Raw genomic sequence first — 57,671 nt, forward strand, 5'->3', positions numbered from 1 at the left:
GCAGGGAACGGCACAGCTCCAGTGGGGCCTGGTCCTTCGCGACCTCGGTGGCGCGTTCAAAGGCGGCCCTGGCCGCCTCATACCGGCTTGCCAGCTGGTGGATCTTGCCCAGGCCGTTCAGCGAGCGCGCCAGCAAGGTGACGTCCCCCAGCATGTCGGCCAGGCGCACCGCTTCCTCGGAGACGCTCAGGGCAAGATCGGCTTCCCCCAGGCTGCGATGGGCGGTCGCGCGGATCTCCAGCAACTCCAGGCAGGTGGCCGGTGGCATGTCGTCGGCCACCTCGAAGGCGGCCTGCGAGAAATGTCGGGCCTCTGCGAACGCGCCCATGGCGAGGTTCTGGCGAGCCGCCTCCAGCATCCAATGGCGGGCCGTCAGGGGGGTTGGCCCGAGCAGCCCGTGCTGGGCCAGCGCATTGACGGTGCGCAGGGAACGAGGCTCCTCGCTCAGGGCAGCCAGGGCCTCGAAGAGGCGACCGTGGAGGCCCTGAGCCTCCTCCGGAGATAGCTGCGATGCCAGCCAGGCCGCGAATTGGGGGTCGCTCAGTCGGAAACCGAGGTCATCTTGCTTCACGAACTGCCGGGTTTGCAGCGTGGCCAGCGCCTCGTCGATCGTGGCCTGTGAGACCTCCAGCGCACAGGCCGCCATCTCTGCGGACAGGGACGCCGCGTGCAGCGACAACAGGCGCACCAGGCGGAGGGCCTCATCCGACAAGTCCGCGATGCGGGCCGCATAGAGCGATTGAAGCCCGTTCGGCAAGGCGTGCCCACCGCCACTGACCAGTTGCCAGCCGGCCTGTCGGCGCACCAGTTGTCTGGTGGCGAGCAGGTAGCGCAGCAACTCCTCGATGAAGCGCGGAGAGCCCTGAGTGGCCGCGACGATCTGGCTGGCCACCGCCTCATCCAGTTGCTCGCAGCCCAGATTGGAGGCCACCATGCGGGCCACCTCGTCCGCTGGCAAGGGGGGCAAGGGGGTCTCCGCGAGGGCGTCTCCAACCGGTTGGTTGGTGGCCACCACCCAGGCGATCGGCGCCTTGCTGGTGAGTTCGAGCAGCGCGTTCAACAGCTTGTGGCTGGGACCGTCCGCGGCGTGCCAATCGTCGAGCAACACCAGCAGGCCGCGATGCGTGGCCACCGCTTCGAGCAGGCGCAGCAGGGCGACCTTGAGCGCACCGCCGAGGTCGCCGCCCTCGTCCTTGGCGCCTCCGGTGAACGGTCTTAGCGCCTGTTGTAGCTGCTGCGCCGGTTCCGGGGCAATGCTGCGGCCCAGCGCGAGCAGTTCCCGGGCCAGGTCCACCCAAGGCCCGTAGGGAATCGGATCGGCCGCGCAGAGGCCCGTGACCGTCGGCAGATCGATCAGGCGCGCCTGGCTGGCGGCCTCCTCCAGCAGGCGACTCTTGCCGAGGCCCGCCGCGCCCAGCAAGGCAATCGGGCGCGGTCGGTGTCCGTTGGCGGCCTCACCGGCGGCTGCCACCAGCTGGCTGAGTAGGGTCTGGCGACCGACAAAGGGGCCTTGCAAGGGCAGGGCCAGGCTGTCCTCTTCCTCGGCAGGCAAGCCGAGCGCCCGCAGCACCTCGTTGGCCGACTGGGGGCGATCGAGGGGCCGTTTGGCGAGCAATCGTCCGATCAGGGCCTCGAGGTCGGCTGAGAGCTCCGGACGCAGGCTGCGCAGGCTGGCAGGCGCCGCAGTCAGATGCAGCTTGAGCGTTTCCGCCGCGCTCCCTCCCACGTGCGGCAAGCGCCCGGCCGCCAGTTCGTACAGCAAGACGCCCGCGGCATACAGGTCGGAGCGCTGGTCGGCCCTGCCCCGCTGGATCAGTTCGGGGGCCAGATGGCTGACCGTTCCTTCCAGCCCTTGGGCCCGGGTCCCGGCGGGGCCGGCCAGGCCGAAATCCATCAGCTTCAGGGCGCCCTGGGTGGTCCGCATCAGATTTTCGGCCTTGAGATCGCCGTGTACCAGCCCCTGGCGATGCAGGTGGGCCAGGATCGGCATGAGTTCGGCCACCAGGTTTCGGATGGCGCCTTCCGGCCAGGTCTCGCCCGCAGGCAGTGCCTCCCCCTCGACCAGTTCCATCGCAAAGTACGGCAGGCCTTCCGCTGTCAGCCCCAGCGCTTGCACCTGCGGGATACCGGGGTGGTGCAACGCTTGCATCACCCGGTGTTCGCTCTTGAAGCGGCGTTGGGCGGCCACATCAGGCGCCAGTTCAGCCGCCATGACCTTCAGGGCCCAGACCCTTTGCGTGTCTTGGTCCAGCACGCGGTAGACGACCGCCATCCCCCCGGCGCCGAGTCGTTCCAGCACCTGATAGCGGTTCCCGACCAGTGTTCCGATGAGTCCTTCAGCGTCTGGCAAGGTGTCTTCCTGGGCCACCACCGCCTGGCTGTCACTCCGGTCGAACGCCGGCTGTGTGGTTCCTCCCCTTTGTACCCGGCCGACCTGGCCCGTAACCCCACACGATCACGCTGTCGTGCCGTTGTGGCGCCCCTGACGGGCGTCAGGTGATCGTCTGTTCCTCGGGGAACAGGCCCTCGTCGCTGGTGGGGAACAGATCCCTCAACAGGGGGTGCTGGCGGGCGTTGATGGCCAGCCGGGAGAGCAAGGGAATCAGGGCCTGCAGCGGCGCGGTGTCTCCCCCCGCGCGTACCTCGGCCAGCTGGTCGTCCAGTTGTTGGAAATGCTGTCGTCCCGCCGCCAGGGTGGCGATCAGTTCCGCATTGGTGCCGATGCCGAGCGCCAGCAGACGGGCCGTGCGGGTGCTGCCGGTCAGCAGGGCGCGCATGTCCATGGGCGTGTCCTTTTCGATGATGTCCAGCGTCAGCAACAAGGTCTCCATCCGGGGCGCCAGGCTGGCCCGCAGGGTCTCGGCGCGGGCCAGCAGCTCTTCCCGATGTTTCTTGGCCTTGAGCCGCTCCACCGCGCTCATCTCGGCCGTCTTGGCCTTGGCCTGGAGCGTTTCGGGCGCTGGGAACAGCTGTGCCAGTACCCGGTCCTCCTTGAACACCTCGTGGAATCGGCAGAGGTAAAAAATTTGCAGCTTGAGCTCTTCGAGGGTTTGCTGCTGGGGGTGATTGCGGTCAAGTTCGGCCTGGGCCCGGATGATCAGGCGAACCGCCTCGTAAAAGCGAAAGACCGCGACCTGAATCTCGCGCACCAGTGCCGACTTGCCCAGCAGGCTGGTGGCCAGGTAGGCCACGATCTGTTCGCCCTTGGGGGACAGCGCGTGTTTGGGCTGAACGGCCTCCAGTCCGGGGATCTCCAGTTTGGCGCGCTCACAGGAACGCAACAGCAGCTCCACCCGCGGCTCCAGCGATTCGATGGTCTGAAGCGACTTTTTCACCATGTCGGCGGTTTGGCCGGCCAGCGCGCCGGTGTTGGTGAGCGGCCGCGTCTGAGGACGCAGGGGCTGGGTGCCCCCGAAACGTCCCAGGGGGGCGGTGCCGCGCTGAAAGCTATCTCGCTCGCTCATCGTGGCGCTCGACTCCCTTGCGGGCTGGGGAAGCGCTGCCAGAAGGCGGCGAGCATCTCCCCCAGGCGGACGAGGGTCGCCAGAGCGGCGACGTTCTCTTCCAGAATGTTGGGATGGTCCAGATACAGCACGCCCAGCGTGGCATCGCCGAGACGGACGGGCACGGCGTAGATCGAACGAAGCCCTAGGGCCTGGATGCTGGCGCGGCTCTGGAAGGCGGCATCGGCCTGGGCGTCCACCAGATGCAGCGGTTGTCCTTCGTCATGCACCCACCCGGCCACGCTGCTGGACACGTCTCCGGCCTCCTCGGGCAGCCGCTGTCCGGCTGCGTCGACCGCCAGCAAGGCACGGGTGCTGCGGCCTTCCAGCAGCAAGGCGCGGCTGGCCCGACAGAGCGCCAGCGCTTCGGTCGCCACCAGGGTGAAACCGGCCTCCAGGCTGTCGCTGGCCAGCAACCGCAGTGACAGGCGATGCAGCAAGCTCTGCTCCTCATAGGCCTGGCAAAGGTCGGCCCATTCGCGCGCCCGTCGGATGGCGATCGCCACCTGCCTCCCGAGCGCGAGCGCGAGGTCGAGCTCGGCGGGACCGAAATCGGGGTTCACTCGGCGCGAGTCCGCCAGCATGACCCCGAGCGTCTCCTCGCCATCATGGAGCGGCACCCCGAGAACGGTGCGCAGGTTCAGGGTCTGCACGCTGAGGCGGTTTGACAGGAGCGCATCCCCCGTCGCATCCTGCACGAAAACGGGTTCGCCGCTCCACAGCACCTGGTCGGCCAGCCCCGTGCTGAAGGTGTCGCTCTCCCACGCTTCCAAACCGTAAAACACCTGTTTGGTGACCTGGAAGCCGCTGTACAGCAGCAGGAACCCGCGTTCCGCCGCGGCGAGTTCGACCAGGGCGATCAGCGCGCGCTGCATGACCTCGTCCAGGTCCGTCTGCAAGGTGACCGCGCCAATCACCTCCGTCAACTGGCGCAGGCGGTCAAGCGAGCCTGCACCGGTCGGGGCTGCCACGTGCTGGAGCAGCGCGTGGCGCTCAGGCCAGACCAGATAGTCTGCGCGGGCCGCCTCGTCCAGATCGATCAGCAGCCGATTCAGTTGAGCCGGTGCCTCGAGCCGCTCCCGACTCGCCGCGAACTGGGTCCGGCCGAGCCCCCCTCGGCAGACTGCTTCGAGCACTGGACAGGCAGCGCCTTGCGCCAGGCTCAGTCCCTCGCTGAAGCGGCCGGCGGCGGCCTCGCGATCGAGCGGTTCCAGCACCCGGCCCCAGAGGGCCAGGATTTCCGCCCCCAGCAGCTGGAAGCTGTGCGACTCTGCCAGCTGCGCGGCCTCTTCGAGCAAGTTCAGCGCTGCGTCGGTCGCTTGCATCCGGAAGTGGCTTTCGGCCTCCCAGCGCAGGGCCTGGGCCAGGGCCAGCGGGTTTTGCGCGCGGCGGGCCACCGCCACCATCTCGCGCAGGGCGTCCGCCGCCTGGGCATCCCCTGTGGCCAGCTTCAAGACCGACGCGAAGGCGGCCAGGGTCCCGGTCATCTGGATGTCTTCGCTGGCCACCGCCAGTTCCTCGGCCCGCGTCAGCTCCTCCGCCGCTCGGGTCAGGTGTCCCAGATGCAGCAGAGCCGTCAAGCGCCGGGCGTAGACGTTCAGCTCCAGGTACCGGTTGCCCAGATCCTGCGCCAGTTTCAGAGCGGTGTCGAGCTGTGCCAAGCCTGGCACGAGTTCCCCCTGCAGGATGCGGGCCAGGCCCAGGATGGCCAGGGCGTAGGCCTCCGGGAACTTGCGACCTTGCTTGCGGCTGAGCTCCGCGGCTTGCAGGGCGTGTGCCGTGGCTTCTTCCAGACGCCCCAGTTCCAGGTCGGTGGTGCCGAGGTTGAGGAGCGCAAAGCCCCGCTCGTTCGCCATGCTCATTTTCTGGGCAATCGACTGGCAACGCTCGAACAGGGCTCGGGCCTCTTCCACGCATCCCCGATTCAGATACACGTTCCCCAGATTGTTGCAGGCCTCGTGTAGATCGTAGGGGTTGTCGTGGGCCATGTTGTAGGCGATCGCCTCCTCGAGCAAGGCCAGGCCTTCGTCACGCTGGTCCGGATCGCTGGTGGCCAGCACGTAGCCGTACAGGCTCATGGCCGAGCCCACCATGGTGTCGACCGCGGCTTCGCGTCCTTGCTTCACCGCGTCGGCCAGCAAGCCGCGGGCCTTCACGGTGTCGCCCGAAAAATAGCTGGTCCGTCCGGCGTGCAGGCGGGCGCGCACGCCGGCCACCACATCGTCGGCCTGATCCGCCAGCGCCACGGCTTGGAGCAGCGCCTCGACGCCTTTGGCCAGGTTGCCCGTCACCTGGTACGCGATCCCGAGCGAGGTCAGACACTGGGCGCGTGCCCCCGCATCACAGGCGGAAGAAGCCGGCAGCACTTCGTTTTCGAGTAACTTCAAGGCTTCGCTGCTGTCACCCTGCCAGCGCAGCGCCGCCGCCCAGGTGTCATACAGTTCGGCGCGCGCGCGGTCATCCAGCGGGGCAACGCCGGCGACGGCTTGCAACAGCGGCAGCAGGGCGGGCAGGGCACTGATGGCGCGGGCCAGTCGCGCCGCCGACAGCGTCCAGGCGATGGCGGCTTCCGGTTGTTCGCCGGCCAGGCAATGCCGGGCGATCGCCATACGCTCAGCCAGGCCAAGCTGGGTGGTGTTCGGCTGTTGCTCGCCTCGGCCACTGAGTTCCCAAGCAAGGCGGGCGTGCCAGGTGCATTGCTCCGCTTCGGAGAAGCTGCTGGCCAGGGCCAAGGCCTGCGCGGGCCGCACGAAACGGAAGCTGCCTGCCTGGTAGGTCAGCGTTTCGCTGCTCTCCAGTTCCGCCAGGGCGGCGAAGACCTTTCCTTGGGGCAGGTCGGCCAGGGCCGTCAGGGCAGCCAGCGAGCCGCTCGGCCCGAACAGGGCGGCCAGTCGCCCCAACTGCTGGGCCTCCGCTCCGAGTTCGTTGAAGGCGGATTCCAGCACGACCCGGAGGCCACCGGGCAGCGCCAGCGTCCGGCCGTCCGGAATCTCCCAGCGCCGGCCGGCTCGCACCAGCAACCCTTTGTGGTACCAGTGCTCCAGCAGCGTGACCACCGTGCCGGGATTTCCCCCAGACAGGGTGGGCAAGGCCTCTTCGAGCAGTGCCGGCAGTTCCACCTCTCCCAGCATGGCTTGGGCCATGCGCCGGACCTCCCCGCTGTCCAACGGGACCAGCACGAGCGCGCGTTCCCCCTCGCTCGGCGCGTCTGCGCGCGTCAGGACCCAGTGCCAGTGGCAGCTTTCGCCCCGAGCTCGCAAAAAGGTCAGCAGGCTCTGCGAGGCCGGGTCAAGCTGGTCGGCGTCGTCGAGCAGCCAGGTGGCTCGGGGAGCGGCCGCCTCCGCCAGTTCGGCGATGGCGGCGTGCAGGCGCAGTTGCTCCCGGGGGCCATCCAGGGCGGCCGCCGGCGGCACCTCCAGGTCAGGCAGCAGGCGAACCAGAATCGGTGCAAGCCGCCCCAAGTTGGCGGGTTGGCGGCTCACCAGGGCCTTGAGCCAGGGGGTCAGGGCGGCATAGGGTGCCGCCTGTGCCCCCAGGCCCTGGGCCGACAGGGTGATCCAGCCGCGCAGCTGGGCCTCCGCCCGCCATGCCGCGAGCAGCAGGCTTTTGCCCGACCCTGCGCCGCCGACCAGGTGGAACAGCGAATGGCGCTCCCCCTCCACGGCGCGGGTCAGTTCCGCGAGCGGTTCCTCGCGCGCGATCATCGGGGCGCGCAACAGGCCAAGCGCCCGCTCGCCCTCGACGTCCAGCCCGAGCGCATCGAGCAGTTCCCAGCCGTCGCGGAATCGGTCGGCCGGCTGCTTGGCCAGCAGGCGGTGGACGGCGATCGCCATGTCCTCCGACACATCCGGGGCCAGGCTTTGCAGCGGGGGGGGCTCGAGCGTCAGGTGGGCGCGCAGCAACTCGACCGGCGCCCAGGTGAAATCGGGGTCGAAAGCTGGCCGGCCGGCCAGCAGGTGGTACAGGACGCCCCCCAGGGCGTACAGGTCGGCGCGTGGGTCACTGGCTGCCCCGCGGATGCACTCCGGGGCCACATAATGCAACGACCCACGGATGGGCTGGCCGGCGCGACCCGGCCGGCTGAGCAGGCCGAGATCCATCAATTTGGGCAGCCCGTCGTCCCGGAGTCGGATGTTTTCAGGTTTCAAATCGCCGTGCAGATAGCCCCGTGCGTGCAGGTAGGAGAGGGCGGCGACCAGGCCTGGGAGCCATTGGCGCAGCGAGGCTTCGGGGCAGCGTTCGCTGGCGGACAGGTCCACCCCGGGCACCGCTTCCATGGTGAAGAAGGGGCGGCCATCCGCCAGCTCTCCATAGTCGTGACCGGCCACCAGGTTGGGGTGGCTCAGGGAGGTCATCGCACCAAATTCCTGTTTGAACAGGAAGCGCGATTCTTCGCGTTGCGCGCTCGTCGCATCGGGGGCGCCGTGGAGGATCTTCAGCGCGACCGCGCCGTCGCGCTCGCGATCGTGGACCAGATGAACCTCGCCCATGCCACCGCGGCCCAGCGGTCGAAGGTGCGCGTAGCGGCTAGGGAGCGACAGCATGGGAGCAAGACCTCGTCGGCGCCTGGACGGCACCTCATTATACCCGTGCCGCCTCCGCGTCCTCGCTTGCGCCCGGCAGTGAGGGCGTCACCCCAGTCACATCTGGAGGCCTGCCGTTATGTTATACTTCGCTCCAAGCTCGGCCTTCCCGACCAAGCTTCGCCCGCTCCTGCACCTGATTTCAGGTTTTGCTTCAAGATAAAGGACATCGACCCGGCATGACCTTGCTGAACCTCCTCCGCGCCGGCGGTTGGACGATGGTACCGATCCTGCTCGCCTCGCTGGCCACCGTGGCCCTGCTGATCGAGCACGCGTGGTCGCTTGCGCGCGCCAAACGCCATCTTTACTGGCTATGGCAGTACCCCGATAAGAAGGATCAGTTGCTGCTCAAGAAGCCCAACGATCTGGTGACCCAGTTCCTCGCTGAAGTCGAAGAGGGCCAGATTCGGGACCTGGGTGAGAGGCTCAACCTGGCCAACCAGATGGTCCTTTCCCAGGAACGGCGCATTTCCTGGCTCGGGACGATCGCCTCGATCGCGCCCCTGTTGGGTCTGATTGGGACGGTCTCAGGCATGATCCTGATCTTCTACCAGATTTCTGCGGCGCCCCCGGCCAATCCCTTGGCCGAGCTGTCTCGCGGCATTTCCGAGGCCCTGGTCGCCACCGCCGGTGGTCTGGTCGTGGCGATCGTGGCCGCCTTGGGCCACCACACGCTGCAGAACAGCAACGACGACCTGGCCATGGACCTCGATGCCTGGCTGAAGGACACCGCGGCGCCCGCGACCCCCGGAGGCTTGCCCCTTGCTCAGCCGATCAAGTAGGCGCACGCGTTCGCCACGCTTCGAACTGATACCCATGATCGACGTGATGATGATTCTCACGATCTTTCTGGCGGTCATGGCGTTCTTGCCCCAGGTTCGCACCTCGATCACGGCGCAATTGCCGGAGGCCTCCTCGGCGGAGAACACGCCCCCGTCGCTGACGATCGAACTGACGCGCGACGGCCTCCGGCTCGAAGAGAAGCCCCAAACGCCGGACGGCCTCGTGGAGGAGGTCAAGGCTGCGGTCGAGAAGAACCCCGAAACCGCCTTCGTCATCGCGGCCGACAAGTCGCTGCCATACGAGCAGGTGATCGCGCTGATTGACCGGGTCAAGGGCAGCGGCGCCAAGCGCATCGGACTGGCCACCAGCACGCCTTGAGGTCCAGGATGACGTCTGGCTTGACGCCGCGGACATGGTTGCGCGCGGCGCTGGCGGGATGGGGGCTGATGTGCCTGCTGGCCTTGCCGGCAGTCGCGGCCCCCACGGCCCGCAGCGGGGTGCCGGCCTCCGCCCCTGGGGCGACGCCCGTGGGGGGGGCCCGACGCATCCTCTCGCTGGGCCCCTCGCTGACGGAGATGGTCTGTGCGCTCGGCCTGGGTGACCGCCTCGTGGGGCGCACGCGCTGGTGCAACCAGCCGCCTTCGGTGTCCCGCTTGCCGGTGGTCGGCGCGGTGGGCGGCTGGAACGAGGAGCGCGTTGTGAGTCTGCGTCCGGATACGATTCTCGCGCTGGAGGGAGAGCAGGGACCGGTTCAGCGCCTGGCCCGCCTGACCGGGGCTCGCCTGATCGTCCTCCCGACCCTCCAGCTGGCCGACGTGGGACGTAACATGCGGGCGATCGCCGAGGCCGCCGGGGTGCCGGAGCGCGGGGCTCGCTGGGCCAACGACCTGTCCCAAGGGCTGGCCCTGCGGCGCCGGCGCTTGCCGGCCGCGGCCGGTCCCACCACGGTCTATCTGGTCTGGGACGAGCCTCTGATGCTCGCGGGACCTCACAGCTACATCGGCGAACTGATCCGGCTGGCGGGCGGCACCAACCCTGTCTCGTCCCGCTTGCCCGGCCCCTACCCGCAATTCAGCTGGGAGGGCCTGCTGCTCGCCGATCCGGAGGTGTTGCTGGCCCCGGAGGACCGGCGCAGGGCGCTGCGCCGGGTGGCGACCGGCTATCCTCGCTTGCGGGCCGTGCAGCGCGGGCGCCTGCATACCTTGCCGGATGACCTGATCTCACGTCCGGGGCCGCGCGTCCTGGCGGCGCTGGATGCCCTGACCCGTCTCCTGCAGCCCGTTCAATGACCATCTCGCGGTACAATCGCCTGGACCGATGACGCTGAGACTGACCGAGCTTTCCAAGCACTACCCGACCAAGACCGTGCTCGACGGCGTGGATTGGCACGTCGCGCCGGGCCAGCGCTGGGGCCTGGTCGGCCCCAACGGGGCAGGCAAATCCACCCTCTTTCGCATCATCCTCGGCGACCTGGACGCCGACGCCGGGCGCGTCGTGCTGCGTCCTCGGCTGACGATCGGGCACCTGGCGCAGGAACTGCTGGGTGACCTCGGGCGCATCCTGCAGGACGAGATGTGGCAGGCGTTTCCTCGTCTGATTGCGCTGCGTGTTGAATTGTCGGACCTGGAGGCGGCGATGGAGGTCGCGGATGCCGCCGCGTTGGAGGGGTTGGTGAACCAGCACGCCGAGTTGCAGGCGGAGTGGGAACGGCTGGATGGCTGGCTGGTCGATGCCAAGATTGGCCGGGTGTTGAGTGGCCTGGGCTTCTCGGAGGCCGACCGTGCGCGTCCGGTGGCCGAGTTCAGCGGGGGGTGGCAGATGCGCGCGGCGCTCGCCAAGTTGTTGCTGATCCAGCCCGAGTTGCTGATGCTCGACGAGCCGACCAACCACCTCGACCTGGAGGCGATCGCCTGGCTGGAAAGCTATCTGGCCGCTTATCCGGGCGCGCTGGTGCTGATCTCCCACGACCGTCATTTCCTGGATGCCGTGGTGACCTACGTGGCCGAACTGGATGGGGGGCGTCTCAGCACCTACCGGGGCAATTACAGCCAGTACCGCGTTCAGCGTGAGGCACGTCGAGAAGCCCAGCAGGCGGCCTTCGAACGTCAGCAGCGCGAGGTCGAGAAGATGCAGAGCTGGATCGACCGCTTCCGCGCCAAGGCCACCAAGGCGTCAGCCGTGAAGAGTCGGGAAAAAGCGCTGGACCGTCTGGTGCGGGTGGAGGCGCCCCCGGATGAGCAGGGCTCGATTCGCTTTCGCTTCACGGCCGCCCCCCCCTCAGGTCGCTTGGTGCTCACGCTGACCTCGCTGTCCAAGGATTATGGGCGGGGCAAGCTGTTCGACCTTGAGCGGCTGGAACTCGAACGCGGCATGCGCCTGGCACTGGTCGGCCCGAACGGGGCGGGCAAGTCAACGCTGATGAAGCTGCTGGCCGGGGTGGAGACCCCTACCACGGGGGAAATTGCTGTGGGAATGCGGGTTCTGCCCGGCTATTTCTCGCAGAATCAGGCGGACAGTCTCGACCCCGACCAGACCGTGCTGGAGGAAGCCTGGTCGGTCGATGACACCGTGCCGGTGGCGCGTCTGCGCACCTTGCTCGGCTGCTTCCTGTTCCGGGGCGAGGATGTCTTCAAGCCGATCCGACAGCTCAGCGGCGGGGAGCGGAGTCGCCTGGCGCTGGCCAAATTGCTGCTTGAGCCACGCAACCTGCTGTTGCTCGATGAACCCACCAACCATCTCGACCTGGGAGCGAAGGAAGAACTGGCCGAGGCCTTGACCGAATTCGACGGAACCGCCGTGATCATCAGCCACGACCGCTGGTTCCTGGAGACGGTCGCCACTCACGTCCTGCACCTGGAGGGTGGGCGGGCGGACCTGTATCTCGGAGGGTATGCGCGCTATCTCGAGCAGCACGACGCCGTGCGCCAGGAAGCGCGACTGACCACACAGGAGCGGGAGACGCCAGCTGAAACGCCCGCCGCGCCGAGTCGCGAGTCTGCCAAACCCGTCCGTTTGAGCTACAAGCAAGCCCGGGCGATCGAAGAGGTCGAAGCCCGGGTCATGGCGCTGGAAGGACGCATCCAGCAACTCGAAGCCGACATGGTGGCGCCTGAGGTCTACCAGGACGGCCTGCGAGCCGCGGCGGTGCAGCAGGAATACGAACAGGCCAAGCAGGCCCTCGCTGAGGCCAATGACGAGTGGCTGGGCCTGGTGGAAGGTTTGTAGCGCCCGGTTGAGCGCTGCCATTGGCCGTCAGGCAGGGGGGATATCCACCTCGTAGCTGGGCCGCCGGAGCTCGGCTCGGCGTCGTTCGTCCTCTGACAGGACGCCCGGGCGCCAGCTGCCCGGAAAATGTTGCTGAAACGCTTCCTGAATCGCATGGGCCACCTCTTGCCAGCCCAATGGGCGCGCGAGCAATTCCGTGAGGGTACGGGCCTGTGCGGTGTCCGAAAGCCAGTCGAATTCTTTCGCCCGACGCAGGTACATCGTGCCGTGTTGCAAGACGGTTCCCTGCCGGCGCACCTGGGCGCTGCCGCAGATCTTGGCGCCGCCTGCCGTCAGGTCGGCGGGCGTGGCCTGGGCAAAGCAGCCCAACTCCCTGGCCGCGCGCCCTTCCCCCGGCATCAGCCCTGCCTGGAGCCCCAGGGACGCCAGGGCGGAGACGAGGGGGGCGCTCAGCAGGCGATACGAAGCCGACACGCTGTCCGGCAATCCCTGCGTGACGACACTGTAGGTCACGTCAGCCGTGTGAAGGACGGCCCGACCGCCGGTGGGACGTCGCACCAGGGTGGCGCCGGCCTCACGCCAGACGCGGAGCTGGGCCTCCGGGACGCGCTGGGCATATCCCAGCGAGATGGTGGGACACACCCAGCGATACAGCCGCAGGGTGGCGGGCGATTCACCCAGCCGATGCGCTTCCAGAATGGCCTCATCGATGGCCATGTTCCAGGCCCCCTCGCCTGGCCCGTCCATCAGCAGACGCCAGTTCAAGCGCGTCCCTTACAGGGCGTTTTCGAGTGCCGAGCGCAGGTCACTTCCCAACTCGGTATGCGCATAGATGGTGGTGGTGTCGATGCGCCGGTGCCCGAGCAGCTTTTGAATCTTGTCGATCGACACCTTGCGGTTGATCAGGCGGGTGGCGAAGGTGTGTCGTAGCTTGTGGCAGCTGAATTTCCGGTTCCCGAGTCCTGCCCGCGCCATCACGCATTTGACGGTCTTGTAGACGCTGTCGTAGCTGAGCCGTCGGTGATGATTTTGCAGCGAGATGAACAGCGGGCCCTTGCCCACGGGATGTACCTCAAGCCAGGTCTGGATGGCCTGGGCCAGCGCCTCGCTGATTGGCAGCATGCGCTCCCGCCGTCCTTTGCCGAAGACGCGCAGTTCGCGTTCTTCCAGGAACAGGTCCTCGATGTTGAGCCCCACCAGCTCACCCGCGCGCATCCCGGTGTAATAGAGCGCTTTCACAATCGCGGCTTCGCGGCGGTCGGCCGGGGAGTCCTCGCGCAAGGCATCCAGCAATGCCTGAACCTGGGCGGCATTGAGATAGATCGGCAGTCGATCCTCCACTTTGGGGGGTTCGAAGTTCCCCGTCGGGTCAATGCTGATCACCTTCTGCCGCAGACAATGATTGAAAAAGCCCCTCAACGAAGCTTGTTTCCGGCGCACGGTGGTGCCCTTCATGCCCTTGCGGCCGAGCCCGGCGATGTAGACCTCCAGGTCTTCGTGGCTGGCCAGGGCCAGCGGCTTGCCCAGGCTGGCTTGTGCTTGTAACAGGTCCAGCCCATAGCAGCGCAGGGTGTGCTCGGAGAAATTCTTCAGGCGGAGTCGCCCCAGGTAATCCTGGATCATGTCCGGGGTGGAGGAGGACAGGGTCGCGGTGGTCACGGCGGAGACTCCCTGGTCGTGGGTGAGGTTCCAGATAACCCCTCACGAGTTAACGCCAACGTCCACAGAGCGGTCAAGAGACCCCAGTCACAAGGGCGGTGTGGTGCGGGCGAAAAAATCCAGGATGGCGCTCGTCTGAATGGTGCGCTCGCTGTGCCCCCTTCTCGGATAAAGGTGGACGTCGGCTGGAATATCGAGTTCTGACAGTCGTTCCGCCAAACGCTGGGTCTGCGCGGGGGGGACGCTGAGGTCCGCCAGTCCGTGCTCGAGGTAGACCGGGATGCCCCGCAGGCCTTCTGCCTGTTTCAGCAGCGAGTGTGAGGCGGTCCGGGACGATCGCCGAAGGCTGGGGTGAGCCCTGAGGATGCTGCCGGCCAGGGTGGGGTTTGCCTGCGCCAGGCTCCTGAGGTCGCTGAATCCCTGACTGCTGGCGACCGCGGCCGCGCGATAGGGCAAGCTCAGCGGGTTGATGGCGGCCAGCAACGCAGTGCCCCCTCCCATGGAGAAGCCGACCAGATACAGGCGCTGCGGATCGGCCGAATGCTGGGTGACCAGATGGGAAAGCAGTCTGCCCGCCGCCTCCAGCGCAGCGCTGCCGCCCCAATGCGCACGGCTTCCGAGCAGGGCACTGGCAGCCAGCCAGCCTCGTTGATTGGCGCGCCAGCCCAGGTCGGTGCGGGTGCGCAGCTGGGTCTCGTCCATGCCGTGGCCATGAAAAAAGACCACCGCCGGTCGCAGGCGCTGCGCTTGGGCGGGAATCAGGATCTCACAACGGTCTCCAAGCAAATGGGCCACCTCGAGATGCATCACCGGCACGGTCTGGACTTCCGTCATGAGCAAACCGTTCTCCCGCCGCGCACGCCGGCACGCCTTGGATGGTCGGGTGGCTCCACCAGATTGCCAGCGCGCCGGAGCCTTCACCTGGCCAGACTGGCTGAAATCGATGGTGAAAGCGTTCAGGATGCCCCCACTCCCCGTGGGTTCGGCACCAGACGGACGTGATGCGTCGCACAGATGGCCCGGGGAGGCCGTTGTTAATGTGGATCGCAGGTGCTATATTTACTCGGTTTCCATCTCCAGACCCACGTCTGGACTTGATTTCAGGAAAGGGGACTTGGACGATATCAGCCTGAACCAGCGGATCCGGCACCTCGTGGCCCAAGTTCGACACGCCGCCGAGCGGGGAGGTCGCTCTCCCGACGCGGTCCGTATCGTCGCCGTCACGAAGTATTCGCCCGTCGACATTCTTCGGGAAGCTCAGGCCTTGGGTCTGACCGATTTCGGGGAAAGCAAGGTTCAGGACGCCGTGCCCAAGCAAAGGGCCCTCGCGGCACACTCGCTGCGCTGGCACCTGGTGGGGCATCTGCAGACCAACAAGGTCAAACTGGTGGTGGGAAACTTTTCCCTGGTCCATTCGGTGGATTCCTGGCGGCTCGCAGAGGCGTTGAGTCACGAAGCGCTCGTACGAGGACTCGTTCAACCCGTCTTGTTTCAGGTCAACGTATCCGGAGAGCCGAGCAAGTATGGATTCCCACCGCAGGAGGCGCCAGCGGTCGCAGAACGTGCGTTCGAACGACTGCCTGGTCTGGAGGTTCAGGGTTTCATGACCATGGCCCCTCAGGCAGCCGACGCGGAACTCGCCAGGCCCTGGTTCCAGTCGCTGAAGGGGCTGTTCGACCGGGTCGCCTGTCACGGGCCAAGTCACTTCCAACACCTTTCTATGGGGATGTCACAGGACTATCGAGTCGCCATCGAAGAGGGCGCCACCCTGATCCGAGTGGGGAGCGCGTTGTTTCGGGGTGAGGCTGCGCAACGCGGAACGATGAACCAGTAAGAACAGCCTCTCGGTGGTAGAGGCTTGCTCGATAAATTGGGAACACGAAGGAGGAATTCGATGGGCGCCGGGTTTTTGTCGAACTTACAGAAAATGGTCGGGTTCGATCCCGAGGACGACGACGTGTATGACGAGGCGCCCTACGAGGAGGCCGCGGCACAGCAAGAAAAGGCACGCCAGAAGGCCATTCACGCGACGCCCTTGACGCCGCCCCCGGCCCCGATGCCGTCCGGACGCAGCAACATCGTGGGTCTGCCCACCACGGCCAACCACGAGGTCGTCGTGATTGAACCTCGCTCGTTCGATGAGGCCCTCGGCATTCTCGACAACCTGCGCTCCCGCAAGGCTGTGATCCTGAATCTGATGGGTCTGGCTCCCGAGCAGAGCCAGCGACTGGTCGACTTCGTCTCCGGGGCCTGCCATGCGCTGGACGGCCACCAGGACAAGATTGGCGAATCCATCTTCCTGTTCACGCCTTCCAATGTGGTCATCAACACCTTCCAGTCCGAGCGGGATTGGATGGGCAACAACCAGCAGCCGAAGGACCTCTTCTGGCGCGTCCGCTGAACGCTCCCTGTCCGATTCAGGAGATGCCGGCCCGCAAGGGCCGGCAGTTTGCATGATGATTCAGATGGCTCTGATCGGCGGGGGTGCCATGGGCGAGGCGCTCGTGCGCGGGGTGCTGGCCAAGGGCCTGTACGCGGCGGGTGAAATCCTCATCAGTGACCCGCTCGAGTCCCGTCGCGACTATCTCGCCAGTGAATTCGGCATCGCCGTGACGGCCAACAATCGGGCCTGCACCGCAGCCTCGCATGTGCTGCTCGCGGTCAAGCCGAATCAGATGGCCGACGTGCTGGACCCGCTGCGCGATGCCTGGCGTCCCGGGACTCTGGTGACCTCGATCCTGGCAGGCAAAACGCTGGCCGACCTGGGGGCACATCTTCCGGAAGGGGCCGCGATCGTCCGGGTCATGCCCAACACGCCCTCCCTGCTGGGAGAGGGCATGGCGGCCTTGACGGCCAACGGCGCCACCAGTGCGGAACAGAAGGCGCGCGCGGTTCGCCTGTTCGAGGCCGTGGGCGAGGTGGCGGAGCTTCCAGAGTCGTATTTCGACATCGTGACAGGCCTCTCGGGCAGCGGGCCCGCCTATGTGTTCTTGATGATCGAGGCCCTGATCGAGGCGGGGGTGTACAATGGCCTGCCACGTCGTGTGGCGCGGCAACTGGTGCTGCAGACGGTGATCGGGGCCAGCCGCATGGTCAAGGAAACCGGGATGCATCCAGCGGAACTCAAGGAGCAGGTGACCTCGCCAGGGGGCACCACCGCCGCGGGCCTACAGGTCCTTGAGGCGGCCGCCTTGCGCTCCATCCTGATCCAGGCCGTCAAGGCGGCGACGGACCGCTCCAGTGCCCTGTCGGGCGACCTCAAACCCGTGCGCTGAAGGGGAACGCCTCATGGATTTGTTGATTCCAGCTGCCAACGCCATTTTCATCGTCAGCGAAGTGTTGCAGATCATGATCATCGTGCGCGCCTTCCTGACTTTTTTGCCACGCATCGACCCGTATCACCCCGTCGTGCGCTTTCTGGATCAGGTTGTCAGCCCCATCTTGCGCCCATTCCAGGCCTTGATGCCGCCCATGGGAGGCTTCGACCTGTCACCCATTCTGGCCCTCTTCACGATCCAGATCGTGGCCAAATTGCTGGTCAGTCTGCTGCGTGGCCTGGCCCTCTAAGGGCAATCCCCGTCAGTAGCCCGGACGGCGGGCCGCTGCGTTCCGAGCGACGCGATCAGTGGCTCGCCTGCGAGGCCTTGGCCTGGCTTTCCTGCTTCTTCAATTCTTCCGGTGAGAGCATGCCTTCTTGCCAGCTCTGAACTTGATTGCGTCCCCCGGCCTTGCACGCATACAGGGCCGTGTCCGCCCGTTCGAGCAACTCGGCCACGCGTTCGTCGGTCGGCAACAGCGAAGCCACGCCCAGCGAGGCGGTAATTCGGCCCACCGGCTTGCCTTCCAGGTCGACCAGTTCCACCTCGCTGATGGCTTCCCGGATGCGCTCGGCCACGGTGCAGGCCCCCGGCGAGTCGGTGTCGGGGCACAGAATCACAAATTCCTCGCCGCCAAAGCGACAGGGCAGGTCGCTGGCTCGGACCGATTGGGGCAAAATTTTGCCGACGACCTTGAGCACCTCGTCGCCGATGGCATGGCCGTGGGTGTCGTTGAATTTCTTGAAGTGGTCCACATCCAGCATGATCACGGCCATGTTGCGGTGCTGGCGTTTCGACAGCTCGATCTCGCGCGACGATTGATCCTGGAAGAAGCGCCGGTTGTAGAGTCCGGTCAGCACGTCGGTGCTGGCCTCGTGCTCGGCCCGACGGTACATGTCGAGGGCCTTCTCCAGTTCGTCGGCGCGCTGGTTGAGGCGGGTGTAGAGTGTCGCGTTTTCGATCGCGCCGCTCGAGTGGCCCGCGATCGCCCGGAGCAGGTCGAGGTCCCGTTCGCTGAAGGTCGACACCACGGCCTGGCTGTCGACGTACAGCACGCCCAGGTTGCGCCCCTTGGCCTGAAGGGGCACGCACATCAGCGTGCGCAGGTTCAGGGACATGATCGACTTGGACGTCTGAAATTCCTCGTCGGCGAGGGCGTCCACCACCGTGATGGCCTGTCCGGTGGTCAGCACCTTGTCGCAGATCGAACGTGAAATACGCTCCTCCAGCAGGGCCTTGCCATCGCGGTCAAAGGCGGCCTTGCAAACGAGTTGATGCTCTCCGGCCAGCTCATCCAGCAGCATGAGGAAACCGCGTTCGGCGTGGGTGACCTCCAGCGTCAGGCGCACCACCAGGTTCAGCACCTCCTCCACGACGAGGGTTTCATTGATTTTCTCCGCCAGTTGGTTGAGCATTTCCAGCTGGCGGCTGCGCTGCGCCATCTGGGCCGCCCGCGCCGCGTTGCGCACGGCGATGCAGGCCTGGTCCGCCAGCCGCGAGACGAAACGCAGGTCCTCGTCCTGGTAAGCCAGCCCATCGGCGGTCTCGCGATCCAGGTACAGCTCACCCACGACGGCCTGTCCCAGTCGCACCGGCACCGCCATCGCCGTCTGGACACGCAGGCTGTTGGTCTTGACGGCCTCTGCGGTGCGGGGATCCGTGGGAGCGTCCTCCACCCAGGCGCCGTTGCCGCTGGTGCGGGCTTGGGTGATCAGTTGGGTCGCCAGGGCCCAATCCGCCTGATAGCCGCCGTCTGGACGAATGTGGCGCATGATCTGGCCGGTGAAGAAGTCCGCCTCGATCATCAGATAGGCGCGCTCGGCTTTGACCTCCGACATCAGGCCATCCAGCGCGCGGCTCAAAGCCTGCTCGGGATCACGCAGCTCCGTGAGCGATTCTGCATAGTCCAGGACGCGCTCGAGCCGCAGCAAGGTATCCTCGGTGGCATTGTTCTCGCTGTGCTGGGCCGCCACCTGGGAAGCCAGATCGGCCAGTTCTCGGGCCATCCGGATGAGGCGTTCGCCGGGCGCTCCGCCCGTGACCGCTTCCCCTGAAGCCGGCGCGAGCCCCAGCAGCGCCTCCGCACCTTGGATGCGCAGGCGTTCCGGCAAAGACACGAAGTGACGCCGTGCTTCATCGTCAAAGTCCTCCAGCAAGGTCCGGAAGACCTTCTGGGCCTCCACGAAGCGTTGTTTGTTCACCCGCTGGTAGGGGTTCACCGAGGCCAGGCCGTGCAGTGCAGCGGCTCGCTGCAGCGGGGTACCCAGCGCCTCCGCCCCTTGTTTGGCGTGCTCGAAGCAGAGCGCGGCCTGGTCGGCTTGCCCCAAGCGCAGCAGCACTTCGCCTTGCAACAGGGAGGCCAGCATCCCCTGATGCTGGGCACCGATGGTCAGCGCCATCGTGCGGGCCTCCTCAGCCAGGGCACAGGCCCGCTCGAGCTGGCCGGCTTGAAGTTCACACCAGGCCAGGGTGCGCAGGGCACGCACCTGATTGCCCTTCGCGCGAGCTTTGCGCGAGGCTTCCAGCGATTGGGTCACCAGGTTGACGCCGGTGTCGCTCTTTCCCAGTCGCACCAGCACCTCGCCCAACATCGCCTGCATCCGACTTTCGGGTTCGGTGTTGCCCGTTTCCTGGATCAAGGCTGTGAGGGCCTGGCCGGTCGCCCGGGCCTGCTCGAGGCGACCTAGCTGCAACTGGATTTCCAGCGTGTACTGCAGCACCAGCGCTTCCAGATACTTGTTCTTGATCTCGCGTGCCAGTTCGAGGGCCGTGCCCGCCAGTTCGAGGCCCTGGCTCATGTCGCCCAGGTAGGTTGAGGCGCAGGCCTCCAGGGTGAACGCCATGCCCAGCGGAAACTTGGAGTTCAGGCTCGTGGCGATTCCGTTCGCTTCCCGTGCCAGCTCGATGGTATCGCGGTATTGCCCTCGCTCGTAGGCCGTGATGGCCAGATTCAGGATGGCGAAGATCTCTTCGTCGCGCAGCCCGATCTCGACACAAATTTTCTTGTTTTGCTGAAAGGTTTCCCAGGCGGCGTCGAAGTTGCCCTGCATGTTCTGGGCATTGCCGAGCAGGTTGTAGGCGTTGTTCAGTCCCACCCGGTCGCCCACGGCACTGAGGATGTCGACCGCTTCTTTGAGGTTATTTTCACCTTCCTCCAGTTTGTCGGGATCCCCGCTGACGTACATCAAACCGGCAAATCCCAACGCCTCGCCAATGTAGGCAGGAACCTGGGCGGACCGCGCCAACTCCAGGGCACGATGGGTATGTTCAGCGGCTTCAGTCGGCTTGCCGGTGAAATACAGGATGCGGGAGCTGGTCAGCAACGCTCGCGCCGCGCCGGCCTCGTCCCCTCCGGCCTGGCAGGTTTCGATCGAGCGATTGGTGAGCGCGAGGGCGGTGGGATAGTCATTGCTCATCTGGGCAACCTTGGCCGCCGAGGTGAGCAAGCGGCCCAGGTGGAAGGACTCCTGGAGCGTTTCCGCCAGCGGAATGCACACGCCGTAATCCGCCGTGGCTTCCTCGGAGCGACCGGAGACGCGACAGACGTCCCCTCGCACTCGCCTGTAATGCAACATCAGGTGCTGACGCGGGGTGGGCAGACCTGTCGGGTTTTCGGCTTCCTCGGCCTGCAGCCATTCAAGCCCGGCGCTGAGGAAGCGGTGCGCTTCCTGGTTGGCGAACAGGTTGGCACTGCGGGTGCCGGCCTCCAGGGCAAATGCCAGCGTTTTTTCCTTGTCTGCGGCGTGGATGGCGTGGTGCGCGATCGCCGTCACCAGGGCCAGCGGGGCTTCCGAGAGCGGCGTTTCCCCCAGGGTGGCCTCCAGCGCTTCCGCGATCGCAGCGTGCAGCTGTCCTTTCATGCCAGGCTCCAGGTTGGCGTAGAGCACCTCGCCCAGCTGTCCCTGCACGAACCGATAACCGGCCTCCTCGGTGCGGACCAGGATCGATTGTTCCGCCAGTTCCGCCAGGGCGTCGAACAGGCGATCTTCGGGAAGACGGGTCACGCGCAGCAGCATGTCCAGGCCGAGTTCACGCCCGAGCACGGCACCGATGCGCGCAATGGTCAAGGCCGCTTCGCTGAGGGTGGCCAATTTTTCCAGCAACAGGCCTTGCAAGTCGCCGGGCATCTGTTCCGGCGTCAGCGTGATGTCGCTGTTCCAGCGTCCCTTGCGCTTGCAAAGGGTCTGGTTTCGCACCAGGTGTTCGAGCAGTTTTTCGATGAAAAACGGATTGCCTTCCGAGAATGCCGCCATCTGCTCCAGGAACGTCGCGCCGATTTCCGATGAGCCGAGCATGGAGGCGACCATGCCGTGGAGCTGTTCCCCCGCAAGATTCTCCAGCACGAGGGTCTCCACCAGAGGCAGCCAGGCCGGCTGGCCTTCGGGCGTGCCGCGATGATTCAGCAGGAACAGCAGGGGCGCTTCCCGGTAATTCCGCAGCACGTAAGTCAGCAACTCGGTGGAGAGCGGATCCGCCCAGTGACAGTCTTCCAGTACCAGGACGACGCCGCGGCGACTGGCCAAACCCGCCAGCAGTTCCGAGACGGCCGCCTGCAGGCGCATCTTTTCCTTGGAGGGCGGGTCCAGGTCGGGAGCCGCGACGATGGGGTCCAGTTGTGCCAGCGTGCTCAGGTCCGGGATCAACTTGACCAGAATCGGCGCCTGGCGGTTGAGCAAATCCGGAACATGCTCCCGAAAGGCCGGCACCAGGCCGCGCAAGATCTCAACGAACGGCCCATAGGGCGCCGTGCCCTGTTCATACGACGCTCCCACGACGAAGGGATGGTTTCGCATCTGGACCGCGAAGCGAAACTCGTTGACCAGGCGACTCTTGCCGACGCCGGCTGGTCCACTCAGCAACAGGGCACCGGCCGGCAGCCCCTGGCTCAAGCGTTCCAGGCCCTGGCTCAGGCGGTCGAGTTCGGCGGCTCGGCCCACGAACGAGGGCGAGAGCAGCACCGCGCCGGACGTTTCTCCCACGTCGATGCCGAGATCCTCCAGGACGTCGTACGCGGACTGATAGCGCGCCGGTGCATCCTTTTCCAGCAATTTATGGATGACCCTCTCCCAGACAGGGTCGACCTGAGGATTCAGCTCTCGCAGCGGGGTCGGCGCTTGCTTCAGATGGGCTTGAATCAGCGCCACTGGCTCTTGATCCGTGAAGGGCAGGCGGCCTGCCAGCATCTGGTAGCCCAGGCATCCCATGGAATACAGGTCGACGCGCTGGTCCAGGCGGCCCCCCCGTGCCATTTCCGGGGCCATGTAACCCAGCGTGCCCTTGATCGTGCCGCAGGCGCCGCCCGCGCGCTCCATCAATCCGAAGTCCATGAGGCGCACTTCCCCATCGGGTCGCACGCGCGCGTTCTCATCCTTGATGTCGCAATGAACGAAGCCTTGCTGGTGGAGGTAACCTAGCGCCAGCATCAGCTGGCTGAACACGCTGCGGAAGGTCTCGTTGTCCAGCGGCAGCATCTCATCGAGGCCTTGGCCGGGCACCACTTCCATCGTGAGGAAGGGCGAGCCATCCGGAAGTTGGCCGAAATCGTACACCGCACAGCAGTTGGGATGGCGCAGCGCCGCCATCTGGCGAAACTCTTGCTTGAATTGCAAGATCGCTTCTTCCGACGCACCCAGCTTGGAGGAGAGGACCTTGAGCGCGACTTCCTGATGTGTGGTGGTGTCCTCGACAAGGTTCACCAGGCCCATGCCGCCCTCTCCGAGCTTTTTGATCACTCGGTAGCGACTTGCAATGACTTCGCTGGTCATGGAACCTCGACGCTGGTGTGTCACGCGGCTGGCGGCGGCAGGCCGGCCCGCCATGCTGAGAATACCCCCACAGGTGAGTCGCTTAACACCCGTTTTCAAGGCCGCTCCGGGAGGGTGAGAGCTTTTCCCCTACTTCTTTTCCGCCTCCTTGACCGGCCGCCATTCCAGGCCAAGCCAGACCGTGTTCTCGTTGTTGGAGATGGGGCGGGCCCACTGCGCCATGAGACCGTACTGGCTTTCTCCCAGGGGGAAGTAGCTGGCTCCCAGCCGGATATGTGGCCTGAACGGGTCGAAGAGCTGCCCCATCAGCGTGACCCGGTCCGTCAGACCGTAGTCCAGGCCCACCCCGATTTTCGAGCGAATCAGCCCGAAATGGTATCCGGCAGGCCCCCACACTTTGGTGTCACCCAGAGACAGGTTGAAGAAGTTCCCTTCGCCGACCTGCTCGATGCCCGCTGCAATCGTGTTGTTGGCCACCCGCATCCTGACGCCCAGATTCGCCGCCAGGCCGGTGCCGTCCGGTTTGTTCAAGCCCACCGCCTGAACCTGCGGCTCGATCGCGATGCCGTCGAAGTTTTTCGATTCCGTCAGGGCCGTGGCACCGGTGACCCGCGCCGTCAGGTCGCGGATGTTGCGCACGGTGTCTTTGAGGTCGCGCTGAATCTCGGGATCGCCCGCCGTCGAATTGAGGGTCGTGGCGAGCTGGTCGAGCCGGTGAATCAGGCTGCGCAGATCCTGCACGGCGCGCTGATTGGCCGCGGTTTGCTGCGGTCCGAGCAGCACCTCGTAATTCCTGACCAGGCCACGCGAGAGGGTCCGCATGTCGCCGATAATTCCGGCGACCTCCTGCGGCGTCGTGGCGGCGGCGAGTTCGTTGGCGTGAGTGGCGAGCTGATTCACCGTTTTCAGCAACTGGGAGATGTCGCGCGGGGTCGCCTCCAAACCTTTCAGGATACCCTCGGCCTGGTTGCCGAGCCGATTGACCGTCTCGGTCGTGTTGGCCAGGTTCTCCGCGGTCTTGGCGAAGAGTCGCTCGAACTTCTTCGGGTCGACCGACTTGCGGAAGGATTCGAAGGTGTCCGTGACCTCGTCCAGCACCAGTTCCAAGCGCGAGGGGTCCTCCCCTCGCACGGCCTCCTGCGGTTTCAGCCAGACAATCGGCACCGGGCTCGGAGCGGGCTGCCCCTTCATCTGGAGGGGTGGCTTGGGGGGGAAGATCTCCAGCGCCTTTTCACCGATGATGCCCAGCGACATGATCTTGTAGCGTCCGTTCTTGGGCAGCTGGGTCTCGCTGTCATTGACGTGTACCGTGACTTCCACCAGTGCCCCCCGAGGGTCCAGGTGCTTCACGCGTCCGATTCTCAGACCCATGTAGCGCACGTTGGCGCCCGGCAAGAGCCCCGCCACGTCCCCGAAGCGCACGGTGAAGTCATAGCCGGTGGGGCGCAGCGAAAAACTGGTCAGCCAGCTGAGCCCCACCCCGATCGCGATCAGGGAGGCAAGGGTCGCGGCACCGACTTTGGCAGCGGGAGAAATCACGGTGGAGGCCTCGGAGTGGGGTCTGGGGTGAGGATCCCGGGCAGAGATGGATTGGCTGCCCTCGCCCTCCGGGAACCTGGGCGAGCGGTCAGACGGTCGAGGGGTCAGTCGCCCGTGAGGTCCTGAGTGACGACGCCGTCGAGAAAGTGCCGGATCAGGGGGACCTGGGTGGCGCGCATCTCATCGGGCGTGCCACTGCCGACGACCTGTCCCTGATACAGCATGGTGATGTGGTCCCCGCAGAAAATGGTGCTGTGCTGGTGCGTCACCACGATCGAAGTGGCCTGCGTGTCGCGGGTCAGGCCCACAATCAGCTTTTCAATCACGGTGCTGGTGATCGGGTCGAGGCCCGTGGTCGGTTCGTCATACAGGATCGTGCCCGGATCCCGCGCGATCGCCCGGGCCAGGCTGACGCGTTTCTGCATCCCGCCGCTGAGGTTGGCAGGGTAGAGATGCTCCACCCCAGGCAGGTTCACACGGGCGAGCTTCTCCGCCACGATGCGCTCCAGCTCCGGGCGGGGCACCTCGAGATGCTCGGCAATCGGGAAGGCCACGTTTTCTCCGATCGTCATCGAATCGAAGAGGGCACCGGCCTGAAAGACGAAGCCCAGCTGCTGCCGGTACGATTTCATCTCGTCGGCGGACAGGCGGGTGATGTCCCGCCCGTCGACCCAGACCTTGCCGCGGGTGGGCCTCAGCAAGCCCGCCACGAGGCGCAGGACCGTGCTCTTGCCACAACCGGACGGCCCGATCACCACGCTGGTGCGTCCGGGCAGAAAGGTCAGATTGATGCCCGTCAGAATCTGGCGCGGGCCAAAGGCCATGTGGACATCTTCGAGTCGGATGGTGGGGCCCTGGCTCATCGCAGGCCTCCCCCCGGAAAGAGCACCAGGCTCAGGAAGTAATTCAGCACGAAGATCGCGATCATGCTGTGGACCACCGAGTTGGTGGTGGCCTCGCCCACGCCCTGGGCGCCTTTCTTGGCGTTCAGGCCTTGATGACAGCCGATCACGGCAATCAGGAAGCCGAAAATGCCGGCCTTGAACATCCCCTTGAAGACGTCGGCGGGGACCAGAAATCCCTGAATCGAGTTGAGGAACAAGGCCGACGAGATGCCCATCATCTTGGTGGCCACCAGCCATCCGCCGGCGGCCCCGATCAGCAGGCCGAGGCCCGTCAGCAACGGGACCATCACCATGCAGGCAATCACCCGTGGCACGACCAGATAGCGGCCAGGGTCGACGGCAAAGGCTTCCAGCGCGTCGATCTGTTCGGTGACTTTCATCGACCCCAGTTCGGCGGCGATCGCCGAACCCACACGACCCGCGATCACCACGCTGACCAGGATGGGGGCCAACTCTCGCGCGAGGGCGATCGAGACCACCCCGCCGATGGCGGTGGTCGCCCCGTACTTGATGAACTCATGGGTGATCTGCAGGGTGAAGACCATGCCCACCGAGAGCGAGATCAGCAAGGCGATCGGCAGGGAGTCGACGCCGATGAAGGCCAGCTGGGTCACGGCGTTGCGGTGGTGAATCTGGCCCGTGAGCAGGAGACGCAAGGCGCGCAGGCCCAAGGTCGTCAGGTTCCCGAAAAATTCGAGGAACCCGAGGGTTTTCATCCCAACTGCTTCAAGGGCTTTGATCAAGGGCCAGGGCTCGTGCCAATGCGGGGCGGTCCGGAGGCATCCCGCACACCGACCGGGCCTTTTATTCCCGCGGGTCGGGGGTCTGTTGCAGGCCTGTCGAAGCTGGTTGTTCGGGAGCGGCCGGAAAACCCGCCGGACGCAACCAAGGGGCCGGGTCTGCGGGGAGGGTCCCGACCAGTTCCACCTTCAGGAGCGGGCTGATCACTTCAAGACCCTGAAAGCGCCAGCCGTCCCCCGGCAGCGGCAGCGTGGCCAGGTCCAGCCGGGCTTCCAGGGTTCGCAGCATCGCTTTCAGCACGACCCCAGGAATGCGACGGCCGGCCCACGTCGCCTCGGCCCCGGCCAGTCGGATGCGGTGTCCGTCCGGAGATTCCGGCACTGCTGTCACGACGATCGGCAGAGGCGCGCCTCGGGCCGCCACCACCTCGGCCTGCAATTGCAGGCGTCCGTCACTCAGCTGGACCTTCAAGGCTTGCAGCCGGGCGCGCTCACCGAGTTTTTTCTTCAGGGGCAGCGGGACGGCGAATCCATCCGGAATGGCGATCGCCACGGCCTGACGGAGCCAGGCCGTCAGCGTCTCCTCGCTCGCCGCGACCTGGAGCGAGATCGGGGCCGGGGCGAGCAGAGCCGGGGGCTGCAGCCCCATCAGGGCCTGGCTCGTCAGACGCAGGTCGGTCAGTTGAAGCGTCATCTCGGGCAGGGGCAGACCCGACCAGGCGGCCTGGCGCAGGCGGACCGTCATCGCCGGCACGTGGCCACGGGGCAGATCGAGCAACGGGTCGGCCTCCAGCTGCACCTCGACCTGGGCACGCTCACCGCCCCGCCCTTGGAGTTCAGTGGCCACATGATCCGCCAGCACCCCCGGGGCCATCGCGCTCAACGCCAGGGTCAGGATTGCGGCCAGGGTCGCCTGCAACATCATCGCCTCAAAAGTCCTTGCTGATCCCGAGGGTGGCGCCCAGCATGGTCTGGCTGCCACCGCTCAGGGCTGGGCTCAGCCACATGCCGAGGCCGCCCTCCAGGGCCCACTGGTCGACCAACCGATAGCGGGCCCGCCCGTCGAGATCCAGCCCCAGTCGCGTCAGACTCTGAGGACCTCTCGGCAGGTTATAGCTCTGGAAGAGGGGCAGGAGCAGCGCTCGCCCAAACACGTCGAGATCGGCCGAGGCCCGGTAGGCAAAGGCGGCCCCAGGGCCGAGGCCCATGTAAGTCTTGTCTGCCGACAGGTAATACTGGCTGACCAGTTGCCCCGTGAGGTTGAACTGAGAGCGCCACAGGGCGCCGCCGCCCACGGCCAGCTCCCAGTCGGCTTCCTGGTTGAGTCGGTACCACGCGGCCCCGGAAAGGGTCGTGTCCAGCATGTCGACCGGGGTGGCTCGTCCCTGGTGGGGGATGTCGAAACCCAGGTAAGCCGTGCGCAGCTGGGCGCTTCCCCCCCATGGGCCTTGCCAGTACTCCCCGCTGGCTCCACCGCCCCCGAGCATCGACCCCGAAAACTGTGGTGGTTCTCCCGTCGTCACGGCGCCGGTCTGGCGGGGCAGATCCTCGTTGTACAGCAGGATCAAGGAACCGTTCAGCTGGCCGCGGGTTTGCCATAGCGGGCGCTGCATCCCGCTGCGGGGCTGCGTTGTGGGGAGGGCGCTGGCGGTCTGAGCAGGCAACGTCGCCGCAGGGGTCGGCGTTGGCAGGCCGGCAGGACCGCCGTCCGGGGGACGACTAGCCAGCGGCGCAGGCGTGGGTTGAGATGCCTCCTGCAGCTCCCGTTCAACCGCCGGGTTCAGATAGGGCAAGGCCTTGATCAGCATGCCGAGCAGCTGAAACCGGGTCACGGTGTTCTGCGGAAAAAATCGACTGCCAGGCCGGCTGTCGAGCAGGGCATAGCGGTTCACGATCCGGTCCAGCGTGCCGAACAGCGGGGAGCCGGCCGGCACATCGGCAAAAAAGACCGCCTGGCGCCGGCGCGCCGGTGGCGAGACGCCGTTCTTTTCCAGCAGGGTGTCGAAGGCCTCGACCAGTTCCTCACGGGAGACCCCCGCATCTCCTCGAAACAGGCCCGGCTTGGGGCCTTTCATCAACTCGAAGCCCAGCACCCGCTGAACGTCGCGCGTGGCTTCGTGACCAGGCGGCATGTCATTGAGCACCACGAAGGTGGCCGGTGGTCCGCCCTCCCGATAGAGCGCGCTGATCGTCTGGGCCAGTTCGTAGCGTGTCAGCGGGACCTCTCCGGCGAAGTCGACCGGTGTGCGACCGCCCATGAGGCGGTGGTCGGCCAGCACGCTCGCCGGCACGCGGGCCCAGTGGCCCGGCGGAATGTCTCGGAACTCCACGGCCGCCTGGGCGGCGCCACTGGCGAGCAGGCTGAAAATGAGGGCGGCAGGCAGACAGCGCGACAGCATGGCGCCCCATTATAGCCTCATCTGCGCTCGATTGCGGGGTTCCTGGGCACTGGTCGGCCGAACGGGGCTCGCGTTCAGGGGAACGGCAGCCCCGACAGCCGGTCGCCCAGCTGGACCCCAGCCTGCTGCAGGCGCCCGGCCGGTAGTTCCAGCACGGCGTGTGCCCCTCGGACCGGCCAATCCATCTGCCATGGGCGCATCGCGTGCCGCATGGCCAGGACCTCGCCGAGATGACTGAGGTACAGCACGTCGATGGCATAGCGCATGCCGAAACAGTGCACGGCGTTGCAGGGGATGAGCAGCAACCCCTCGGCCGCCGCCAGGGGAGGGCCCGCCAGCAGACCGACCAGGCGTTGCCAGGCGGTATCGGCCACGCGCGCGCGCAAAGCCAATGGCTGTCCCGTTCGAACGAGGGTCAGGCAGAGCGCGGCCGCCGGGCTCAAGGCGCACTCCAGTTGGTGAACAATTCGAGGGCCACCGGTCCGAAGATCACGATGAAGACCACCGGGAAGATGAAAAATACCAGCGGGAAGGAGAGCTTCACGGGGGCCTGCATGGCCTGTTCCTGGGCGCGTTGAATGCGGTTGTCGCGGGCAATCTCACTCTGGACGCGCAGGCTCTTGGCCACGCTGGTGCCCATGGCCTCGGTCTGGATCATGGACATGACCACCGAGTTGATTTCCTTGAGGCCGACGCGGCGGGCCATTTCCTTGAGCGCGTCCCCTCGGGGACGTCCGAGCTGGATCTCACGCAAGACCTGGTCGATTTCCTCGCGCAGCGGGGAGGGGCGCGTCTTCTCCACCACCTTTTGGAGACTCGCCTGGAGGGAGAGGCCTGCTTCCACGCACACGGTCAGCAGGTCGAGAACGGTCGGGAGCTGTTTCAAGATGGCGTTGCGTCGGCGATCGCCCTCCTGCCTCAGCACCAGCACCGGGTACCAGTAGCCTCCGATGCCCGCAATCAGGGCCATCAGGGCTGCCATGGCCGTGTTGTAACCGAACAGCGCGATCGCGAAGACCACCGCGCCGAGGGGCATCAGCACGGCGCATTTGACCTGCCAGACGCGAACTTGCAACGGCGTCATGGCGTAGCGCCCCGCCGTCTGCAGGAGCTTGGCCAGGTCGTTGGACTCCCCTTCCGTGAAGCGCTCCTCCACGAAGGGCTTGAAGGCTGAGTCCAGCTTGGTGTTGAGGTCGGCCAGGGCGTCGGGGTTGGCCTTGCCCTCGGCCGCGGGATCCCGCGGTCGGAAGCTGGGGCGTTCTTCCGGTTGGGTGAGGCGCTTCAGGCGTTCCTCGACGTCTTCGCGCTGTTTGGGCTTGGCGATCGCCAGAAAGAACAGGAAGGTGGAGGCAAAAATCAGGAACGCCAGCAGCAGTACCACAGGGTCCATCGCTCACACCTCGATCGTCACGATGCGCTTGATGAAATAGGCGCCGGCCGCGATCATGCCGGCCCCCAGCGCGGTCATCAGCATGCCAATGGGGTGGCTCAGCAGCAGGCCCGTCCGGTCAGGGGCGATCAGAAACATCGCCACGAAGAGCCCCACGGGCAGCAGGGCCAGCACCCAGCCGCTCATGCGACCTTGCGTCGTCAGGGTGCGAATCTGTTTTTGCAGCTTGTTGCGCTGCCGGATCGTTTCGGCCACCGTGTCCAGAATCTCGGCCACGTTGCCACCCGTCTGGCGTTGCACGATCAGGGCGGTGGTGGCGATTTCCAGCTCCTCGAGCGGAATGCGCTCGGCCCAGGCGGCCAGAGCAACGTCGAGCGGAACCCCCATTCGCAGCTCCTGCAGCACCTCCGTTACTTCCCCGCGGATCGGGTCCGAAAAGTCCGTCGCAATCGATTCGAAGGTCTGCAGCACGGTCTGTCCGCTCTTGACGCCATTGGCCATCATGCTCAGGGCATCGGTGAACTGGTCCAGAAATTCCGCCAGGCGTTGATTGCGGCGCATCTCCAGGTAGGCGTGGCGGGACCGCCACGTCACCATGCCGAGCCCCCCACCGAACAGGACTCCCCCCGGGGTCAGGCCGCCCATCAGGAATCCCACCGCCGCCACGCCGAGGGAGGCCAGCAGCCAGCGCTGCCGAAAGGTCTGGGGGGTGAGGTCCAGGCCTGCCTGGCGCAGATGTTTCGCGAGGGCTTGCTCACCCCCTTGGTCGCTGGGGCGGGCGGGCGTCGCACCCGCCTGGGGCGTAGCGCCCGCCCCAGGCCGTTCGTGGTGGCTCTGCCAGGCGCGCAGGGCGAACCAGGCGGCCCCGAAGACCAGCCCGAACAGACCCACGAAGAGGAGTAGCTGCGTCGCCAGGCTCACGACCCGCGCATCCTGTTCGCCATCATCACGTCAGAGGGCCTTTCTGAAACAGGTCGGCCGGGAGCTGGAACCCCATACTCTCGATGGTATCCAGGCAGTAAGGCCGGATGCCCGTCGCACGGAAACCGCCTTCCACCTGTAGCTGGCTACGGCCTGACTGCCGAAACTCGAAGATATCCTGCATGCTGATGATCTCACCTTCCATGCCGGTCACCTCGGAGATGCGGGTGATCTTGCGGCTGCCATCCGTCAGACGACTCTGCTGAACGATCAGGTGGATCGCGGAGGCAATCTGCTCCCGGATGGCCCGGACCGGCAGGTCCATGCCGGCCATCAACACCATGGTCTCCAGCCGGGCCAGGGCGTCCCGCGGGGAGTTGGCATGGCCCGTGGCCAGCGAGCCATCGTGACCGGTGTTCATGGCTTGCAGCATGTCGAGGGCCTCGCCCCCGCGCACCTCGCCCACGATGATCCGGTCGGGCCGCATGCGCAAGCTGTTCCGGACCAGGTCGCGGATCGGAATCGCCCCCTGACCTTCGATGTTCGGAGGACGCGCCTCCAGCGAGATGACGTGGGCCTGCGCCAGTTTCAGTTCGGCCGCGTCCTCGATCGTGACGATTCGCTCGTCCGGCGGGATGAACGAGGACAGCACGTTCAGCAGGGTGGTCTTGCCCGAGCCAGTGCCGCCCGAGATGAACACGTTCAGCTTGGCCTGCACACAGGCTTCCAGGAAACTCGCCATGGGCACCGTGCAGGTGCCGAAGCGAATGAGGTCGTGGATCCCCAGGCGTCGTTTGGAGAACTTTCGGATCGTGATGGTGGAACCGTTCAGGGCCAGTGGCGGGATGATCACGTTCACCCGGGAGCCGTCTGGGAGGCGGGCATCGACCATCGGGCTCGATTCGTCCACGCGCCGTCCGATCGGCGCCACGATGCGATCGATCACCACGCGTAGCTGCTTCTCATCGGTGAAGGTGCGGTCCGAACACGTCAGGCGCCCCTGGCGTTCGATGAAAATCTGCCCTGGCCCGTTCACCATGATTTCACTGACGCTGTCGTCGGCCAGGAAGCCCTCCAGCGGGCCGTAGCCGATCGCTTCGTTGGCGATGTCCATCACGATACGGGCCCGCTCTCCGCGCGTCGCCAGCTTGAGCTGCATGTCCTCGATCAGGCGGTTGACCCGCTCGGCCACCTGCTCCCGCATCACGGACTTGAAGTCCGGGTCGGCCAGCCGTTCGAACGGGATGTCCTCCAGTTTCATCTGCTCGACCAGCTTGGCGTGGATGGCCACCTTCATCTCGCGCAGGGCGAGCTGGTCTTGGTCGCGGGGAATCAAGGCTCCGCCTGCTTCGTCGGCCAGGCCTGGCGCATGGCGGTCGGCTGGCGGCGCGGGCAAGGGGCCCGTCATGGCCGTCGGAATCGGATGGGCGGCTGCGCTGGCTTCGGGCGTCAGTTCCGTCAGGGGGCGTTGCGCCAGATCCACCTCGGGAAGCTGTTGCAAGCGTTCGACCAGGGTCTGAATGGCCTGCGACACGGGGTGGTTGGGAGAATGGCTGACAATCGGCAGTCCGCGGTTCAGGGCACTCACCACCTGCGGGTGGTAGGGAATCCGGCTGAACAGACGGCGTTTGAGCGTGGTGGCGACGTCCTCGGCGGAGATGTCGGCCGTGATGCCTTCTCGATTCAGCGCCACGGTCAGGCGATCGCTCGGAAAATGCAGGTCGCGGGCGCGGTCGAGCAACTCCTTGGTGGCCTGGAGGGTGGGAATGTCCGGCGTCACGATGGTCAGGACCACCGAGGCCAGGTCGAACAGCGGCAGCATCAGGGGACTGATGTGCGGCCAGCAGGTGTCGATGATCAGGTGGTCGTGGTGTTCGGCCAGCTGGTGCAGCAGCGCCACCACCCGGCGATGCGGGATGACGGCCTCACCGGGTGGCGGAGCGGCCAGCAGTTGCACCCCGCTGGGATGAGGGATCAGCAGGCGCGCCAGCGGCGTGTTGCGGTTGACCCAGTCGCCCCAGTGCAAGCCACCGGTGTCCAGGTCGAGGAACGAGGCAAGGCTTCCGCCGGCGAGCCAGTCCAGGTCGACCAGCACCGTTTTCGCGCGATGGCGGGTGGCCAGGGCCACCGCGATGTTGGCGGCCAGGACCGAGCGTCCCACTCCCCCTTTGCCGCCGAACAGCGTGATGATGCGCGCCCGTTTTGCCATGGTCAGGGCTTCGGAAAGACGCCGGGGGTGCCCTTGCCGTAGTCCGATTCCGGCTTCACGACGTTGCGATTGACGATGGTGGGCGTGACGATGAAGACCAGTTCACTGACGCGCTCGTCGTAGTTGGCTGAACCGAACAGGTAGCCCAACAGCGGAATGTCGCCCAGCCAGGGCAGCTTGCTCGCTGTGCGGATCTTTTCCTTGCGCAGCAGGCCCGCGATCACCAGGCTCTCGCCGGAAGGAATCTGGACCTCGGTCTTGGCCCAGCGCGTCGCCAGGCCCGGCACGCTGAGATCCTTGAGCTGGACGGCATTCTCCTGGTCGATGGTGCTCACTTCAGGACGCAGCGCCAGGGTGATGGCATCGTTGCCCTCGAGGTGGGGCGCCACTTCCAGGCGCACGCCATATTCCTTCCACTCCACCGTGTAGGCCGCTCCGCCAGCGGTCGCCTGCAGCAGGGGCACGGGAATCTGGCCGCCGGCCAGGAATTCGCCCTTCTTGCCGTTCTGGATCACCAGCGTGGGCTGCGCGAGCACGCGAATGTCGCGTTCCTGGGCCAGCGTATTCAAGGTGGCGCTGAGCACATCGGCGCGCACGGGCAGGCCGAAGCGAAAGGGGGCATTGGGCATGGCTTCCACGAAGCCCAACTTGTCGTTCCAGCGCATGCCCACCTGGCCCAGCTTGCGCTCCGTCACTTCCAGCACCTGGATGCGCACCGCGATCGACTCGTCGCGGGCCGTGGCGATCACCTCCAGCCGGTAAGCCCTGACCGGTCCGCGGCTGGGAAACACCAGAAAGTTCGTGAATCCGGCTTTCTTGGCATTGACCAGGATTTCCTTGCCGCCCGGAAGGGCCACCACGTCCGCGATGTTGGAGTCGCCGACGACCAGGCGCTCCACCCCGTCCGGCGCGGTCACGATGGTGGTCTGGCCGAGCGGGATGGAGATATCGGGACGCTGGGCCAGCGCCGGGCGGGGGCAGGTGGCATCCAGCACGAGTCCTCCCGCGCTGACGCTGACGCAGAGCGCCAGGGTCGCGAGGCGGGCTTTCAGGCGATTGAGCAAGCGAGCGCCCCTTTCAGGTCGCGGTGGTCCAGCCCGTTATACCCGCCTGGCGGGGCGATCGCTTTCACTCCCCTCCGCCGAAGCGAATGACGTGCGGGGTGGTCGGCTTTTTGGGGGCTGGCGCGGTCTGGGTTTGCGCAGCAGGCCGAACTGGGGCCGGCGGGGCGACGCGTTGGGGGCGGGGGCGAGGGGGCTCCGCGGGACGCACCACCTCGCGGATCACCACGCGGGGACGATTGGGCGCCTGGACCGCGGGCGCCGAGCGGACCACGGGGCGGCCCGGTACACGGCCGCTCACCAGCGCCATGATGGCCTCGTCACTGAATTGCGTCTTTTGAAGGCTGGTGTCGCCGTCCGCTCGCAGCACGACCTTCAGGTTGCCCAGATCCTCGAGCAAGGTCACCAGGCCGACCTTGTTGGCCAGAATGGCCAGCGTGACCGTGCTGTCGGAGGCGATGCCGCCGCTCTCATCCTTGGCCTCCTCCTCCGCATTGCGCACCTCGCCGAGCAGATGATCGCCCACAGCGATCACGCGCGCTTTCTGCAACACCGGAGTGCCGATGCGGCGCATGTCGTTGTTCGGGTCAGGAATCGTGGCGATCAGGTCGACCTCGTTGCCCGGCTTGATCAGACCCGCCAGACCGGAAGCGGAATCGACATTGATCGTCTTGGCACGTTCCCCACGTCGAAGCAGATAGGCGATGCCCAGCTTGCGATCCGGCGGGCTGACGCGGGCCTCGATCAGCGGCTCGCCAGCCACCATCGGGGCCAATGCGACCATTCCCTTGGCTTTTTCGAGGCCTTGCTGCTCTGCACCCGCTTCAATGGCGCCTTTCGGCAGAAAGGCGCGAGGGATCGCGGCTGTGGTCAGGCGGTCGTCCGAGAGGCGCGAGCCGCGCTCCACGTCTTCGGTGAGCACCACGACCTCCACCTTTTCCCCCGCCTCCGACAGCCCTGCGGCCGATTTGTTCAGGTAGGTGACTCCCACCGTGGCGGCCAGAAAGGCGGCGGCCGCCGCCAGCAGCAGGAAGCGCCGATTCACGTCCAGCTGTGGCAGCGCGGCGCGCGGGGATGGAGCGGCCTGGGCCGGTTGGCTGACCGCGGAATCGCTTTCCCATGCGGGCGGATGGGTATCTTCCGGCTCCGACCCGCTTGCGCGCAGCTTGTCTCTCAGGTTCATCCTCGTACCTCGGGTTCTGTTCAGGGCTTGGGGGGGATCCGCTGGGAAAAGATCATGGTCAACGGTTGCCTGGTGCGGGGATGAGGGCCCGCGTGGATCTGCAGGTCCAGGCGGCCCAGGCGCGGATGCTCGAACTGCAGCCAGGCCGGTGCGCCGGCATCCGCCGCTGCCACCGCTTCGGCCACGCTGTGAGGCGCACTGCGCCACCCTTCAGCGGGCAAATGGCGAGCAAAATAAGCGATCACCGCTTGAGGTGGGTCGGATGTCTGGGAGATGGCAAGACGTGGACGTTCCCAGGCGGGCAGCGGATGACTGGCGCCGGGATATTCGGGAAACGCCAGCGTGGCCTGCTGCGCTGGCGTCGTCGCCGCCATCGCCAGTGGGGCGATCGAGGCGACACTCAGCAGCCCGATCAGGCTCGCCCCTGGCAAAAGGCCGGCCAGGCCCGGGATGGCGGCGCCCTTCATTCGAATCGCCTCGCCTTGTAAGGCCGGCTGACCACCTTGGCGATCCAGGGGTTCAGGTCCAGCAGGCCCGGGGTTTGCGCGTCACGACCCCGAATCGGTAATTCGGCCGGCATCAGGGCACTGGCCGAAAGGGCAGGGGTCAGCAGATTCGACAAGCCGCCACCCGGCAGCATGCGGGCGGCCAGGCGACCCAGCGGCGTCATGTCGCGCGAGAGGTCGCGCGTGACCGTGGCGCCGTACAGGGCGACTCCGACGCCACAGCGAGCCTGACCCAGGCCGGCTCCCAGGCTGAGCGTCCCGGTTTTCGCATACACCCCGGCCATCCCGCGTCCGCTGGCCCCGAGGCGACTCCAGGCCACGCCCGTCACCCGCACGGTGCTGCGAGGCATGGCCTCCGAGACGGCCTTGCGGGCCAGTTGCTCGTCGGGCTGCAGGCCCTTGCCGCGTCCGTCCTTGAGGCCCTTCAGGGTCGCATCCAGCGCCACGGTGCGCGCGGCGTGGCGTGCCGCCATCGCGGTGCTCTGCTGCACCAGCACCAGGCCACCGCAGTACACGACACCGAGCAGCAGAAGGACCAGCATCGGCAGGACCAGGGCGAATTCCACCAGAGCCTGACCACGTTCGTCGTCGCGGAACCCGCCTGTCCTTGCCTGGCATCGGGGCACGGCCGTCATCGCTTGTCTCCAATCTGCAGCAAGCGAACGGTGTACCAGTTCACGCCGAAGCCCTTCTGAGGGTCGAGGGCGGTCAGCTTTCCGCCAAAGGCGCGCTGAGCGTCCAGCGGCCCGGCCGTGGCCATCGCGCCCAGGGCGGCCTGGCGCCCGTATCCGAGCAACCCCGAACCCAGGGCCGACACCCGAGGTTCCACGGCCACGTGGCTCTTGCCGGACGCGCCCTCGCCGATGCTCTCTTCCTGAAAGGCGGTGCCGCCGATGATGCCGCTCTGGCTGAACTCTGCCAGGGCATCTGGCCGCCGGATCAGGGCCAGGTTGCTGCGGTCGATCACGCCCAGCACGCCGAGATTGGCCTGGTAACCAAGCTCGGCCGCCTGCTTGACCGCCGCGGGGCCCACCTCGGCCTGCGCCACCCAGGCATTATAGGCTTTGATGCCTTCGTGCAGCGCCTCCACGTTTTCGCGGTGGTGGACGGCTCGCCCCAAGGCATCTTGAAAGGCTTGGCGATTTTTTTCCCGGGGATCGACCAGGCCTTGCAGGGCCAGGCCGGTGGCCCGCACCAGGTGTGCCCGGGTCAGGGCAATCTGACCACTGGCCGCTCGATAGGCCAGTGAGCGGGTGTTGTGAACGCCCGCTTTCAGTCCGGTGGCGGCCAGCGCCGAGGCGTCCGCGGCGTTCTGAGCCTGAATCTTGCCCAGAACGAGCAGGCCGATGTCCAGAGCACCGTAAAACAGCGCCATGGTGATCACCACGGCACCGGCGCCCCACAGCAAGGCCTGGCCGTCTTCGTCGTCACGCAAACGCCGGAGCGGCACGTAGGGCCCTCTCATCGGCCAAACAGGACGCGTTCGCGCGCGTCCCGCGTTTTGGCTTCGGTGTCGAGCCCCTTGGTCAATCCTTGTGTCCACGGCCTGACCTTGCGCTCGAACCCCTTCACGTAGGGGCCGTAGACGGGATGCGTCTGGGCCACCTGGACAAAGCGGGCCACGTTTTCACAGGTGCGCGCCAGGCCCGTGCCCTCGTTGGCGACGTTGGCTTCGTGGGCCTTCAGCCCCTCCGCCACGACCTTGGTGGTCCAGGGGGCCTGGCGATCGCCCCGGGCCTCGAAATGTGGGCTCAGATAGAAGAGTGACGAGTAGCTGCCGCTGTTCGCCTTGCCATGGTCCTTCGGGTTTCCAGGCACCGCCCCGCGCGTCTGATAGGCCTCCCCCTGCACGCGCAGCGCTTCGATGGCGCGAATGTCGGGCAATTGAATGGGGGGGACGCTTCCTCCGGCTTGCCCTCCGCCGGCCGGCGGTTTGGTCCCCGTCGGCAGTTTGGCGCCCGGTGTCCCTGGCGGTTTGCCTGCGCCGGGTGCCGCGGGTGCCGGCTCTACCTTCACGACCGGCAGGGCTTCCCGAACCGCCTTCTTGACGGCCTCGACGGCCTTGCCGGCATTTACCACGGCGGCGGGCGCCAGCGCCTTTTCGGTGGCCTCGACCCGATAACTGACCAGGAAGCGCGATTTGGGGCCCGTTTTGGCATTTTCGTGACGCCCGGGCTCGTATTCCAGCGGCAGACTCGCGGCGGCGGACAGGACGTCGAACCCCTGCACCTGTCCCCCCGTCATGGCACTGATGACCCCTGTAAACCGGTCCGTGCGCGCCTGCAACTGAATGCCTGCGGCCTGGCGAGAGCCCTTCATGCCCTGCACAGCCTGCGCCAGCCAGGGGGGGGAGGCAGCCACGTAGGAAGCCAGGGCCGTGCGGGTCTTGCCGAGGTCGCCGCCGACCACGCTGGCCGAGCGGGAGGCCAGGAATGCAGCGGCGTTCAAGCTGCTTTGCTGTTGCAGCCAGAGGGCTACCTCGATCGTGCCGAAGGTCAGCAGCGCCAGCATGGGCAGAACCAGCGCAAATTCAGCCAGGGCTTGGCCGTTCTCGCCGGCCTTCAAACGGCCGAGACCTTTGGCATCAACCACGCTTCAGCCCCTCATCCACGTCAGCAAGTCCTGCGGTTCGGGAAAGAACAGCGCCAGGGCTGAGCCGAGGGCAATCGAGACCCCGTAAGGGAAGGCAGGCGCCGCACTCTGGGTGAGCGCCGCCTGGGCCTTGCCGCCGGGCAAAATCAGCCCGACGAAGTACCAGTACACGTTGCTGAATAGCCGTTTCAGGGTGCCGTGGCGAATCGCCACAGCCACCGCAATCAAGCCTCCCGCGCCCGTCACGTAGAGCACGGCGGCGAGGGCGGCGGGCCAGCCGAGCCAGGCACCAACGGCCGCCATCAACTTCACGTCGCCGGCCCCCATCTGGCCGAGCATGAAGCCCACCAAAAATACCGCACTCCCGCCAAGCAACCCCAACACACTCGACTGAAGCCCCGCGGAGCCCGACATCCAGACGTGCAGCAGCAAACCCACCGCGATCGCCGGGAAGGTCAGCCAGTTGAAAATCTTGCGGGACTGCAGGTCCGTGATCATGGCGACGCTGAGGACGCCGACCAATCCAAATTGCCAGGCGGGTACCATCGGCTCTGTCCATGTTCGGGGGGGCGCCGGGGCCGTGCTGCCTTCATGTTCCCGGTCGAGAGGGGCGACAAACGCAAAAGGGCCAGCCTCTGGCTGGCCCCGCGAGTCGACGTTCAGTTGGTTTTGACGGCAGTGGCTCCCTTGCGCAAAGCGGAGCCAACCTCCATGAAGATATTGACCAGATTGGCTTTGACCGTTCCCAGTACCCCGATCAGCGCCACGGAGACGAGGCCGAGGATCAGACCGTACTCGACGAGGCTCTGCCCGTCCTCGTCCAACCACAATCGGCGCCACATCACAGGGTACCTCCGCGAAGGCTACTTGCCGCCCTTGACCGACGTGGCCGCCGTCTTCAAGGACTTCGCCACGGCATCGAAGATCTTGCCGAGTTCGGTCTTCATGGTGCCGAGCACGGTAATCAGTGCCACGGACACCAGGCCCAGAATCAGCCCGTATTCGACCAGCGATTGGCCTTCTTCTTCCTTGACCAGTTGCATCAGCATATTCATCGGAACGATCTCCTCGCTTGACTGACTTGAAACGCTGCAGTGGTGTCGAGCCCCTGCTGAAATGGTTGTCGCCGTCGGGCCGGCGCGGCTTGCGTTGCACTGGTCAAGCTCGGGTGAAGTTTGGTTTAAGGATGCGCTAAGGTGCTGTCGCCGGAGGCGCCCCGCTCACGGCGCGCGCCACTGCTTGAGGCTTTCGTGCTGGCTCTGGAAGGCGGCGGCTTGCAGGCCCTTCAGCGTGGCGGCGGCCCCGAACAGGCACAGGACGAATACCGCGGTGATCAAGCCGTACTCCACCGCAGTGGAGCCGCTCTCGCGCGTCAGCAAGCGTTGCACGGCCCCGATCACTTGCTGCCGGGGTTGCCGCTGAAGTAGATCGGCACGAAGGCCTGGAGGGTGATCGGGAAATTGGCATCGTCCAGGCCGGTGAAGGTGGTGTCGGCCGTGACCAGAGGCGCATTGCCCTCCGGTTGGCTGGTGTCGAGGCCGAATTGCTCCACGTGCCGGGTCAGCACCGGCAATTCGATCTCGGTCTTGCCTGGCTCAATGAACAGCCCGAGCTGGCTCTGGTCCATCTTGCCGCCGGCGGGGGGGGCGGGATAGGTGGAGGCTTCCACCCGAAAGGACAGGCCGAACGACACGCCCGGCAGGCGATCGGGGCTCGCCGGTTTGCCGCTGCCGAGGAGGTACTTCACCGAGACCGAGTTGAACAAGGCACCGATGCTGCCTGGTTCGCCCTGGAACCGAACGACCGGGTTTTCGGTCTTGATATCCCGGACACCCGCCGTGTTGGGAGGCTCGTAGATGACCTTGCCTGGCTTGACGGAGGCCACGTACAGGCTGGCAGGCAGGTTGGTGTACCACCCACAGCCTGCGAGGAGAGGCAGCAACAAGATCCCGACGAGATGGTGACGCACCGAGGAACCCCTCCGGCCAAGATGAACACCTCCTTTGTACCCAGGGGCCCCGGGATGCCCTCTCGTCCTGGACCCCCTGCTGCCAGCGCTGCGCATTGAACGGCCTTGTCAGGACTGGAACATGTGTTCTATACTTCGCGCAGCGGAGGAGGTATCAGCCATGACGTTTCAGGATGCCGGGGTGCCAGCAGAGGGCGAGGGCAGCCTCGCGCGTGCCAACCGCCAGGATGAGGTCCACGCCTTCATTGTCGCCCACGTGGCCCAGAACGGATACGCGCCCTCGATCCGGGAGATCTGCACGGCGCTGGGTTTGCGATCGACCTCCACGGTCCACTACCATCTCACGGCCTTGGCCAAGCGCGGCTTGATCCAGTGGGAGGGGGGCAAGAACCGCGCGATTCGCTTGACCGGACAGGGCGGGGGGGGCAGTTCCTCACGTTCGCGAGGCCTTCCCGTGGTCGGGCGCATCGCCGCCGGCCGGCCGATCGAGGCGATCGCCGATGCGCCGGAGCATCTCGACCTCGAGACCGAATTCAGCGGGCCTGACGTCTACGTGTTGCGCGTCAAGGGTGATTCGATGATCGAGGATCACATTCAGGATGGCGACTACGTGATCATTCAGCGACAGGACACCGCGCGCGACGGAGACATCGTGGTGGCCTTGCTCGACGATGGGGAAGCGACGCTCAAACGTTTTTATCGGGAACGCGGTGGACGCATTCGCTTGCAGCCAGCCAACAGCGCAATGTCCCCCCTTTTTGTGGAACGGGTGCTGGTGCAAGGCAAGATGATCGGCCTGCTGCGCAAGGCGGTCTGAGCGCGCGGGGCTATGACGCCCCCACGTGCGGGGGGACTGGGGGAGACCGCAGCCAAGTCTGCTTTCAGGCCACCCTTTGCAGGATCTGCTTGTCCAGGAATTCCTGCAGCAGCGCCAGCACGTCGGTCTCTGCCTCTTCCTGCGCCACCTCGTATTCCTCAGCCAGGCGCGCGGCCACCTCTCGCGCGCTGCCGCATTCTGAAAGCAACTCCCATACCCGGGTGCCCACCTGGTTCAGGGTGTGCAGCACGCTGTCATGCGGCGTCAGGATGAGGGTTTCGCCGTTGACCACGCGGGCGGCAATGCGAGGGTTCAGAGGGGGAAGGACCGCCTCGGCGGTCAAACTTGCTGGGTGATCGTGTCCCAAACCGATTCCTCAAGCGCAAAATGCAGTTCGCGCACCGGGACCTGCTCCACGAGGCGCTGAGCGATCTCCAAAGACCGCGCGAGACCCTTCGGAGATTGGTCGTAATATACGGTGGATTCGAGAATTTCGCGAATCGCCGCGGGCGGCGTCAGCGGGGAAACGCGATGCTGCGTGGCCTTGCGTAAACGGTACAAGGCGGCCAGTGGACGCGTGCCCGGCAGGCTGGAGCCCCACGCACCGAAAAAGGGGGTGCTGTGGAGTTCTGGTTCAGGACCATCCAGTCTCACCGCCACCAGTTCATCGCACAACACGTCATATCGGGCCGAAGACAAGCCACAGAGCGTGGTCTTGCCGCTGCCGGACGGACCAAAAAAGACGCTCCCGCAGGCGTTGGGCCCGGCAATGCCTGCGGCGTGCATCATCACGCCGCCCTGCTGCGTCAGCAACTGGCTGATTTGCAGGCGCAACAAGCCGTCGATCGCCATCGGGAAAATGGCATCGGGGCTGGCTGATTGGCTGGAGGGGTCCAAGACGCGCAGCTTGGCGGAGCCGTCGCTGGAGAGGGTTCCGTGATACTGGTCATGGCACAGGTGGGTTCCGGCGTCATCTTGAAAGATCAGCGGTTCACCGACTTCGGGGAGTTCCCCGGTCAAGGTCAACGCCACCGTCAAGCGGGCATCAGCCGGCCGATCGCAAAGAAAAGCACCGAGTCTCGGCAGGAGGGGGGGCCACCAGGCCGGGTCCGGCAGATCCAGTTCGATCGCGAACCCGGCGATGGCAAGCTTGAGGTGGCCCTGGGCTGAGTTCAACTGCGCGCTCGGGCCACGTTGAAGGCACAGGCCGGCGAGCCGGGGACCTTCAAGCACGCCAACGAGACCTCGAAGACCCGATGGGATTCGAGGCGCGGTTTCTCGTAGGGCTTCTTGGGTTCGGGCGACTCGGAGGGAGGGCGCAAGGGAGCCTCAAATAGCGGGCTGAAACGTCAGCTACCGGACATTCCAAACGAGGAGAGCCCCAGCAACGATGCGCTTGAGTTCGGCACCGGCAGTGCGGTTGCGATCGCCGGCCGCGGCTGGGGTCTCGGGGGACGAACGTCGTTGGCGAAGTCCATCACCTCACGGTTCTGTTGCGGCATGCCGTCCGGCAGGCGGTCCGCCAGGCCTTCGGCGGTCTGTTGCAGGGCGTCGGATTGTCGCGCGACCCGTTCTCGGATCTGCTCCACGCTGATGCGGTCCAAGGTCAGGGTCTGCTGTCGCACCTGCAACCGTGAAATTTCGGCCCGCACCCGTACCTCTTGGGTGCTGGCACGGGCTTCGCCGATCGATGACTCCAGTGCCTGCGCCACCCGAGCGCCTGCGTTCAGCATGGCCTCGCCATTGGGGCTGGTGACGGACTGCGCCACCTGGTTGACCTGGTCCGGATTCGATTCGGTCAGCGTTTGCAAGCGTTGCTGGTCCAGTTGGACCTGCCCGTTGTTGCGACTGAAACCCAGGTCACCCAGGGTGGTCACACTGCCGTCCGTAGAACGAGAGAAGTTGCTATTCAGCGCCGATTGGAGGTCATTGAGTATTTCTTCGGTTTCCGGCTGGCCCGTGGTGCCGCGACGAGACTCGATCGCGGTCAGCGCGCGATTGATCCCGTTGGCGTAATCTTGCAAGTCGCGGGTCAGGGCCCCGTTGACCTCCGCGGGCGGCGTCACCTCGATGCCCAATCCGCTCGACAAATTCCCCTCGCGATCTTCAATTCGCAGAGGTTGCCCGTTGGTGCTTTCTACATTGATGCGACGTTCGCGGGGGTCCAGCGATGCACGCGCACCGGTTCCGGGAGCGGAGATGCCCGAGAGCACATCATTGAGGGTCTGATCGGCCCGGAAATTCAAGGTTTGTCCGTTCACGTCGATCTGAAAGCGCCCCGCCGAGGCTTGCAGGTTCAACGCGCCGCCGAGGCTCTGCAACGTGGCGTCACCCAGCGCGTTGCCGGCCTCCGCTTGCGCCGGTTGTTCCAAGGCTTCCCGCGCGCGAGGGCTGCCCGCGTCATCGTTCGAGCGGGAACTCTCTTCCGGGGTCTCGGCGCGCTCCGTCCTCGTCACCTGGCCTGACATGTCAGGCGAGACGGACGTGGTGGTGTTGGTCGACGAATTCAGACGAGGGTTGATTGACGCCCCTTCACGCTGAGGGGCAGGATCGCTGGACGGTGCGGTGGCCCGTTCTTCCGTGCGCTGCCGCTGGATGGTGTCTGGCTGGGTGGCCCCCCCGGAAGCGGCAGTGTCCGGAGCGACTCCCGTGCCAGACGGCGATTGCTCGGCGCTGCGCGGGCTATCCGGCGTGATGGTCGCGGGCGGATTGAGTGAGGTGCCCCCAGCAGGACCGGAGGCAACCGAGGTCGGCGAAGCGGATGACGCAGCCGTCGGAGCACTCGCGGTGTTGGTTGTCGAGGGCGTCGACGAATTGCTGGCCGAGAAACTGACCGACACGGGGGACAAGCTTGGGGAGGGAGCGGTCACACCGTTGGTGGGACTGGTGGCCGCCGCATTGGACAACGAGTTGCTGACGTCCGCTCCGCTGGACATGGACGAGGACACGCTCGTCAGACCGACGCTCTGTAGCGCGGTGCTCGACACGGAAGTCTGCGAGGAGGAGCGGAATTGCGCGCCGGACGCGAGCGTGGAGTCGCTCAAGTTGGCCCGCAAATCCCGAAAGGCTGCATCCAAATCTTGGGCCAGCGGCGATTCCGGCGCACGCGAAGGGGACGAGGCGGGGGCACGCGTGGGTGACGTGGTCGCATCCGGCCGCGGTGCGGCCGTGGGCGAATCACCAGACGGTGGCGCCATTTCCGGCCGTCTGGGACTGACGCCGTTCAGACCACTCGAAATATTTGTGTTCCGAGGCTCAAGTGGCTCGAAATTGATCCGATTGGTGGAAGGCGTACTTGAAACTTGCATCGGGATCCATCCTTTCCTACAAACGGAACGACCTGGCTGGTCGCCCTGCGTGGACGGCGCACCGAGGATCCATCCTCGGGCTTTGAATCGAAGCCTTCGTCGTCCTGAGAAAGCTTCGGCGGGGTAGTCCCTACCGTCTCTGATTAAGAGGACACTTTCCACTATACCCGATCTCGGGCGTGTGAATCACTTCCTCCCTGAAAAGATCGAATGGCTGCGCCCTCGGGACCACCCCCGGGGGTGCTGTTTTCTTGGTGGCCACGATCTGCGCTGATTTCGCTTGTGCTGATCAGGGGAGACTGGCTGGTCTGTGATCGGGCGCACAGGCGTTTGGCTCCGATCCGCTTAAGAGGCTTTTTCTGTAAGCTTAACGTCAGTTTGAAATCCTCACGGCGGATAACCTCCCCAGGTGCTTCGCACAGTTTTTTAACAGGGCTTTCCGAAGGAAACCGCCATCATGACCGTGACTCGCCAGTTTCAAGCCGTTTCTGCCCTCGCGGTGGCTTTGATCGTCAGCGGCTGTGGTTACTCGCCGCTGTATCAGCCGTTGCCGATGCAGCCCTATACCAGTGACTATGTGGGTGGCAACCGACTGATCCGTCAGGAGGTGATCCCCACGCTGCCCGCCGGTGTCGAGGCGACTGCGCTGGAGTTGGAACCTGGGCAGGCCAGCGCCCGGGTGGGTCAATCGATGCAACTCACGGCCGTGATCAGGGGCTCCGACAACAAGCTGTATCGCGATCCGCGCCTGGTGACGTGGGCGGTCGGCAACAGTGAGATGGCTCAAATCGATCGTCAGGGCGTGTTGATGCCGACAGCGCCGGGCACGGTCAAGGCGGTGGCTCAGGTGGGCAAGTTGACGGCTGAAGCCACCATTCAGGTCGAGCCTGCCCGTTACGCCTGGCAGCAAGTGCTCTCTCCGACCGGGGTGAACCTGCGCGCCGTGAAGATGGTGAGCCGCTTCGAGGCGTGGGCCGGCGGAGAAAACGGCACGCTGTTGCGCTTCGTCAACGGCGCCTGGCGCGCTGAACCGTCGTTTCGTCAGCCCGATGCCTCGATCACGGGTCTGGGCTTCGCCAACAGCACGTTGGGGTGGGCGGTCGGCTCGCGTGCGGGCGGAAGCATCCCCTTCGCAGCCCGTTGGGATGGAAACGCCTGGCGCCAGGTCAATCTGCCGGTCAGTGCCGGGACCTTGCAGGCCATCAGCGTGATCAACGAGCGGGATGCCTGGGCGGTCGGCCAGGAAGCCGGCGGGAACGGTCTATTGTTGCACTGGGACGGCGCGTCCTGGCGGCAAGCGGAATCTCCCGCTCGCGGGAAGATCAATGACATTCACATGGTCTCAGCCCGGAGTGGTTGGGCCGTCGGAAAGTATTCGGGCCTGGCCACCACCCCGATGATCCTGAAGTACCAGGACGGTGCCTGGGTGAAGAAGAGCATCTGGGACAACCGTGGCGCCATCTCGGTGACGGACTCTCAGGAACTCACGGCGATCAAGATGATCAGCGAGACCCAAGGGTACGCCGTCGGTATTCGCGACAACCTGGTCATCCGCCCGCGGGGCATCTTCTTGCAATACGACCCGAAACGGGATGGCTGGGTGTCCGGACAGTTCGATAGCTCGGTCGAGGGCCTGGATCAGGTTCCCCTGCACGACATCGAAATGATCTCCGGCACGGAAGGCTGGGCGCTTGGCCAGGTGCGTCAACGTGACTTCACGCTGGAACGGAACCCGCGCTCCATCTTCGGCAACTTGCTGGCCAACCAGAATGGGGTGCTCAAGCCTGATACCAGCTACTTCTCCGGCAATGTGAGCGGCGCTTTCTACGCGATTGATTTGCTGCCTCAGGGCGAAGGCTTCGTGGTCGGGCAAAACGGGGTCATCATGCAGCGCACCTTCGATTGGCGGGGGCTGAACAATGGCACGGGCAGTTCTGCCTTCGGCGGTGGTCAAAGCTCCAGCCTGCCGCTGACCTATGGGCCCGGTGGCGTGGCCGTGCCAGGGGGCACCCCCGTCAACAATTTCTGACGGGCGCTCTCGCTCGGAAGGGCCTGAGCGGATGGCCACCTGACTTCTCTGAGGGCCGGTCCCACGGGGCTGGCCCTCGGGCGTGGCATTGGGGGAGTATCAGGCGAGCCGCCACCGTGCCGTCACTGGGCCCAAATCAGGTTCCTGTCACAGCTTGGCCTGGTTCCGGTATGATATCTTGAACCGGAAACGCACCGTGATTGGAGAGACCCGCGCCTGTGACCAGCTTCAAACATGCCGCCATTTTGACTGCCGCCATCTCGCTTCTGACGGGCTGCAATGCCGGGGCGTTGACGATGGGCTACCTGGCGCAACGCGTCCTCCGACCGTTGGCCACGTCCGGCTCGGTGGCGGGTGCCATTCCCGCCTCCGTCAAGGTGGGCTACCTGGCCTGGATCGAGATCCCGAACGAAGGTGCCGTTCGAGGCAAGCTGGACTTCAACCTGACCGTCCCCAAAACCGTGGAATTCGACCTGGTGGACACCCCGCGGGCCAACCAGTTCGCCTTGCAGATCAGTCCTGGCAATGACACGGCCGAAGGCACGTATGTGGTGCTGGCGTGGGATGACCAGAACAACAACAACAAGTTTGAAGGCGACCAGGGGGAGAAACGCGCCGCGGAAGTCTACCGCATCCGCGGTCAGGCCAGCACCAGCAATTTTTGGACCGCGGAAAAGTTCCTGTTCACGGACAAACGCCTCGAGATCCAGATGGCTGACCACAACGGGGGCCTGGTCTTCACCTTCTAGGCGGGCGCCAGCAACGAGGCCCTTGACCATTTCGGACTCTCACCGGCGAGGTGTGAGACCTTCCGGTTGTTCAGCCCATCAAGCGGGCGGCGATCGCCAGCGCCAGCGTCCCCGCCGACATCAAACCCGTCGTGGTGGTTTGATTCACCAGCTGGCCTCGCGTGGTCAGACCACGCTGATAGGCCTGATAGGTACGCCAGTTGCGGAAGCCTTGAACGGCTGTGGTGACGAGCATCAGAACGAACATGGTTCCCAGCATTCCAATCTCCTTGCTGCGCCGGTCGGGGGTCCTGTCAGCTTAGCGCATCGACCGGGCCCTTGGTGAGGCCGGGTGTTATAATGACGATTTGCAACTTCGTCTCGTCGACAATCTGGGAAGGAAACTGCCGTGAAGGTGATTCTGAACAAGGACGTCAAAGATCTGGGCAAGTCCGGTTCGCTGGTCGAGGTCTCTGAAGGTTACGCCCGCAACTTTCTTTTTCCTCGGCAGATCGCGGCGGAAGCCACGCCGGCGGTCTTGAAGCAGTGGGAGGAGAAGAAGAAGGCCGAGCAGCGCAAGGAGGAACGCCTGCGAGCCCAGGCGCAGGAACTCGCGCAGGTGTTGCAGGCCGCCAAGGTGGTGGTCTCGCACAAGGTCGGCGAGAACGGTCGCCTGTTCGGGACCATCACGCACAAGGAAATCGCCCAGGCGATCCAGCAGCAGACGGGCCACGATGTCGACAAGCGAAAGATCGAGGCAGAACCCATCAAAACGCTCGGCTTTCACGAGTTCGTGGTCAAGCTGCATCCCCAGGTAACGGCCAAAATGCGCATCGAGGTGCGCCAGGAATCGTGAGGCGAGCGGACCGCAGCCAGCGTGGCCGTCTGAGTCGATGAAAGACGTGATCGAGCGGGTTCCCCCGCACAATCTCGAAGCGGAGCAGGCGGTCCTGGCGGCCATGATGGTCGACCGGGAGGCGATCGCCCGCGTCAACCAGTTGCTGGATGCGGGCAGCTTTTATCGCGCCGCCCACGGTGTGTTGTTCGACGCGATGCGGGACCTCTATGAGCGCGGGGAGCCGGTCGACCTGATCACCGTGCGTGATGAGTTGGGGCCGCGTCTCGATGAAGTGGGCGGCTACGGTTACCTGGTCGATCTGGCAGCTTCCATTCCCACGACGGCCCATGCCGAGTACTACGGCAAGATTGTTGCGGACAAGGCCATCTTGCGGAATCTGATCCGGGTTGGAACGGAAATCGTCGCCCAGGCGTTCGCCGAAGAAGAAGACGTGGAGACGGTGCTCGACACCGCTGAAAGAACCATCCTCGAGGTGGGCCAACGCCGCCAGTCCGGTGCCATGACCCCGATCAAGGACGTGATCAACGAGACCTTCGAGGCGATCGAGGCGCGCTACGCGGAAAAGGATCGCCTGCTGGGCAACACCACCGGCTTCTACGACCTCGACAACATGCTCAACGGGTTCCAGCACAGCGACCTGCTGATCCTGGCCGCTCGGCCCGCGATGGGAAAGACCAGTCTGGCGTTGAACTTCTGTCGCAATGTGGCGGTGGAAACCCGCAAGGCGGTTCTGGTTTATTCTCTCGAAATGTCCAAGGAGCAGTTGGTCCAGCGCTTGTTGTGCGCCGAGGCCGGGATCGATTCGCATCGCCTGCGAACGGGCTACCTGGCCGAACAGGATTGGGGCAAACTGGTCCAGGCGATCGGCCTGCTCTCCGAGGCGCCCATTTATATCGACGACACGGCGGCGCTCACGGTGGCGGAACTGCGCTCGAAAGCCCGCCGCGTGATGGCGGAGACAGGTGAACTGGGCCTGATCATGGTGGACTACCTCCAGTTGATGTCCTCGGGCATCAAATCGACCAAGGATGACAACCGGGCCGCAGCGATGGGCGCCATCTCACGCGGGTTGAAACAGCTGGCCCGCGAGCTGCGGGTGCCCGTGATCGCGTTGTCCCAGCTCAGTCGTGCGGTGGAGAGTCGTCCCAACAAACGCCCGATGCTCTCCGACCTGCGTGAAAGCGGGAGCATCGAGCAGGACGCCGACATCGTGATGTTCATCTATCGGGATGAATACTACAATCCCGAAACCGACAAGAAGTCGACCGCCGAGGTGATCGTGGCCAAGCACCGAAACGGGCCCGTCGGTCACGTCGAGCTGTACTTCGAGAAGAACCTGACCAAATTTCAAAGCATCTCGGCCCGCAGTTTCCCGACCGCGACCTGAGGCCGTTTCCAGGCCGAATCGGATAAGCACGCGGCGTATAAGGTCGACTCGTGACACCGGTATCGGGAAAAACGGACACCCTTGTCCTTACTCGTTTTCGCGGCTTGGCGTCCGCGGTGTCGGTTGCTGGTGACTCCTCTTTGGCCGCGACTTTCCAACGGCACGTGACGGCGTTCGGGCCGCTCGGCCGCTCGGTGCCTCTGGGGGGGCGGCTTGAAACCGGCGAGACCGGCTTGCTTTGACGCTCATGGGCACACTATGTTATCCTTGTTCGCCTTCAATCTCCCTGAATGTAAGGAGCCCGCTGTGTCTCAGGCCAACCGCCGCCACTTGTTCACCTCTGAATCCGTGACCGAGGGGCACCCCGACAAGATTTGCGACCAGATTTCCGACGCCGTGCTGGATGCCATCCTGGCGCAGGACCCTTTGGCTCGTGTGGCGTGTGAAACGAGCGTGACCACGGGTCTGGTGCTGGTGGCGGGGGAAATCACCACCAAGTGCTATGTCGACATCCCGCGGCTGGTGCGCGAGACGGTCCGCGACATCGGCTACACGCGGGCCAAGTTTGGCTTCGACGCCGAAACTTGCGCCGTCCTGACGGCGATCGACGAGCAGAGCCCGGACATTGCGGCAGCCGTCGACCGCAGCTTCGAGCTGCGCAGCTCGGCGCTCTCCGAAGCCGAGGTGGAGAAGCGCATCGATGAGATTGGCGCGGGTGACCAGGGGCTGATGTTCGGCTTTGCCTGCGACGAGACCCCCGAGTTGATGCCGCTGCCGATCGTGCTGGCGCATCGCCTGGCGCGGCGGCTCTCCGACGCGCGTCGGCACCTTGGGTTATCCTACCTGCGCCCGGACGGCAAGACGCAGGTCACGGTGGAGTACTCCGGCGGGGTGCCGGTGCGCATCGATACGGTGGTCGTGTCTACCCAGCACGACCCCTCCGTGGGCAACGAACAGCTCAGCGCTGACATCCTCAAGACGGTGATCGAGCCGATTCTGCCGGCCGAACTGGTGCGGCCTGACACGCGCTACTTCATCAATCCCTCGGGCCGTTTTGTCGTGGGCGGTCCTCAGGGGGATGCCGGCCTGACGGGGCGCAAGATCATCGTGGACACCTACGGCGGCTACGCCCGTCACGGCGGCGGCGCTTTCAGCGGCAAGGATCCCACCAAGGTGGACCGTTCGGCGGCCTACGCGGCCCGCTACGTGGCCAAGAACATTGTGGCGGCCGGTCTCGCCAAGCAGGTGGAGATTCAGCTGTCTTATGCCATCGGCGTGGCCCGTCCGACCTCGATCTTCGTCGACACCTACGGCACCGGCGCCTTGCCCGACGAGGTCATCGAGCGTCTGGTGGGAGAACACTTCGACCTCAGGCCCGCCGGCATCATCCGCATGCTCGATCTGCGGCGTCCGATCTACAAGCAGGTGGCGGCTTTTGGCCACTTCGGTCGGACGGACGTGGACGTGCCCTGGGAGCGGACGGACAAGGCCGAGCTGCTTCGCCAGGCGGCCGCCTCGCTGGCGGCGGCGGTCTGAGCGCGTCGCCTCGTTGCTGGGGCCAGCCTGGCTGGCCCCATTTTTTTGCCCCCTCGCGCGTTCCCATGCTTCGGTGCATCCACGTGACGAGTAGAGTGTCTCAGGGTACCCCGGTGACCGGTCGACGGTGTCGCTGGAAAGCGCTTGACTGTCAGGGTATCCGCGCGGTGGCGGTGAACTGATACCGAAGCTCGAGGTGGTCGGAGCTGGCTCCAGTCACGGCAGACCGGATCGGGTTCAGGCTGACCTTCAAGCCAAAGGATGCTGCCTCGGTGCGCGCCTGATCCGTGAGCCACGGATAAGCCTGAGTCACCTGAAAGCCGCGTTCACCCAGGCTGAGCGGGGCTCCGAGGGGCGGCAGCTGGTAGGGGTCACCACCGCTGAGGCTCATGTACGGCGTCACCACCAGGGGCAGCGGACCTTGGTTGAGGATGCGCAGCCGGATCATGGCGCCTGTGACCTGGAGGCGCTGGGTTTCGGCCGGAAGCAGCAGGGACGTCACCGGAATCCGGGTTTCCTTCAGGTCCGGCGAGGCTTCCCCCCGTTGCTGCGGCCACGAAGGGAGGAAGGACGCATAGGGAATCACCAGGCTCTGCTCCGCCGTCACGTAGGGCAGGGTACAGCCAGCGCTTGCGGCGATCGCCGCGCCACCGGCGAGCCAGACTCCGGCCCTCAGCAGCGCGGCCCGCTGGATTCGCCAGCGGGGGCAGCAGGTCCGCTCAAGGCGTGGGCGGACATCGGAGCAAGCCGATGATGCTTTTGGCGTCACGAATCACCCCTTGTGCGATCCAGTCGAGGGCATCCCTGTGGTTGATGGCGTGCAGGTCGACGAACTCGTCTTCCGGTCGGGTCGTGGGCACGGGGCGTAGGCCGCGAGCCTCGAACAGGTGGGTCAGCTCCGTCGTGTAGCCGGCCGATGCATGGAAGCATCCCACGAGGTGCCAGTGGTCTGCCGTGTGCCCCGTCTCTTCCGCCAGTTCGCGCTGGGCGGCCGCCAGTGGAGACGCGTCGCGCGGTTCCAGGCCGCCACCCGGCAGTTCCCACGTGAGCTCTGAGATCGCGTGCCGGTATTGGCGGACCATCAGCACGTGGCGATCATCCGGAAGGGCCACGATCGCGACGGCGCCGGGGTGCTCGATGACCTCCCGCGTGGCCATCCGACCGTTGGGTAACATGACCGTGTCCAGGTGCAGCCGCAGGTGGCCAGCGTGAATCAATTCCCGCGTCAGCCCGCGCTCCCGCAGGTCAGCACTCGCGCCTTGCCCCTCATTCATTCGGGTGAGGAGAGCGCCGCGACCCATTCGTCCCGGCTGGAGGGAGGAGGCGACTGAGGGGGGGCAGGTGATCACGACTCGAACGGCCCAGCCGAGGGGGGCCGGGGACCACCTTGCGCAGGGCCCGCAACTGGTCTTCTTGGGCCGTGCTGAACCGTCCAGCCTGAAGCCAGCGATCCAGCCTTTGTCGGTCCAGTTTCAACAGCGCCTCTTTCATCTCCCAGTCGGCCAGCAGAGGCAAAAGCTCGGATTCGTCATATTCCCAGGCTTGCCGAGGAAGCTGTACCAAAACGTCATCGGCGTCCAGGGGGATGCGCGCATCCGGCTGGACGGCAAAGTAACTGTGCAGCGTTCGCCGGAGGTCCGCCTGCTCTGCTTGCAACGCTTCGATCAGGCGCCCGACGTGCTCGTGACGCTTGGCCACCTGCTCGATCACCTGATGTTGCCCCTCACGCCAGCACAGGCGCTGCTGCCATTCATGCCAGAGGGAAGGGAGCACAGCGGCCAGGTGGCCCGCGTCAAGAGCGGCCCGGTGGAGACCTTCTGGGGCACGGCCGAGCAGGCGACAAACGGTTTCCAGCTTGTGAGAACGCAGGTCTGGAAAGGCTTCCCGCGCCATTTCCAGCGTGTCGAAGACCTCGCCTGGCAGCGTTGGCAATCCTTCGCGGGCCAGGGATGCCCGCAGAAAACCCGCATCGAAGGGGGCGTGGTGGGCTGCCCACGGGCTTTCTCCCAGGAATTCGATCAAGGTTTCCAGGGCCTGCCGGAGCGGCGGCGCGTCCGCCACCATTGCCATGTCGATGCCATGGACCGCAAAGCTGCTGCGGCTGATGGTCACGTCCGCGCCGGGTTTGACCAGGGTTTCCCAGGTTTTTGTGACCCGTCCTCGTTCCAGACGAACGGCCCCGATCTCGAGAATGCGATCGCGAGAGGCGTCGAGGCCGGTCGTTTCGAGATCGATGACGGTGATGAGGTCGGGAAGTGGCTTCGGTTGAAGGCTCACAAGCTGTCCATTGGCTTGATTCGCGGGCTCTTGGGGGACGGCTTGGCAGAGGACGTCGGTGACGCCGAAGGGCTTCCCAGCGGGGCACTCGGTGACGGGCGGGGACTCTTCAGCAGCGGCTTGGGAGCTCGGCCGCTGTCTTTCAGGGTTCGGCTGCCGCTTTGAGGACGATTTCGCACCACTTCGAAGGTGGCGGGCTTGGTCAGCCCGGAGAATTCCCAAGGGCGATCAGCCAGGTTGGTGAGTTCGAATTTTTTGTCATCCACCAGTTTCACGGCGGACAGAATGTAACGGTAGGATTCACCCTCTCGCAGGAAATAAAGGTCCTTGACGTTGGGCAAGCTTGCCCCCGTTCCACTGGTCCAGGTTTCCCAGATGGTGTCTCCATCCGGCCCGGTCTTTTCGACGGCCAGACGGTAGGCCGTTACCTGGGTGCTGTGGGCCTCCCAGGTGAAGCGTGGATGCTTGCTGCGGTCCGCCGGGGTCACGCTGTCGGGTGCCTCCGGGAGCTTCAGCGAAACCTTGGGATCCGCCGCCTCCAGGTCGTGAACGTGGACGTGCGAGGTTTGGCCCGTTTCACTTTGCCCGGAAGCGGTCAAATGGTAGGTGGCTCCTTCCGGAAGCGGCGGGAGACGCAAGCGGAAATAGCCATCTTTCGCCACGGGGACACTCGCCAGCGGAATCTCACCATCCCCCACGACGATGGCGGCTTGCACCCGCGTGGGGCGCACGCCGGGAATCCCTTTCTTGGCGGCGATCGCCGCTTTCACCTCAGTCTCCTTGGCCGAACCCTCCACCGTGCCGGCAAACAGCAGGGGAGCCGTCACGGCCCGCAGAATCAAGGTCGGCGAGACGGTTCTGCGCTCCCGTCCCTGCGACACGGGGACTTCCTTGACCATAGCGAAGGAGACGATTTCCCCTTCCAGGTTGGTCGTCCAGGCGGCGGCGCTGTAGCTGCCGGAGGGCAAGCCTTTCATGCTGAAAGACCCGTTTTCGTCGGTCAGTTCACGACCGCCCGCCAGTTTGCCGGCGACCGAGGACACCTCCACGTCGACCTTGGCGGCAGGTTGGTTGTTGGCGAGACGGACCACGCCTTTCATCTCATGCAATTTTTTGAGGTCGGGCTCCAACGGCCGCAGGGGGATGTCCACCTCGGAGGGCATCGTGCCGATCAGGCTCAGGGCCTGGTAGCCAGGTGCCCAGACGGTCAGGTTGTAGGTGCCTTCGGGCAAGTCCTTGAACTCGAATTTACCCCGGGAGTCGACGCGGGCCGTGGTGGCCGGCTGAGCCGGCCCACTGGCAGTGGGCGGGGTGCCCGATGCGGCGGCGGCAGGCTCCACGGACGCCGTTGCCGAGCTCTGCGCGGCGGCACTGGCCGAAGGCCTGGCGTTGAGGGAGGTGGTGGCGGAGGCGTTGGCTGAGGCACTGGCCACGGGAGCGGGCAGAACGGGCGCCGTGGTCGTCTCGGCATCGGGAATGCGAGGATTGTCGGCTTGGGCGAGCATCCATTCGGCGGGGCCCCCGCCGCCACCCAAAGGGGGACTGGGCTCGTCCAGTTCTTCCTTGCCGGGTGAAGGAGCGGGAGGAATCGGCGTCGACAAACTCGTTGTCTGGACGCCTTCCACCACCACCAAGGCCTTCTCCACGGGTTCGCCCGTCAGACTGTCCAGCACCGTGCCGCGAATGGTGCGACGGGGCACGAGGGCATCGCCGGCCTTCTTGTCCTTGTCCTTGTCCGCCACGCCTGGGTTGGTCTGAGGCGGCAAGTTTGCGGCCCCTTGCCCCGGTACGCTGGTGGGGGAGCCGCCGCAACCGATCAAGATGGCAACGCCCACGCTCAAGGCGATCGCAAGGCGCCTCTTGCTGGCAATGGGTGCGTGAACAACGGGCATGTCTGACTCCATGTCAAGGTCGTTCGACTGACCCGTGATGGTACCACAGATCCAGTGTCATCACCGTTTCTCGGGAAGGCCTCGGCGTGCTAGCTCGCCCCATTCGAGGCGCTGGCGGACTTCATGTCGCTGCGCGCGTGGTGAAGGGCCGTATGGGCCAGGCGCGTCGGCTCCGGCAACCTGTAACCCTGGCAACAGGAGGCCACGAATTCCTGAGCGGACTTGCGATTGACCAGGTGCCCCACCGAGATGAACAGGGGCGCGACCCGATTCTTCGATCGGAAGACCACGCCGATAATCTCGCCTTGCCACACCAGCGAGGAATGCGAACCCGCCGTGATTTCTGGTTCCACATAACTGCCGACCAGGGCGCTGCGTGAACAGCCGATGGTTGGCTTGTCCAGCAGAACGCCCAGGTGCGAGGCCACGCCGAGGCGGTGCGGGTGTGCAATGCCGGGCCCGTCTACCAGGAGCAGGTCAGGCAAGGCTTCAAGACGTTCCAGGGCCGCCAAAATGGCCGGAACTTCCCGAAACGAGAGCAGGCCTGGGATGAAAGGAAAGGTCACGCGATGCTCGATCGTGATTTCTTCCAGCAGCGCCAGGTCCGGATATCTCAGAACGCTGACAGCCACCACCAGCACATCGCTGAAGCGGGAGTGGGCGATCTCGATCCCCCCGACGGTCTGGACCTTGCCGTCCCACTCCGTTTCTCGGACACGAGCCTGCAAATCCTTTTGAATCTGCTGTGCTTCGAAAGGGGATACATCCCAGCGGTGTTCGTGAAACAGGGGAATCGTCAAGGAGCTACTCCAGGCAGGCACGGTTTCCCCCTTATACCCGCCCCCTGCACGCGCCTGGTTGGTTCATAAAACTTGATATACGGAACGTCCCCGTCCCTTCAATGCAAGAAGAAGGCCACTGCCAGAATTCCGTAGGTGGCGAGCAGCATGAAACCCTCCAGCCAGTTGGACTCCCCATCGAGGGTGATGAAGTTGGCGATCACAACCGACATCACGACCGCCATCACCTCGAATGTGTCGAACGAGAGGGTCAGCGGACGCCCCATGAACCAACCGGCAATCACCAGCATGGGGGCGATCAAGAGAGCAATCTGGGTCGTGGAACCGATGGCGATTCCCAGCGACAGGTCCATTTTGTTCTTCATGGCCACCGTGACTGCCGTCATATGTTCCGCGGCATTGCCGACCAGCGGGACGAGAATCACGCCGATGAAGAAGGCCGACAGTCCCCAAGCGTGGGTGACGTGTTCGATCGAGCCCACCATGATTTCTGACATCCAGGCGACCAGCAGCGTCGAGCCGAGCAGCATGCCGACGGCTGTGCGCAGTGCCAGGGTCGGGGCTTCGTGGGGGTCGTGCTGCCCCTCGCCTCCCGCGTAGAGATCGGCGTGCGTTTTCAAGGCAAAGATCAGATTGGCGACGTACACCCCGATCAGCACCAACGCCACCAGAACGGAGAATTCCCAGACCTTGGGATGGGCCACCTTGACGGCGCGCGTGTGCCAGTCGAACGCGGCAGGAACCAGCAAGCCCACCACCGCCAGGGTCAGAAGGGAGGTGTTGAGACCAGCCACGGTGCGGTTGAACACCAGGGTGGGGGTCTTCAATCCGCCCACAAAAATGGCCATGCCGAGCACGAATAGAATGTTGCCGATGATCGAGCCCGTGATCGAGGCCTGGACCACCTGATAGAGACCCGCGTGGAGGGCGAACACGGCAATGATGAATTCGGTCGCGTTGCCGAAGGTCGCGTTCAGCAAGCCCCCGATGCCAGGCCCGGTTCTGAGGGCAATTTCCTCCGTGGCCGTGCCCATCATCTTGGCCAATGGGACGATCGCCAACAGCGAGAGGACAAAGGTGATCGTGGGGTCGGCGTGGACCCACTTCGCGGCAATGGCAGCGGGAATGAAAAGAAGAAGGGCGTAGAGGAATTTCATGAGGGTCTCTTCGGGCTGATTGGTGCGCGTGGTCAGTACCTGGCAGGCAAATCGAACTGGTAGTACTTGTCGTTGAGGTAGCGGGTCAGGTCAAAGATATCCTGAGTGGTGTAATTGCCCTCTCCTCCAACCACCTGCTCGTAGTATGCACGCACCGTGTTGGTTAATTCCTTGATGTCACTGGTGCGTGGGTCGGCGAAGACATCGGCTGGGTGACAGGTTTTGGCGCAATTGGCCTTGTACAGGCGTGCGCCTCGGTCAGGGTCGGCGACCAGGGTCCGTTCGTAGTCCAGCGGCTCGCGGCAACCCCAACTGACCAGCCCCCACACGGCGAGCGTCAGGGCGGCGGTGCGACTCATCGGGTGAAACATGGGTCAGGCCTTCGTGCGCGGAGCAACTGGGTGGAAAAATCGGTCAACGGGAACGCGGAAAGACCGCACGAACCGGATAGTCGACCACGCCCAAGGGCGTTTCGAAATGGGCCAGGCCCTCCAGTTTCCAGCTGATGGTCTTGCGCAGCAGCAACCACTGACGCAAGGGCGCGGCCATGTCCGCATAGGCCAGACCCACGCGAACGAAGACGGGCCGATCCTGCCCCGGTGGCACCTCGATCGTCTGTGATGTGCTTCCCT

Annotated in this window: 54 protein-coding genes and 2 pseudogenes (1 of these 56 running past the window's edge); 15 read left to right on the forward strand and 41 right to left on the reverse strand. The window is 65.4% G+C overall.

The window, feature by feature from the left end; all coding sequences use genetic code 11:
• The 3 genes from VKP62_08445 to VKP62_08455 all read right to left on the reverse strand — a co-directional run.
• A partial coding sequence (locus tag VKP62_08445; GenBank protein ID MEB3197219.1) for a protein kinase occupies window positions 1-2,350 on the reverse strand: 2,350 nt, incomplete at its 3' end.
• A 142-nt stretch (window positions 2,351-2,492) separates the two neighbouring features.
• On the reverse strand, window positions 2,493-3,464 hold the full coding sequence (locus tag VKP62_08450) for a hypothetical protein (GenBank protein ID MEB3197220.1): 972 nt from the start codon (window positions 3,462-3,464) through the stop codon (window positions 2,493-2,495).
• Window positions 3,461-8,047 carry a GAF domain-containing protein gene (locus VKP62_08455; protein MEB3197221.1) on the reverse strand — a complete coding sequence of 1,529 codons (4,587 nt, stop codon included), beginning with the start codon at window positions 8,045-8,047 and terminating at the stop codon, window positions 3,461-3,463. Before VKP62_08455 ends, VKP62_08450 begins: the two co-directional genes overlap by 4 nt.
• 218 nt (window positions 8,048-8,265) lie before the next feature.
• Here VKP62_08455 and VKP62_08460 point away from each other — a divergent pair, with 218 nt between their 5' ends.
• From VKP62_08460 to VKP62_08475, 4 genes are read left to right on the forward strand one after another with little or no spacing between them, the layout of a single operon-like run.
• The gene (locus tag VKP62_08460; GenBank protein MEB3197222.1) at window positions 8,266-8,868 is read left to right on the forward strand and encodes a MotA/TolQ/ExbB proton channel family protein; all 603 of its coding nucleotides are present in this window, start codon (window positions 8,266-8,268) and stop codon (window positions 8,866-8,868) included.
• Window positions 8,849-9,247, forward strand: coding sequence for a biopolymer transporter ExbD (locus VKP62_08465; GenBank protein ID MEB3197223.1), 399 nt, complete (start codon window positions 8,849-8,851; stop codon window positions 9,245-9,247). The genes VKP62_08460 and VKP62_08465 overlap by 20 nt, the downstream gene beginning before the upstream one ends.
• Window positions 9,248-9,255: 8 nt before the next feature.
• Window positions 9,256-10,158, forward strand: a complete 903-nt coding sequence (locus VKP62_08470; GenBank protein ID MEB3197224.1) for a helical backbone metal receptor — start codon at window positions 9,256-9,258, stop codon at window positions 10,156-10,158.
• Between the two features lie 28 nt (window positions 10,159-10,186).
• Entirely contained in the window at window positions 10,187-12,094 is a 1,908-nt protein-coding gene (locus VKP62_08475) for an ABC-F family ATP-binding cassette domain-containing protein (GenBank protein ID MEB3197225.1), read from the forward strand.
• A gap of 27 nt (window positions 12,095-12,121) precedes the next feature.
• On the opposite strand, the gene VKP62_08480 is transcribed toward VKP62_08475, so the two are convergent.
• The 3 genes from VKP62_08480 to VKP62_08490 all read right to left on the reverse strand — a co-directional run bounded on the left by VKP62_08480 (window position 12,122) and on the right by VKP62_08490 (window position 14,587).
• The gene (locus VKP62_08480; GenBank protein MEB3197226.1) at window positions 12,122-12,859 is read right to left on the reverse strand and encodes a lipoate--protein ligase family protein; all 738 of its coding nucleotides are present in this window, start codon (window positions 12,857-12,859) and stop codon (window positions 12,122-12,124) included.
• A gap of 9 nt (window positions 12,860-12,868) precedes the next feature.
• Window positions 12,869-13,753 (reverse strand): tyrosine-type recombinase/integrase, encoded by an 885-nt coding sequence (locus VKP62_08485; GenBank protein ID MEB3197227.1) that lies wholly within the window; start codon window positions 13,751-13,753, stop codon window positions 12,869-12,871.
• Window positions 13,754-13,840: 87 nt separating this feature from the next.
• Window positions 13,841-14,587 carry a prolyl oligopeptidase family serine peptidase gene (locus VKP62_08490; GenBank protein ID MEB3197228.1) on the reverse strand — a complete coding sequence of 249 codons (747 nt, stop codon included), beginning with the start codon at window positions 14,585-14,587 and terminating at the stop codon, window positions 13,841-13,843.
• 280 nt (window positions 14,588-14,867) lie between these two features.
• Between VKP62_08490 and VKP62_08495 the strand changes: the two genes are divergently transcribed.
• The 4 genes from VKP62_08495 to VKP62_08510 all read left to right on the forward strand — a co-directional run bounded on the left by VKP62_08495 (window position 14,868) and on the right by VKP62_08510 (window position 17,320).
• Entirely contained in the window at window positions 14,868-15,587 is a 720-nt protein-coding gene (locus VKP62_08495) for a YggS family pyridoxal phosphate-dependent enzyme (protein ID MEB3197229.1), read from the forward strand.
• Between the two features lie 60 nt (window positions 15,588-15,647).
• Window positions 15,648-16,154 (forward strand): cell division protein SepF, encoded by a 507-nt coding sequence (locus tag VKP62_08500; protein MEB3197230.1) that lies wholly within the window; start codon window positions 15,648-15,650, stop codon window positions 16,152-16,154.
• Between the two features lie 64 nt (window positions 16,155-16,218).
• On the forward strand, window positions 16,219-17,028 hold the full coding sequence (gene proC, locus VKP62_08505; protein MEB3197231.1) for a pyrroline-5-carboxylate reductase: 810 nt from the start codon (window positions 16,219-16,221) through the stop codon (window positions 17,026-17,028).
• 13 nt (window positions 17,029-17,041) lie between these two features.
• Complete coding sequence (locus VKP62_08510) at window positions 17,042-17,320, forward strand: YggT family protein (GenBank protein MEB3197232.1); 279 nt, start codon at window positions 17,042-17,044, stop codon at window positions 17,318-17,320.
• Window positions 17,321-17,375: 55 nt separating this feature from the next.
• On the opposite strand, the gene VKP62_08515 is transcribed toward VKP62_08510, so the two are convergent.
• The 22 genes and pseudogenes from VKP62_08515 to VKP62_08620 form a co-directional block, all read right to left on the reverse strand.
• Window positions 17,376-22,835, reverse strand: a complete 5,460-nt coding sequence (locus VKP62_08515; protein ID MEB3197233.1) for a diguanylate cyclase — start codon at window positions 22,833-22,835, stop codon at window positions 17,376-17,378.
• Between the two features lie 129 nt (window positions 22,836-22,964).
• Window positions 22,965-24,374: an MlaD family protein gene (locus VKP62_08520; GenBank protein ID MEB3197234.1), complete on the reverse strand. Its 1,410-nt coding sequence runs from the start codon at window positions 24,372-24,374 to the stop codon at window positions 22,965-22,967.
• Between the two features lie 104 nt (window positions 24,375-24,478).
• Window positions 24,479-25,237 carry an ABC transporter ATP-binding protein gene (locus VKP62_08525; GenBank protein ID MEB3197235.1) on the reverse strand — a complete coding sequence of 253 codons (759 nt, stop codon included), beginning with the start codon at window positions 25,235-25,237 and terminating at the stop codon, window positions 24,479-24,481.
• On the reverse strand, window positions 25,234-25,995 hold the full coding sequence (locus VKP62_08530; protein ID MEB3197236.1) for an ABC transporter permease: 762 nt from the start codon (window positions 25,993-25,995) through the stop codon (window positions 25,234-25,236). The genes VKP62_08525 and VKP62_08530 overlap by 4 nt, the downstream gene beginning before the upstream one ends.
• An 88-nt stretch (window positions 25,996-26,083) precedes the next feature.
• Window positions 26,084-26,944 carry a DUF2993 domain-containing protein gene (locus tag VKP62_08535; GenBank protein MEB3197237.1) on the reverse strand — a complete coding sequence of 287 codons (861 nt, stop codon included), beginning with the start codon at window positions 26,942-26,944 and terminating at the stop codon, window positions 26,084-26,086.
• Window positions 26,945-26,948: 4 nt separating this feature from the next.
• A complete protein-coding gene (locus VKP62_08540) occupies window positions 26,949-28,418 on the reverse strand; it encodes an S-layer homology domain-containing protein (protein ID MEB3197238.1) in 1,470 nt (489 codons plus the stop codon).
• 74 nt (window positions 28,419-28,492) lie between these two features.
• On the reverse strand, window positions 28,493-28,861 hold the full coding sequence (locus tag VKP62_08545) for a DUF192 domain-containing protein (protein ID MEB3197239.1): 369 nt from the start codon (window positions 28,859-28,861) through the stop codon (window positions 28,493-28,495).
• Window positions 28,858-29,808, reverse strand: a complete 951-nt coding sequence (locus VKP62_08550; protein ID MEB3197240.1) for a type II secretion system F family protein — start codon at window positions 29,806-29,808, stop codon at window positions 28,858-28,860. Before VKP62_08550 ends, VKP62_08545 begins: the two co-directional genes overlap by 4 nt.
• Window positions 29,809-29,811: 3 nt before the next feature.
• A complete protein-coding gene (locus VKP62_08555) occupies window positions 29,812-30,729 on the reverse strand; it encodes a type II secretion system F family protein (GenBank protein ID MEB3197241.1) in 918 nt (305 codons plus the stop codon).
• 25 nt (window positions 30,730-30,754) lie between these two features.
• Window positions 30,755-32,032 (reverse strand): annotated as a pseudogene (locus VKP62_08560) (CpaF family protein).
• Window positions 32,033-32,299: 267 nt separating this feature from the next.
• A pseudogene (locus VKP62_08565) lies at window positions 32,300-32,938 on the reverse strand (P-loop NTPase).
• Between the two features lie 2 nt (window positions 32,939-32,940).
• Window positions 32,941-34,002: a pilus assembly protein N-terminal domain-containing protein gene (locus VKP62_08570; GenBank protein ID MEB3197242.1), complete on the reverse strand. Its 1,062-nt coding sequence runs from the start codon at window positions 34,000-34,002 to the stop codon at window positions 32,941-32,943.
• Between the two features lie 64 nt (window positions 34,003-34,066).
• Window positions 34,067-35,182: a Flp pilus assembly protein CpaB gene (cpaB, locus tag VKP62_08575; protein ID MEB3197243.1), complete on the reverse strand. Its 1,116-nt coding sequence runs from the start codon at window positions 35,180-35,182 to the stop codon at window positions 34,067-34,069.
• A 20-nt stretch (window positions 35,183-35,202) separates the two neighbouring features.
• Window positions 35,203-35,649 carry a hypothetical protein gene (locus tag VKP62_08580; GenBank protein MEB3197244.1) on the reverse strand — a complete coding sequence of 149 codons (447 nt, stop codon included), beginning with the start codon at window positions 35,647-35,649 and terminating at the stop codon, window positions 35,203-35,205.
• Window positions 35,646-36,323, reverse strand: coding sequence for a TadE/TadG family type IV pilus assembly protein (locus tag VKP62_08585; protein ID MEB3197245.1), 678 nt, complete (start codon window positions 36,321-36,323; stop codon window positions 35,646-35,648). Before VKP62_08585 ends, VKP62_08580 begins: the two co-directional genes overlap by 4 nt.
• Window positions 36,320-37,138 (reverse strand): pilus assembly protein TadG-related protein, encoded by an 819-nt coding sequence (locus VKP62_08590; protein ID MEB3197246.1) that lies wholly within the window; start codon window positions 37,136-37,138, stop codon window positions 36,320-36,322. The genes VKP62_08585 and VKP62_08590 overlap by 4 nt, the downstream gene beginning before the upstream one ends.
• Window positions 37,139-37,149: 11 nt before the next feature.
• On the reverse strand, window positions 37,150-38,280 hold the full coding sequence (locus VKP62_08595) for a TadE family protein (GenBank protein MEB3197247.1): 1,131 nt from the start codon (window positions 38,278-38,280) through the stop codon (window positions 37,150-37,152).
• A gap of 3 nt (window positions 38,281-38,283) precedes the next feature.
• Window positions 38,284-38,826 (reverse strand): prepilin peptidase, encoded by a 543-nt coding sequence (locus VKP62_08600; protein MEB3197248.1) that lies wholly within the window; start codon window positions 38,824-38,826, stop codon window positions 38,284-38,286.
• A 113-nt stretch (window positions 38,827-38,939) separates the two neighbouring features.
• Window positions 38,940-39,122, reverse strand: coding sequence for a Flp family type IVb pilin (locus VKP62_08605; protein ID MEB3197249.1), 183 nt, complete (start codon window positions 39,120-39,122; stop codon window positions 38,940-38,942).
• A 21-nt stretch (window positions 39,123-39,143) separates the two neighbouring features.
• The gene (locus VKP62_08610; GenBank protein ID MEB3197250.1) at window positions 39,144-39,335 is read right to left on the reverse strand and encodes a Flp family type IVb pilin; all 192 of its coding nucleotides are present in this window, start codon (window positions 39,333-39,335) and stop codon (window positions 39,144-39,146) included.
• A 165-nt stretch (window positions 39,336-39,500) separates the two neighbouring features.
• The gene (locus tag VKP62_08615) at window positions 39,501-39,668 is read right to left on the reverse strand and encodes a Flp family type IVb pilin (GenBank protein MEB3197251.1); all 168 of its coding nucleotides are present in this window, start codon (window positions 39,666-39,668) and stop codon (window positions 39,501-39,503) included.
• 8 nt (window positions 39,669-39,676) lie between these two features.
• Complete coding sequence (locus tag VKP62_08620; GenBank protein MEB3197252.1) at window positions 39,677-40,249, reverse strand: hypothetical protein; 573 nt, start codon at window positions 40,247-40,249, stop codon at window positions 39,677-39,679.
• Window positions 40,250-40,409: 160 nt separating this feature from the next.
• Here VKP62_08620 and lexA point away from each other — a divergent pair, with 160 nt between their 5' ends.
• Entirely contained in the window at window positions 40,410-41,066 is a 657-nt protein-coding gene (gene lexA, locus VKP62_08625) for a transcriptional repressor LexA (protein MEB3197253.1), read from the forward strand.
• A gap of 64 nt (window positions 41,067-41,130) precedes the next feature.
• Here the strand turns inward: lexA and VKP62_08630 are convergent, their stop codons facing one another.
• Genes VKP62_08630 through fliD form a run of 4 tightly spaced genes read right to left on the reverse strand, consistent with a single transcriptional unit; the run spans window position 41,131 to window position 43,522 of the window.
• Window positions 41,131-41,433: a PqqD family protein gene (locus VKP62_08630; GenBank protein ID MEB3197254.1), complete on the reverse strand. Its 303-nt coding sequence runs from the start codon at window positions 41,431-41,433 to the stop codon at window positions 41,131-41,133.
• The gene (locus VKP62_08635) at window positions 41,406-42,242 is read right to left on the reverse strand and encodes a hypothetical protein (GenBank protein ID MEB3197255.1); all 837 of its coding nucleotides are present in this window, start codon (window positions 42,240-42,242) and stop codon (window positions 41,406-41,408) included. Before VKP62_08635 ends, VKP62_08630 begins: the two co-directional genes overlap by 28 nt.
• Entirely contained in the window at window positions 42,239-42,388 is a 150-nt protein-coding gene (locus VKP62_08640; GenBank protein MEB3197256.1) for a hypothetical protein, read from the reverse strand. Before VKP62_08640 ends, VKP62_08635 begins: the two co-directional genes overlap by 4 nt.
• A gap of 27 nt (window positions 42,389-42,415) precedes the next feature.
• Entirely contained in the window at window positions 42,416-43,522 is a 1,107-nt protein-coding gene (gene fliD, locus VKP62_08645) for a flagellar filament capping protein FliD (protein ID MEB3197257.1), read from the reverse strand.
• 109 nt (window positions 43,523-43,631) lie between these two features.
• Between fliD and VKP62_08650 the strand changes: the two genes are divergently transcribed.
• The 3 genes from VKP62_08650 (at window position 43,632) to VKP62_08660 (ending at window position 47,152) form a co-directional block, all read left to right on the forward strand.
• The gene (locus VKP62_08650; GenBank protein ID MEB3197258.1) at window positions 43,632-44,501 is read left to right on the forward strand and encodes a hypothetical protein; all 870 of its coding nucleotides are present in this window, start codon (window positions 43,632-43,634) and stop codon (window positions 44,499-44,501) included.
• 330 nt (window positions 44,502-44,831) lie between these two features.
• A complete protein-coding gene (locus VKP62_08655) occupies window positions 44,832-46,403 on the forward strand; it encodes an Ig-like domain-containing protein (protein MEB3197259.1) in 1,572 nt (523 codons plus the stop codon).
• A 218-nt stretch (window positions 46,404-46,621) separates the two neighbouring features.
• Entirely contained in the window at window positions 46,622-47,152 is a 531-nt protein-coding gene (locus tag VKP62_08660; protein MEB3197260.1) for a hypothetical protein, read from the forward strand.
• A gap of 70 nt (window positions 47,153-47,222) precedes the next feature.
• Here the strand turns inward: VKP62_08660 and VKP62_08665 are convergent, their stop codons facing one another.
• Complete coding sequence (locus tag VKP62_08665; protein MEB3197261.1) at window positions 47,223-47,411, reverse strand: hypothetical protein; 189 nt, start codon at window positions 47,409-47,411, stop codon at window positions 47,223-47,225.
• Window positions 47,412-47,540: 129 nt separating this feature from the next.
• Between VKP62_08665 and rplI the strand changes: the two genes are divergently transcribed.
• The 3 genes from rplI to metK all read left to right on the forward strand — a co-directional run bounded on the left by rplI (window position 47,541) and on the right by metK (window position 50,913).
• Entirely contained in the window at window positions 47,541-47,987 is a 447-nt protein-coding gene (gene rplI / locus VKP62_08670) for a 50S ribosomal protein L9 (GenBank protein ID MEB3197262.1), read from the forward strand.
• A 37-nt stretch (window positions 47,988-48,024) separates the two neighbouring features.
• Window positions 48,025-49,377, forward strand: coding sequence for a replicative DNA helicase (gene dnaB, locus VKP62_08675; GenBank protein MEB3197263.1), 1,353 nt, complete (start codon window positions 48,025-48,027; stop codon window positions 49,375-49,377).
• A gap of 306 nt (window positions 49,378-49,683) precedes the next feature.
• A complete protein-coding gene (metK, locus tag VKP62_08680) occupies window positions 49,684-50,913 on the forward strand; it encodes a methionine adenosyltransferase (GenBank protein ID MEB3197264.1) in 1,230 nt (409 codons plus the stop codon).
• Window positions 50,914-51,064: 151 nt separating this feature from the next.
• Here metK and VKP62_08685 read toward each other — a convergent pair whose 3' ends face one another.
• The 8 genes from VKP62_08685 to VKP62_08720 form a co-directional block, all read right to left on the reverse strand.
• Complete coding sequence (locus VKP62_08685; protein ID MEB3197265.1) at window positions 51,065-51,682, reverse strand: hypothetical protein; 618 nt, start codon at window positions 51,680-51,682, stop codon at window positions 51,065-51,067.
• A complete protein-coding gene (locus VKP62_08690; protein ID MEB3197266.1) occupies window positions 51,633-52,187 on the reverse strand; it encodes an NUDIX hydrolase in 555 nt (184 codons plus the stop codon). The genes VKP62_08685 and VKP62_08690 overlap by 50 nt, the downstream gene beginning before the upstream one ends.
• A complete protein-coding gene (locus tag VKP62_08695) occupies window positions 52,180-53,190 on the reverse strand; it encodes a 3'-5' exonuclease (protein MEB3197267.1) in 1,011 nt (336 codons plus the stop codon). The genes VKP62_08690 and VKP62_08695 overlap by 8 nt, the downstream gene beginning before the upstream one ends.
• Window positions 53,187-55,082 carry a hypothetical protein gene (locus tag VKP62_08700; GenBank protein MEB3197268.1) on the reverse strand — a complete coding sequence of 632 codons (1,896 nt, stop codon included), beginning with the start codon at window positions 55,080-55,082 and terminating at the stop codon, window positions 53,187-53,189. Before VKP62_08700 ends, VKP62_08695 begins: the two co-directional genes overlap by 4 nt.
• A gap of 89 nt (window positions 55,083-55,171) precedes the next feature.
• Window positions 55,172-55,882: a deoxyribonuclease V gene (gene nfi, locus VKP62_08705; protein ID MEB3197269.1), complete on the reverse strand. Its 711-nt coding sequence runs from the start codon at window positions 55,880-55,882 to the stop codon at window positions 55,172-55,174.
• Between the two features lie 98 nt (window positions 55,883-55,980).
• A complete protein-coding gene (gene cax / locus VKP62_08710) occupies window positions 55,981-57,039 on the reverse strand; it encodes a calcium/proton exchanger (protein MEB3197270.1) in 1,059 nt (352 codons plus the stop codon).
• Window positions 57,040-57,071: 32 nt separating this feature from the next.
• A complete protein-coding gene (locus VKP62_08715) occupies window positions 57,072-57,410 on the reverse strand; it encodes a cytochrome c (GenBank protein MEB3197271.1) in 339 nt (112 codons plus the stop codon).
• 43 nt (window positions 57,411-57,453) lie between these two features.
• Window positions 57,454-57,671: the end of an LEA type 2 family protein gene (locus VKP62_08720; protein MEB3197272.1), read on the reverse strand. The gene runs 262 nt beyond the window's last position; 218 of the gene's 480 nt are visible here — the last part of the coding sequence; its start codon lies beyond the right edge, outside the window; the stop codon is at window positions 57,454-57,456.

Source organism: Candidatus Sericytochromatia bacterium, assembly GCA_035285325.1.
Taxonomy (GTDB): domain Bacteria; phylum Cyanobacteriota; class Sericytochromatia; order S15B-MN24; family JAQBPE01; genus JAYKJB01.

Coding starts and splice junctions, on each gene's coding strand:
- VKP62_08610 (MEB3197250.1), bottom strand. CDS start 39,335: ATGAATATGCTGATGCAACTGGTCAAGGAAGAAGAAGGCCAATCGCTG.
- VKP62_08500 (MEB3197230.1), top strand. CDS start 15,648: ATGGGCGCCGGGTTTTTGTCGAACTTACAGAAAATGGTCGGGTTCGAT.
- VKP62_08490 (MEB3197228.1), bottom strand. CDS start 14,587: ATGACGGAAGTCCAGACCGTGCCGGTGATGCATCTCGAGGTGGCCCAT.
- cpaB (MEB3197243.1), bottom strand. CDS start 35,182: ATGAACCTGAGAGACAAGCTGCGCGCAAGCGGGTCGGAGCCGGAAGAT.
- dnaB (MEB3197263.1), top strand. CDS start 48,025: ATGAAAGACGTGATCGAGCGGGTTCCCCCGCACAATCTCGAAGCGGAG.
- VKP62_08715 (MEB3197271.1), bottom strand. CDS start 57,410: ATGTTTCACCCGATGAGTCGCACCGCCGCCCTGACGCTCGCCGTGTGG.
- VKP62_08655 (MEB3197259.1), top strand. CDS start 44,832: ATGACCGTGACTCGCCAGTTTCAAGCCGTTTCTGCCCTCGCGGTGGCT.
- VKP62_08540 (MEB3197238.1), bottom strand. CDS start 28,418: ATGCTGTCGCGCTGTCTGCCTGCCGCCCTCATTTTCAGCCTGCTCGCC.
- VKP62_08525 (MEB3197235.1), bottom strand. CDS start 25,237: ATGAGCCAGGGCCCCACCATCCGACTCGAAGATGTCCACATGGCCTTT.
- VKP62_08605 (MEB3197249.1), bottom strand. CDS start 39,122: ATGTGGCGCCGATTGTGGTTGGACGAGGACGGGCAGAGCCTCGTCGAG.
- VKP62_08475 (MEB3197225.1), top strand. CDS start 10,187: ATGACGCTGAGACTGACCGAGCTTTCCAAGCACTACCCGACCAAGACC.
- VKP62_08690 (MEB3197266.1), bottom strand. CDS start 52,187: ATGAATGAGGGGCAAGGCGCGAGTGCTGACCTGCGGGAGCGCGGGCTG.
- VKP62_08515 (MEB3197233.1), bottom strand. CDS start 22,835: ATGACCAGCGAAGTCATTGCAAGTCGCTACCGAGTGATCAAAAAGCTC.
- VKP62_08585 (MEB3197245.1), bottom strand. CDS start 36,323: ATGACGGCCGTGCCCCGATGCCAGGCAAGGACAGGCGGGTTCCGCGAC.
- VKP62_08450 (MEB3197220.1), bottom strand. CDS start 3,464: ATGAGCGAGCGAGATAGCTTTCAGCGCGGCACCGCCCCCCTGGGACGT.
- VKP62_08470 (MEB3197224.1), top strand. CDS start 9,256: ATGACGTCTGGCTTGACGCCGCGGACATGGTTGCGCGCGGCGCTGGCG.
- lexA (MEB3197253.1), top strand. CDS start 40,410: ATGACGTTTCAGGATGCCGGGGTGCCAGCAGAGGGCGAGGGCAGCCTC.
- cax (MEB3197270.1), bottom strand. CDS start 57,039: ATGAAATTCCTCTACGCCCTTCTTCTTTTCATTCCCGCTGCCATTGCC.
- VKP62_08580 (MEB3197244.1), bottom strand. CDS start 35,649: ATGAAGGGCGCCGCCATCCCGGGCCTGGCCGGCCTTTTGCCAGGGGCG.
- VKP62_08600 (MEB3197248.1), bottom strand. CDS start 38,826: ATGGTACCCGCCTGGCAATTTGGATTGGTCGGCGTCCTCAGCGTCGCC.
- proC (MEB3197231.1), top strand. CDS start 16,219: ATGGCTCTGATCGGCGGGGGTGCCATGGGCGAGGCGCTCGTGCGCGGG.
- VKP62_08665 (MEB3197261.1), bottom strand. CDS start 47,411: ATGCTGGGAACCATGTTCGTTCTGATGCTCGTCACCACAGCCGTTCAA.
- VKP62_08700 (MEB3197268.1), bottom strand. CDS start 55,082: ATGCCCGTTGTTCACGCACCCATTGCCAGCAAGAGGCGCCTTGCGATC.
- VKP62_08550 (MEB3197240.1), bottom strand. CDS start 29,808: ATGGACCCTGTGGTACTGCTGCTGGCGTTCCTGATTTTTGCCTCCACC.
- VKP62_08460 (MEB3197222.1), top strand. CDS start 8,266: ATGACCTTGCTGAACCTCCTCCGCGCCGGCGGTTGGACGATGGTACCG.
- VKP62_08510 (MEB3197232.1), top strand. CDS start 17,042: ATGGATTTGTTGATTCCAGCTGCCAACGCCATTTTCATCGTCAGCGAA.
- VKP62_08530 (MEB3197236.1), bottom strand. CDS start 25,995: ATGAAAACCCTCGGGTTCCTCGAATTTTTCGGGAACCTGACGACCTTG.
- VKP62_08455 (MEB3197221.1), bottom strand. CDS start 8,047: ATGCTGTCGCTCCCTAGCCGCTACGCGCACCTTCGACCGCTGGGCCGC.
- VKP62_08535 (MEB3197237.1), bottom strand. CDS start 26,944: ATGATGTTGCAGGCGACCCTGGCCGCAATCCTGACCCTGGCGTTGAGC.